Here is a 56,182-nt window from a genome sequence, read left to right as displayed (position 1 = left end):
CGCAGGTGCTCGGCATCGCGCTGTACCTCGTCGCGCTGCGGCCCGACCCGCTCATCCTCGCGCAGCGCCTCGTCGCTCGCGACGCCGGCAAGCAGACGCGGGCGATCGCCAAGCCCGACCGGCCCGTCGTCGCGCGGTACGCGATCTTCGCGATCGCCGCAGCGCACGGCACGATGGTCTCGGTCATGGCGATGACGCCCGTGCATCTTCTGCATCACGGTGCGTCGCTCACTGTCATAGGCACGACGATCAGCCTGCACATCGCCGGCATGTTCGCGCTGTCGCCCGTCTTCGGCATCCTCGCCGACCGACTCGGACGCGTGCCGACGATCCTCGTCGGTCAGGCGCTGCTCATCGCGTCGCTGCTCACGGCATCGTTCGGCGAGGCGTCGACCGTCGCGGTCACGGTCGCCCTCGTGCTCCTCGGCCTCGGCTGGAGTGCGTCGACCGTCGCCGGCTCGGCGCTGCTCACCGAGGCATCCGCCGAAGACCTGCGCACTCGGCGGCAGGGGCGCAGCGACCTCATCATGAGCCTCGTCGGCGCCGTCGGCGCGATCGCCTCAGGCGTCGTGCTGTCGTGGATCGGCTATGCGGGACTCGCGCTCGTCGCAGGCGTCCTCGTCGTCGCGACGATCGCGCTGTCGCCCCTCGGTCGCCGCCCGGAGTCAGCGGCCGAGGGCGGCGAGGGCGATCTCGACGTCGACGTCGTCGTTGAACACGTGGAACGCGACGCGGGCGCGCCCGGCTCGTCCTGACGCCGTGATGCCCGCCGCCGTGAGGCGCGCGAGGTCGCAACCGTCCGGGTCCTCCCACGTGACGATCGCGCTCGGGATCTGCGGGATGTCGAGCCCGAGTCCGCGCCGGAAGATCGCCGCAAGCCCCGTCGTGTGGTCGTGCACCGCTTCGAGGTCGGACGCAGCGAACAGCTCGAGCGCGGGCTCCGCGCCGACGAACGCCTGCCACGCGGGAGACACATCGAAGCGCGTCGCATCATCGGCCAGGTCGACGTCGTGGCCGTAGCACGAGGTCCACGGGTCGGCGCCCGCGTACCAGCCGGCGAACAGCGCGGGCAGCTCGCGCCCGAACTCCTGCGAGAGGGTGAGGAACGCGACGCCGCGCGGCGCGCACAGCCACTTGTATGCGTGGCACACGAGGGCGTCGTATCCGGATGCGTCGACCGGCAGCCATCCGACGGCCTGCGTCGCGTCGCAGAACGTGCGCGCGCTGTGGCGGGCCGCAGCGGCTCGGATCGCGCGCTCGTCGGCGACCTCGCCTGTGGCGGACTGCACGAGCGAGAACACCACCATCGCGGTGCCGGAGGTGACGGAGTCGGCGAGCTCGCCGAGCGGAACCGCGCGCACGCGGAGTCCCTGCGGCGCGTGCACGAAGGGGAGGAGCAGCGACGCGAAGTCGTTCTCGACGCACAGCACCTCGCCGCCGGCGGGGACGGATGCCGCGACGAGCGCCGCGAGCACGGAGGTCTGCGAGCCGATCGCGACCCGGGCGGGGGAGACGCCGACGAGAGCGGCGAAGTGCGCGCGCGAGCGCTCGGCCGCGGCCGAGTAGCCCGCGACGTCGACGCGACCGCGGGCCGCGGCATCCGCGTCGGCGACCATGGCGGCGTGCGCCGCGCGCGGCGGCAGCCCCGCCGTGCAGGCGGCGAGGTAGCCGCGACCACCCGCGAATCGGTCCTGGACGTCGGCGACGTTCAGGCCGCGCCGCGACGCGTCGTCGCGCGCGGGACGGGGGAGGAGAAGTGCCTGGACCATGTGAATCAGTGTGGCTCGGCCCGTTTCATTCGTCTACGGCAAGTATTCGATGCAAAACATGACGTTGGCTTATGATCGGACCATGACCGACACGACCATCGATCCGTTCGACGCCGACGGGCTCGGCCTCGACGTGCAGTCGCTGCGCCTCGTGAAGGCCGTTGCCGACGAAGGTTCGATCACCGGCGCCGCCGCCGTGCTGGGGTACAGCCAGCCCGCGATCAGTCAGCACCTCAAGCGCCTCGAGACGCGCCTGGGGGTGCCGCTCGTCGAGCGGGTCGGCCGCAGCGTCCGCCTCACGGAGGCGGGGCGGGTGCTCGCGCGCCACGCGCCCGCGGTCACGACCGCCCTCGACGCGGCGGCGGGTGAGCTCGCGCAGCTCCGCGGCGGGCGCACGGGGCGCGTGCGGCTCGTGTCCTTCCCGTCGGCCTCGCCGACCGTCGTTCCGCGCCTGCTGCGCGAGCTCGCCGAGACGAATCCCGGCATCCAGGTCACGTACGTCGAGGCCGAGCCGCCCGAGGCGGTGGAGGCCGTGCGCGAGGATCGCGCCGACCTCGCGCTCACGTTCAGCTACCCGGGCGACCGCGACGACCCGCACGGCGCGAGTGCACGCGGACTGTCGGTGCGGACGGCGGGGCACGACGACATGCTCGCGGTGCTGCCGCTGCGGCATCCGGCGGCTCAGCACGACGACTTCGACGTCGCGACCCTCGCGTCGGAGAACTGGATCGCCGGATGCCCACGCTGCCGCGGACACCTGATGGAGCTGTGCGGACGAGCGGGTTTCGAGCCGCGAATCACGTTCGAGACCGACAACTTCGTCGCGGTCGAGGGGCTCGTCGCGCAGGGAATCGGCGTTGCGACGCTGCCTCGCCTCGCGGTGGAGGCGTTCCCGAGGCTCGGAGGTGTCGTGACGCGACCGCTGCCGGAAGGCGAGCGCCGCACGCTGCACCTCGTGACGGCGCACGGCGCGGAGCGCGTGCCGTCGATCCGGGCCGTGCTCGACACGATGATGCACGTGCTGCCGACGGTGCTCGCCGGCAAGGGCGCCGAAGGTTAGTCGACTAAAATCGGCCGAATGGCCTCCACCCCCGATCCCCGCACCACCACCGCGACCGGCGCCGATGTCCGGGTGCGCTTCTGCCCGTCGCCGACGGGACTTCCGCACGTGGGTCTCATCCGCACGGTCCTCTACAACTGGGCGTACGCGCGCCACAACGGCGGCAAACTGATCTTCCGCATCGAAGACACGGATGCCGCGCGCGACAGCGAGGAGAGTTACCTCCAGCTGCTGGAGGCGCTCAGGTGGCTGCAGATCGACTGGGACGAGGGCGTCGAGGTCGGCGGCCCGCACGCGCCCTACCGCCAGTCCCAGCGTCACGAGATCTACCGCGAGGTGCTCGACAAGCTCATCGAGACGGGAGCCGTCTACGAGAGCTACTCGACGGCCGAGGAGATCGACGCCCGCAACGAGGCGAACGGGCGCGCGAAACAGCTCGGCTACGACAATTACGACCGGTACCTCACCGAGGAGCAGAAGGCCGCGTTCCGCGCGGAGGGTCGCGAGCCCGCGTGGCGACTGCGCGTGCCGGACGAGGACCTGACGTACGTCGACCTCATCCGCGGCGAGGTGACGTTCCCGGCTGGTTCGTTCCCCGACTTCGTGCTCGTACGTGCCGGGGGAGTGCCGCTGTACCCGTTCGTGAACCCCGTCGACGACGCGCTCATGGGCATCACGCACGTCATCCGCGGCGAAGACCTCATGCCGTCGACGGCCCGGCAGCTCGCGCTCTACCGCGCGCTCATCGACGCCGGCATCACGACGTTCGTGCCGCGCTTCGGCCACATGCCGCTCGTGCTCGGCGAGACGGGCAACAAGAAGCTCTCGAAGCGCGACCCCAAGGCCGACCTGTTCCTCCAGCGTGAGAAGGGCTTCATCCACGAGGGCCTGCTCAACTACCTCGCGCTCCTCGGCTGGTCGATCGCGCCCGATCGCGACGTGTTCACGCTCGACGAATTCGTCGCGGCGTTCGACATCGCCGACGTGAACCCGAACCCGGCCCGCTTCGACCAGAAGAAGGCCGAGGCGATCAACGGCGACCACATCCGGATGCTGCAGCCCGCCGACTTCGCGGAGCGGATCGTCCCCTACCTCGCGTCCGCGGGCCTCGTCGCCGAGCCGCCGACGCCCGAGCAGAAGGCGCTCATCGAGGCATCCGCGCCGCTCGTCCAGGAGCGTGTGCAGCTTCTCGGCGAGGTGCCTGGCCTGGTCGGGTTCCTGTTCACGGACTCGGTCACCTACGCCGAAGACGCGCTCAAGTCGCTGCCCGAGAACGCCGCCGAAGTCGTGGTCGCGTCCGTCTCGGCGCTCGAGCTCATCCCGGAGTCGGAGTTCACCGCGGCCGCCGTGCAGGAGGCGCTCGCCGCCGCGCTCGTCGAAGGACTCGGGCTCAAGCCCCGCGTCGCGTACGGTCCGCTGCGCGTCGCGCTCACGGGTCGCCGCGTGTCGCCGCCGCTGTTCGAGTCGATCGAGCTGCTCGGCAAGAGCGAGACGCTGCGCCGTCTCGCGGCGTTCGTCGACAGCCGCGGCTGACGACGAACGCGGAATCCGCTCGGTTTGGAGCAGGGGTGCCGGTCGTCTAGACTTGATCCTCGGCACGACCCCGGTCGAAACCGGTGGGGTATGGTGTAATTGGCAACACGGCTGATTCTGGTTCAGTTGTTCTTGGTTCGAGTCCAGGTACCCCAGCAAGACAGAAACCCTCGATTGATCGGGGGTTTTCTTGTTTTCTCCTCCCATGTTCCCGGGCCATGCTCGTGAGCCTCTCCTGGCTCGGTCCGGTTTCGGTGGCCTTCGCCCGTGACTCCGCGATCCGCACGCCGCACGAGCGTGTCGAGCTGGTCTCAGCGGATGGATCGACGGTTGGGTGGGCTCCTCGGCGTCGCTAGCTTGCCGGTGACCATGACCGATGACGATCTAGGAGTGCCAGCCATGCGCACACGTCTGTCGACACGATTGGGGGTGGCGGGGCTCGGCGCGGCCGTTCTGGTGACGGGCCTCGTCTTCGCCCCCGCCCACGGTGCGGAGGAGCCCGACTCAAGCTCCCTCTCTGCCACAGCCCCGACCGGCACGGACATGCCCACGGTCGGCGGCAACCTCGGAAATCAGCACTATTCCTCGCTCACGCAGATCAAGCCCGAGAATCTGGAGCAGCTCGCCCCGGCGTGGCGGACCCACGTGTCAGCGGTCGATCCGGTCTCGACGCGCACGGGACAGCAGACGACCCCGATCGTCGTCGATGGGGTGCTCTATCTCGATACCCCCTCCGGCGGGGTGATCGCCGTTGACGGCGCGACCGGCGATCCCGTCTGGAAATGGGAGAACACGGCCATCGGCTTGTCGACGACGCGGCGCGGCGTCTCAGCAGGCGAAGGACGGATCTACACCCTCGCCGGCGGCAACAACGTGGTCGCTCTCGACCAGGAGACCGGCGAGGAGATCTGGGTCGCGCCAGCGGTCGGGCCGAACGGCGAAGACCTGGGCCGCGTGGGGAAGGTCGCGACGGTGTACTTCGACGGTCTCGTGTACGCACACGCGGCCGACGGGAATCGCGGTGCGGTGGTTGCGCTGAATGCCGAAGACGGATCCTACGTGTGGCACTTCTTCGGCGGTCCGATGCGGGGCGAGGAGTTCACGAAGCTCGACGGCACGACTTTCGATGCGTCCGCGACGTGGGGGCCCGTGCTCGATGACGGCACGGACTGCTCCGAGTCGGGAGGTGCCACGAGCTGGATGCACGGGGCGGTGGATCCCGAGCTGGACCTCTACTACATGACCTTCGGCAACGCGCGCTCCTGCAACTCGTCCCAGGACGGCTCGAACCGGCCCGGCGACAATCTCTTCTCATCGACGATGGTCGCGGTCAACGCCCACACGGGCGAGTACGTGTGGCACTACCAGTCGATCCACCACGACGTGTGGGACATGGACAACGTGCATCCGCCCACCCTCGCCGACATCGAGATCGACGGGCAGCTCCGCAAGGTCGTCTTCTACGGCAGCAAGTCCGGTCATCAGTTCGTGCTCGACCGCACGAATGGCGAGCCTGTGCTGCCGGTCGCAGAGAAGGCGATGATCATCGACGACCGGCAGGCGCACTCACCGACGCAGCCGATGCCCGCGACGCGTCTACTGCCCGAGTGCCTCGTGTGGGAGCCGCTCGACCCGGACAACGTGCCGGGCGACCCGTGGCGTGGCGTACCGAACTACAACGGCTATCAGCCTGACGCTGACGGGAACCTCGTCTTCAACCCCGACAGCTACGTCGCCGCCGACGAACCGCACCTCACGTATCCCGAGGGCAGCTCCGGCCACCGCGAGGGCTGCATGTACGACCCGCAGTGGGACCTGCCGATCCTGTCGACGACGAGCCAGAATGGCGGCGGCGACTGGTCGAACAACGCCTACAGCCACTCGACCAACTTCGTCTACTTCTCCTACGGCACGAACCCGGTCGCTCACTACAACGGCGCATCGGCGAACGGCCTGCGCGCGACCGGTCAATACCAGACCGGGGGCATCGTCGCGTACAACGCGTCCACCGGTGAGGTCGCGTGGCAGAACCACCTCGGTACGGACATGTCGCACGGGCAGGGCTCCCTCGCCACCGCAGCAGATGTGCTCTTCGTCGGACAGGCTGATGGCCGTCTCCTCGCTCTGGACGCACGCACCGGCGACGTGCTCTGGGAATTCCAGACGGGTACGGCGATCGGCTCGACCCCGGTGACATACGAGGTGGATGGCGAGCAGTACGTCGCCGTATTCGCCGCGGGCACGACGAACCCATATGGCGGATCCATCACCGCGGGCGACTCTCTGTGGGCGTTCAAGATCGGCGGCGAATACGTCACCGAGTCGGGGAGCCAGGAAGGTCCCGTCACGGCGCCGCTGTCGATCCGGCGTCCAGTAAGCGGATCGGCGGTCGAGGGCGCAACGGTCGACAACACCGTGCTGCTCGCGCGGACCAGCCGCACGGCGGACACCGCCACTGCTGCGGACGCGACAACCACCTCGGCGATGCAGCCCACCCACCTGCGGGTCTCCGTGGGGGAGACGGTGACGTTCCTCAACCCGGGCGTGGAGACCTTCCCGAACAACCCCAACACGAAGGAGCACTGCGCGACGCAGTTCTTCGAGGGCGAGTTCAACGCGCGCCTGCAGCCGGGTGAGAGCTACCAGCACACGTTCACACGAGCCGGGGAGTACTTCTTCAACGACTGCACCGACCCTCGACCCACCGGCAAGATCGAGGTCGTCGCGGACGTCGAGGAGATCCCCGACGCTCTCGACGTCAGGGGCAAGGCGAATCTGACGTCGAGCAACGGACTGTTCACCGGGGTGGACGGAGTGCTGACGATGCACTTCGAACTTCCCCGCGGCTACACCTACGAGAGCGGAGTCGAGCTGATCACGGAGCTCGGGCTGCAGCCCATCGCGGCCGCGAAGGTGACCGCCAACAAGAACCGCATCATCGTGCAGTTCGACAAGTCCGACGTCGACAACAACGTGCCGGAGGGTGAGACCACGCTCGTCGTGACCGCCTACGCCTTGGACGGCAATGGGGTGCAGAAGCAGCTCAGATCGTCGACGGAGGTCGTCGTCACGAAGTGACCTGTCAAGCCGAGATCGCCGCGTCATCCTCGGGTGGCGCGGCGATCTCGTCGCGGAGGAAATGTGTTCCATCGGCTGGGATCCCTTTTTGGCACCTTCGCAATCGTCGTCAGAGTGAAGCGCGAACGGCAGAGACGCCGTCGCGTCGGAAGGGAGAACGCGGCAGATGAGCCGACGAGACGAACCCGAGGAATCCATCTACGGCCACACCGAGACCGTCTACACCTCGCCCGACGTGAATGTCGGAGTGCCTCCCGAGCCGTGGTTCCTACGAGTGCTGTCGAGCGTCGAGGTTGTCGTAAGCGTCGTGCTGTTCGCGGGGATCTTCATCGGCGTGATGTGGCAGGTGATCGGTCGGTACTTCCCCAAGGTGTCCTGGCTCGGCGCGGGCGAGCTCGCACTCCTCAGCATGATCGCGATGACCTTCGCCATGATCGGCTATCTCACAGGACGCAACGGCCACATCGTGATCGAGCTGTGGGATCAGCTGCTCGAGGGGAGGCCGCTGTTCGCGGTGCTGCGCATCGTATCGGCGGTGATCATGGCGGGAACGTGCGCGTGGATGGCCTACGACGCCTGGGTCAAGATCGGCCTCGAGTGGAGTCGGGAGAGCGCCGCGATCGGCATTCCGCTCGGCGTGCTCTACATCTTCGCACTCCTGGGCGTCGTCTCGGCGGCGATCCACTCGGTCTGGAAGATCCGGCACGCGAATCGGCCTGAGCGTCGGCTCGAGATCGATGAGATGGAGGGCTGATCATGGACCTCTGGTTCTTCGCTCTCCTCCTCGTCGTGCTCCTTCTACTGCGGGTGCCGGTCGCCTTCGCGATGATCCTGCCCAGCATGATCTACTTCACGAGCCACGGCCTGTCCGCAGGCTACGCGATGACCTCGATGCTCAACGGAATCAACAGTTTCCCGCTCCTGGCCGTCCCGTTGTTCATCTTCGTCGGCACCCTGTCGAATCACCTCGGCATCGCCACTCGGCTCTACGACTTCGCCCGCGCGCTCCTGCCACGTCTGCCGGGCAACCTCGCCTTCGTGAACCTCGGCACTGCAATCGGGTTCTCGTGGATCAGCGGATCGGCACTCGCCGACGCCGCATCCACGAGCAAGGTGCAGATCCCGCAGATGCTCAAGGCGAAGTATCCCTACGGCTTCTCGGCAGGACTCACGGCCTCCAGCTCGCTGCTGAGCACCGTGATGCCGCCCAGCATCCCCGCCGTCCTGTTCGCGGCAACGGCGTCGATCTCGACCGGTGCACTGTTCGCCGGCTCGGTGCTCCCGGCTGCGCTCATGGCGGTCGGTCTCGCGGTGTACATCGCCATCTGGGTGCGGCTGCACCCCGAGATCACGGGGAGCCGCCCCTTCGACGTTCGGATGCTGGGGACGGCCACGGTGCGCGTCCTCGGACCCGCCCTTCTGCCGATCATCATCCTGGGTGGGATCTTCAGCGGATGGTTCACGCCCACGGAGAGCGCCGGCGTGGCCGCCGCTGTCACGATCGTGCTCGGCGCCGTATACCGGACGCTCTCCTGGGCCACCTTCTGGAAGGCAGCCAAGGAGACCGTGATCATGTCGGGCGGCATCCTGCTCATCATCGGGGCCTCGAACCTGCTGGGACAGGTGCTCGCCCGCGAGCAGGTGTCACGCGGACTAGGCGAGTGGCTCGCCGGCGTCACGGACAACCCGATCGTGTTCCTTCTTCTCCTGAATGTGCTTCTCATCCTGCTCGGGGTCTTCCTGGAGGCGCCGCCGGTGATCCTCGTGCTCGTTCCGATCCTCATGCCGATCGTCTCGGGCTACGGCATCGACCCCGTGCACCTCGGCGTGATCATGATCGTCAACCTCATGATCGGGTCGCTGACGCCGCCCGTCGGCGCCGTGCTCTTCGTCGTGGGGTCGATCACGCGCCGGCCGATGGGTGAGCTTTTCCGCGGCATACTGCCGTTCCTTGTTCCGCTGTTCGGAGTGCTTCTGCTCCTGACTCTCTTCCCGCAGATCGTCACCATCGTGCCGACGATGCTCGGGCTGTGATCTCGAAAGGACCGACTTTGACCCGCAAGCTCTATGTGCTCAACGGCCCCAACCTCGACATGCTGGGACAGCGCGAGCCCGAGATCTACGGCACCACGACGCTCGCCGACATCCAGGCATCCGTCGAGCGGCTCGCCAGCGAATTCGGCTTCGAGCTCTTCTTCGCTCAGACCAATGCGGAACACCAGATGATCGAGTGGCTTCACGACGCGTTCCGCGACGCCGCCGCCGTGGTTATCAATCCGGCAGGCTTCAGCTTCCAGTCCGTTCCGGTGCTCGACGCGCTGCGGATGCTCCGTGTTCCTCTCGTCGAGCTGCACATCTCGAACATCCACGCCCGGGACATCGTCCACCGGCACTCACTCGTGTCTGCCGTCGCGACGGCGGTGATCGCGGGTGCCGGATCGTTCGGCTACGACCTCGCGGTGAGGGCTGCGCACGCGCTGTCGAGGTAGCCCGTTCCACTCGTCGGGAGCACTTTCGACGGGACCATCGGCTCCGGCAAGAGTCGGAGCACGCAGCAGCGCAAGGATGCGCACACAGAAGGAGACGCACATGACCACATCGCAGTCCATGCGCCGAGGCCTCGTCGCCACCTCGGCGATCGCCGTCGCCACGCTCGCCCTCGCGGCGTGCAGCGGTGGCGAGACGAACCCCCCGGCAGGCGACGGTGGCGACAACCCGGTGACCTTGACCGTCTCGCTCACGCAGAACGAGCAGACTCCGAACTACTACTGCGGGGTCGAACTCCTCAAGGAGCGTCTCGAGGAGTCCGGCCTCGGGTTCACCGTGGATCTGTACCCCGCGAGTCAGTTGGGTCCGCACGCGGATCGATTCCCGATGACGCAGGCCGGAGACATCGACATCGACCTCCTGGGCGGGTCCGAGCTCGCGACGACATTCGCGCCGATCGAGGCCGTCGACGCCGCATACGCCTTCGATGACGTCGACCACGCCTTCAGGTGGATCGACGAGGGTGCCGCTGATCTGTTCGCCGACTTCCACGAAGCCACGGGTGTGCAGATCGTCGACGGGTGGTTCTTCGGGAACCGGACCTTCACCACGAAGGGCATCGAGGTCCGCAGTCCGGGCGACCTGTCGGGTGTGCCGATCCGCTTCCCGAACTCTCCCGGCTTCCTCGCCAACGCAGCTGCTCTCGGCGTCGACAGCCCCGTGTCGGTCGCGGTCGAAGAGCTCTACTCAGCCCTGCAGCAGGGGATCGCCGTCGGGCAGGAGAATCCGATCCCCGCGACCCACTCGTCGGGCTACGACGAGGTGCTGGACACGGTGGTTCTGAACAATCACAACGTCGGACTCCAGTTCGTCATCGTGAGCGATCGCACCTTCGAGAAGCTCAACGAGGAGCAGACGGCAGTGCTCGAGTCGACGATCCACGAGATCCGCGACGAGAACCGCATCTGCGTCGAGGACGAAACCGATGAGATCCTGGACGAGTACCGCTCGGACTCGGCGTACACGGTGATCGAGCAGGGCGAGATCGACCTCGACGCCTTCATAGAGAAGGCCGAGGCGTACTTCGCCGATTACTACGACGGCGAGACCCTAGCCGCGTACGAAGGGATCAGGGCTTTGTCCGACTGATCGATCATGAGAGTGGGGAGGGGACGCTCAGCGCCCCTCCCCATTCTTCGCGTCGTGGTGTCACGCGGCCGCGATCCTGCGGCTCAGCGCCGCGGCCGTGTGACGGACGAGTGGGATGGTCTGGACGGGATCGAGCTCGTCGATCCCACCGCTGACCGAAAGGGCTGCGACCACCGTGCCCCGCTCGAACACCGGGCTCGCGACGCACACATGGTCGCCGTGGTCTGCTTCATACGTCGTGACGACGTCCTGCTCCGTGCCGCGCTCGCGAAGCGTTTCGAGCGCGGCGCCGAGCGCGGTGGTGGAGCGCGGCAGGCGCTGGCCGACATGTGCGGCTGCGAGGGGTGTGCTGCGCCCGAGGGAGGTCGCGATCACGAGTGCGTCGTCTCCGTCCGCGATCGCGAGGTGCACATGGTGCCCTGTCGCATCGCGGAGCCTGCTGAGAGTCGGTATGGCCGCCTGGCGGAGGCGGCGGGGGTGCTCAACGCTCTGCCCGAGCTCGAACAGGCGGATGCCGAGGTAGAGGCGGCCGTCCACGCGATCGAGATAGCCCTCTGCCACGAGGTCGGCCGCGATGCGAGAGACGGTGGATTTCGGAAGGTTCGCACGTCGAGCGAGCTCGGTGACGCCGAGACCTTCCCCAACGCCGAAAGCCTCGAGGACGGCGCTCATGCGGTCGAGCACGCTCACCGAGTCACTCCAGGCCGCCGTGCGCATGGTCAGGCTGCGGCGAGTCGGCGCGTCAGTGAGATCGCGGCTCCGCGGACGAGCGGCTCCACATCGGCCGCGCGCATGCTGTCGGCAGGGCCGGCGATCGAGATCGCGCCCACGACACGCTGCTCGGCACCGAGGATCGGACTCGCGACCGCGAGAACACCCCGGTAGGACTGCCCGGGGTCGGTCGCGGACGAGACGGATCGGACTGCCGTCAATTCGTCGTAGAAGCGGTCCGCGTCGCCGTCGTGGAGTGGAGCGGCTACACGCTCCACGATGTGCGGGTCCTCGCAGAAGGCGAGGTAGGCCTTGCCGCTCGCGGTCGTGAGCGCGGGGGATCGCACTCCCGCTCGAGCCGGGAGCATGGGGAGCCGCCCCGGGACGGCGGCGAGAGAGACCATGTCGGTGCCCTGCTGAACCCAGAGGCCGACGCGCTCGCCGGTGTGCTGAGACAGGTCGCGCACCACCGGTGCGGCGACCGAGAGGAGGCGTCGCGGCTGGGTGGCGAGGGAGCCGAGCTCGAACAGCCGGAGACCGAGGGTGATACCGTTCCGATCGCGCGCGAGATAGCCGCGTTCGACGAGATCGCTGACCAGGCGCGCGGCGGTCGATTTCGGAATGCCGGTACGAGCCGTGATGTCGCTGACGGTGGTGGGACCACCTGCGGTCTTGACCGCATCGAGGACCGCGAGGATGCGATCGAGGACGGACATCGGCCGCTCATCGTCGCTGGAGGTGAGGCGCGACATCGGATCTCCCTTCCCGGGTTAGCCCCAGCGCTCCCGGATCCGAACGTAATCGTTGTTCCGTGCGAACCGCAACGAGCCCGGACGCGATTCGCGTCCGGGCTCGTCGAGTTCAGGCCTGGCAGAAGGGCTGAATACCCATCACGCTTTCGAGGCCGTTGACGATGTGCTGCTTGAACAACTCCTCGTTGGCGATCTCACCGTTCGGGTCACCCGTCCACAACTGGACGTCGTGGCCGAGCGTCGTGAGGAACGCCTTCCCGCCGTCGTAGTAGTGGCACCAGCTGACCGGGTGCTCAGCGCCATGCCCGGGATGACCGGTTGCACGTCCGTTGAGGCTCGTGGCCTCGTCGACCTCGAGAAGTACGTTCACATAGCTCGGGTACGGCACGAGGTTGTAGAACTCGTCGCGGAAGTCCCACGTCGCGGGGAAGCCGGCCGTTGAGACGTCGTCGTCGTTGATCGTCTCGATCGTGCCCGCCCGGTTTGGGGCGTGGTCGTAGAAGTTCGCGCCGCCGAGCAGGCCCTCGTACCACGGCCAGTGGTATTCCGTGCCGAACGCGTTGTGGATGCCCACGAAACCGCCGCCGCGCCGGACGAACTGCATGAGCGCCGTCTGTGCGTTGTCGTCGAGGGTGTCACGCGTGGGGCTGAGGAACACCACGGCCTGATAGTTGTTCAGGCTCGTCATGCGTGAGACGTCCTCGGTGTAGTCGACCTGGATGCCGCGCTCCTCGGCCCACGCCTTGAGCGCAGCTTGTGCGACGTTGTTCGGATTGAGCGGCGGGTTCAGCCCGGGTGCGAGCGCGGTGCCGAGGTGTGCGTGGCGGGGACCCACCGTGCGGCTGTAAATCAGGATCCGCTTCGTTTCGCCCTCCGTCCAGCCCTGCCCCCAGTCGTTGTAGCAGGCGGGATCGACGCCGCGGCACACACCGTAGTCCTTGATCCCATCGAGATAGACCGCGTCGGCGGTGGTCGGCTGTCCGCCGAGCCCCTTGCCGTTGCCGTTTCCGTTGTTCCCTTGGCCGGCGATCGCGACGCTGCCGGCCGTGCTGCCCGGGCTCGCGATCGTGTTCGTGGCGGCGAAGATGCCGGCGCCCAGCACCGCCGCCGTCACCAGCGCCATGCCGGAGCGCAATACCGATTTCACGTGAGATCTCCTTCGATCAGTCGCGTCGAGGCCCGAGCGGGGAGCGGGTGCCGGGCAACCGTGACGCTAGGGCGCCGCCGAAACCGCGGGCAACGATCGTTCCATTCAGTGGGCGCCGGTGTGGTCCCGCCGCCCGCTTGCGGGCGGCGATAATGGAGGGATGACCGCATCGTCGCTGTCGCCCGAGCGCTTGGATGAGCTCGCCGCTCTCCGGCGGCGTGCCTACGGCCCGGATGCCGACATCGAGCAGGATCAGGACGCGGTCGCGCGGTTGCAGGAGCTCGAAGACCTCGCGCGCCCCGGCACGGTGGCAGACGCGGCCCCACCCGTCGAGGGGCAGGCGCCCACGAGCGTGGACGCCGCGGTCGAGGAGGCGGCAGCGCCGATCCAGCCCGAGACTGCCGCGGTCATCGACGTGGCCGACGTGCCCCCCGCGCCCATGGGCGCCCAGCCCGCGGGGGCGGGCGCGGCATCCGTGTCGTCCGGTGACGATCGGAGCGCGACGGATGCCGCCGCCGCAGCCGAGACGAAAGCCGAGACCGCCCCACCGGTCGAACAACCCGCTCCGAAGGGGTTCTTCGCGCGCATCGCAGCGTGGTGGCGACGCATCCCGCGGTGGACGATCGCCGTCGTCGCGGTCATCGTCGGCGCGGTCGCGAGCGTGGGACTCGGCGCTGCCGCCTCGGCGCAGCCTGCGGCGCGGCTCGGGATCGACTCCTCGCGCGTCGGGTCGGACATCGTGTTCCTGCCGGAGGGCGCCCTCGTGTACTACGAGCTCGAGAGGGACGACATCCGCCTCCACGAGGCGTTCGGCGACCTCCAGGTGGTCTCGGGCATCAACGACTCCGACCAGGAGTGTCTGTTCGCCGCCGTCGGCGACCGCTGGCTCAACGGCGGGTGCGCGCCCGCCGAGTTCGGCGCGGTCTTCGACATCACCGACGACTACGGGCTGCAGGAGCTCACCGACCCGGACCTCCCGCAGAGAAGCACCATCCGGCTCATCCTGAAGGGCGAGGTCGTCGAAGTGTGGGTGCACGTCGGCGAGGGCCCGAGGATCATCGAGGGCTGACGATCACGCCGTCGCTTCGGCGAGCGCCTCGGCACCCAGCGCGGCGTACGCGGGGTTGTCGTCGCTGTGCTGGAGGAGCGTCGCGGCTACCGCCACCGCCCATCCGCGCGCACGCGTCCACGTGGCTTCGTCGTGCCGGTCGGCGAGCATCGCTATGAAGCGTTCCCGACCCGCCGCGTCGAACGCGAGCCAGGCGATCGCGAGGTCGTACGCGGGATCTCCTGCGGTCACGTCGCCGAAGTCGATGATCGCGGCGAGCCGGCCATCGTGGGCGACGAGGTTGCCCGGGTGCATGTCGCCGTGGATCCACACCGGAGGAGCGGAATGGGCGGGCGCCGCCACCGCCGCGCGCCACAGCTCCTGGGCCGTGCGCAGTCGTTCGTCGGGTGCCGCGCGTCTCTCGTGCAGCGCCGCGAGGCGCGCCTCGACCGCTTCGTCGCGATCCGCGAGCGGCACACCGCGGAACGGGTTCACCGGATGCTCCGCCGGAGCCTCCACATGCATGAGACGCAGCGCGCGGGCGAGCTCGGGCGCCCACGGCGTGCGCTCCGCGCGCGGGACGGAAAGAGCGCTCGTCCCGTCGAACCACGGAACAACCGACCACCGCCAGGGGTAGCCGCCCGACGGCAGGCCCTGAACCAGAGGGGCCGGCACGCCGATACCGCTCGGCGCGATCAGGCGCGCGAGCGTCGGCAGCACCTCATGCTCGTGTACGAGCAGCCTCGCGGCGACTGCGCGGCGCGGCATCCGCACCGCGAGGTCGTCCCCGAGGCGCCACATCTCGCAGTCCCACCCCGACTCGGCGAGCGAGAGCGGGCGGGTGGCGGCATCGGGAACGACGTCCGCCGCCTGATCTGCGAGCAGGCGGCGGATCAGCGGGTCGTCGATGGTGATCTCGGCTGCGGGCTTATCGGGCATTCAGCCGACGATACCGGCGCATCAGACGTCGGCGCTGTCGCGCGGGTCGAGCTCGAGGAACTCGCCGCCGTTCTGCTCCGTGGCCCACTTGAGGCGCTGGCGGTGCATGCCGCGGCCGATGACCGACAGGGTCATGTCGTGCGTGCCGAACGCGCGGCGCGGCTTCACGGCGAGCACGAAGTCCATCGCCTCGCCGATCTTGAGCCACGGTGCGCCGAGGGGTGCGGCGAGCAGCTTCACCTCGACGCCCTCGGGCACGGCGTACGAGTCGCCCGGGTAGTAGAACGTGTCGTTGACGAGCACGCCCACATTGTCGACGACGGGGATCGACTCGTGGATGACGTTGTGACGACCGCCGAAGAAGCGCAGCGTGAACGGGTCCACCGTCACGGTCTCACCGGGGCCGACGACGGTGACGTCGTACCCACCGGCGGCGTCGGCGACTCCCTTCGGTCCGAAGACGGGGGTGTCGGGGAACTTCGTGAGCAGTCGATCGAGGTGGTCGGGCGTCCAGTGGTCGGGGTGCTCGTGCGTGAGCATGATGGCGACGACGTTCTCGAGCTCGTCGAGGGGGTTGGTGAACGATCCCGGATCGATCACGAGGGTCTTGCCGGAATCCTGGACGGTCAGCGCCGCGTGCTCATACTTCGTCACTCGCATGCGTTCGAGTCAACCGGCCATGAGGCGGCGACGGCAAGCCGGATGCCCCATCCCGGGCTCGATTTGGTCGGCCTGAACCCGCATGGCATACTTGAACGGCTGACAAACGGCCCCATCGTATAGCGGCCTAGTACGCCGCCCTCTCACGGCGGTAACGCGGGTTCGAATCCCGCTGGGGTCACCACCAACGACAGAAGCCCGGTCCACAGGACCGGGCTTCTGTCGTTTCCCCTTCACCCCTTCAACCCGCTGGTACTCACCCCCCTGGATGATCTGCCGCTGCCCGATGAAGAACACGATGATCATCGGGATCGTGGCGATGACGCTCGCGGTGACGATGATCTCCCAGTGCCACTCGCCCCCGAAGCCGAAGGCGTCGACGAGGGACTTGAGTCCGCGGGGGATCGTGAAGGTCGACGAATCGCGCAGATAGATCAGCGCGCGCATGAGGTCGGTCCATACGGCCTGCACCTCGAAGACGAGGGTGACGGCCAGCGCAGGCTTGCACAGCGGGAGGGTGATGCGCCAGAAGAGGGTCCACTGCGAGGCTCCGTCGACGCGCGCCGCCTCGAACAGGTCGCGCGGCAGTCCGAGCATGAACTGCCTCAGCAGGAAGACGTAGAACGCGCTCGCGAAGAGATTCCCCGCCCACAGCGGCACGAGGGTCCCGACGAATCCGAGGGCGTTCCAGATGAGGAAGGTCGGGATCATCGTGACCGCCCCGGGGAGCATCATCGACGCGAGCACGAGTCCGAACAGCACGCCGCGTCCGCGGAAGCGGAAGTAGGAGAAGCCCCACGCGACCATCGCGCTCGAGATGGTCACCGTGACCGCCGCGAGCACTGTGACGACCAGCGTGTTCAGCAGCCACAGCGCGAGCGGCGCCTCCTGCCACACCGTGACGTAGTTGTCCAACGTGAATGTGTTCGGGATGAGCCGGTTGTCGAACACCTCGCCGCGCGGCTTGAACGACGCGCTCACGAGCCAGATGAACGGGTACGCGAACACGACGCCGAGCACGACGAGCGCTGCGATGACGAGCCCGCGTATGAACGGCCTGCGGCGGCGATAGGCCGCGCCCGCATCCGATCGCCGTCGCAGTTCGCGCGCGTTCGGCACCCTGATCGAGTCGAGGGTCGTGAGCGGTCCGCTCGGCAGCGGATCGGTCTCGTACTCGCGGTCAGGAGCACCGTGGGGGAGCACTCTGCTCATCTCGGCGCCTCGCCCTCGTAGTAGACGAGCCGCCTGGACACGATGAGCTGCACCGCGGTGACGACCATGATGATCGCGAACAGGAGCCACGCCATCGCCGACGCGTAGCCCATGTGCAGGAACTCGAACGCCTGCTGGAACAGGTAGATGACGTAGAACAGCGCGGCGTCGTTGCTGTAGGTCGTGTTGCCCGATCCGAAGAACGCGGTGTACGCCTCATCGAAGGTCTGCAGTCCCGCGATCGTGTTCACGACGACGATGAAGAACAGCGCGGGGCTGATCAGGGGGAGCGTCACGCTGAACGACTGCCGCCAGAAACCCGCGCCGTCGAGCTTCGACGACTCGTACAGTTCGGTCGGCACGTCCTGGAGCGCGGCCAGCAGGATGATGACGGATGCCCCGACCGTCCACAGGCTCATGAGGATGAGGCCCGGCTTGACCCACGCCGGATCGGTCGTCCACGCGGGTCCGGCGACGCCGAACCATCCGAGCACCGTGTTGATGAGCCCGTTCTGCCCGTTGAACAGCAGCAGGAAGAGGATGCCGACCGCGACCGGGGGAGTCATCTTCGGGAGGAAGAAGATCGTCCGGAAGAACCCCGCGCTTCGTCCCGCCCGATCCAGCAGCAGCGCAAGCAGGAGCGACACGATCACGTACGCGGGCACCTGCAGCGCCGTGAACAACAGGGTGTTGCCGATCGCCAGAGCGATCTTCGGGTCTTCGAACAGCTGCGCGTAGTTGTCGAACCCGATGAACCGCGGGTCGTTGATGACGTCGTAGTCCGTGAGCGACAGGTACGCGCTGTACAGGATCGGCCAGGCCGTGAACACGGCGAATCCGATCAGCCAAGGCGACAGGAACAAGAAAGCGGATGCGACGTTCCTGCGCTTGGCGCGGCGGCGCGACCGTTGCCGCTCCGGCGTCATCGCCGGCGCGGCAACGGCGGTCGAGGCGTTCACCTCGGATCAGTCCCTCGAATCGAGGTCGGCCCACGCCTCGTCGAGCGCGGACTGAGCCGTCTCCTGCGCATTCGCGAGCGCCTCGGCGGGCTCCGCCTGGCCGTTGAGCACGGCGTTGACGGCGTCCTGGAGCGCCTGCTCGAACTCGGCGTCGGCCGGGTTGGCCGGCATCGAGAACGTCGCGTCGTTCGCCTCGTACATCTTCTCGACGGCGGTGTCCCACGGCTCTCCACCGGAGGTCACCATGCCCGAGATCATCTCGTCCGCCTGCGCGTTGCCGGTGAGGATGCCCGTGAACGGCTTGCCCTCGCCTTCGCGGACCTCGATGCGCGCCTCGGCTGCGGCCTGCCACGCGTCGATCGACGTCATGACACGCGCCCAGCGGCATGCGGCCTCCGGGTTCTCGCTTCCCGCCGGGATCGCCCACGCCGAGCCGGCCGCATAGGCGAGCGTCTCGCCGTTGCGGTCGCGGACGGTGTCGAACTCCATCGCGGCATCCGGCGACACGTCATTGAGGGCGTTGACGTACCACTGCTCCATCGGCATCGCCCCGAGCACGCCCGTCGCGAACTGGTTGCCCGCGCCGAAGAAGTCGGCCGAGTCGCGATAGGCCTTGACGGCACTGAAGCCGCCCTGATCGTCGTAGATCGAGACCGCCCACTCCAGCGCCTCCACGACCTCAGGGGCGTCGAGCTGCGCGGTCTTGCCGTCCGCCGAGATGAGGTCGACGCCGTTGGCTTTCGCCCACAGCGGCAGGAACTCGGGGAGCTTGCTGTCGACGCCGATGACGCTCAGCCGGCCGCCGTCCGACTTCGTGAGCGCCTGGTTGGCAGCGCTCATCGCCTCCCAGTCGGAGCCGTTGACGTCTTCGATCGTGACGCCGGCCGCCGACAGCAGGTCGGCGTTCGCCATCGTGAGCTGCACGGTGTTGAACTCGGGGATGCCGTAGACCTCGTCGTCGAGGGTGACCTGGTCGATCGCGGCTTGGACGAACTGCCCCGTGTCGATGCCCTCGCCCTCGATGCAGTCCTCGAGCGGCAGCACGGCGCCGCGTGCGGCGAGCGAGCCGATCTGGTCGCGATCGGCGTAGACGATGTCGGGCGGGGAGCCCGTGGCGACCGCCGAGAGGAACTGCTGCAGATCGAGGTCGCCCTCGATGAGGTCGACAGTCACGTCGCCGAGCGCCTCCTCGGCGAGCTCCATGCGCGACGTCGCGACCTCGTCGACCCCCGAGAAGCCCATGACGCTCAGCGTGCCGCTGAGCTCGGCATCCGACGAGAAGTCGATGTCGGCGGTCTCGGACTGGCCGGTTCCGACGGCGCATCCGGTGACCACGATCGCGGCGGCGCTCACGAGGATCAGCCCGCCGAACGCCTTCGAGTTTCCGCTTCTCACGTTCCACCTCCGACCGCCCGTAGCAGTGAGCGGAGCGGCCAACGTAAGAATCGTGTGGGTCAGCACAAAGGGGCTTGACCGAGTGGCGTCGATGTGCCTCGGACCGGCGATCACGCAAGGCGGGTGCTGCTGTCCGCCGGCAGGGTCGGGACGTGCGCGAGGTCACGCTGGGGCGGGACTTCGCCGCGGTTCGAGGGGGTTGACACAATGCGGCGCGACGGCGACGGTGGTGGCTCGCACAGGCGGAGGGCGACTCATGACACCACGTGACGCGGGTCTGCGGCCCGGCGACGTGCGCGTCGGCACCTCAGGCTGGAGCTACAACCATTGGAATGACGTCCTCTACCCCCGCGGCACGCCGTCCGGGCGCCGCCTCGAGGTGTACGCGGAGAGCTTCGACACCGTCGAGCTCAACTCGAGCTTCTACCACTGGCCGCGCGCGGACGGGTTCCGGGCGTGGGAGGCGCGCCTGCCCGACGGGTTCCTCATGACGGTGAAGGCGCCTCGCGGCCTGACCCACGCCCGCAAACTGCGCTCGCCGCAGCTGTGGACGGAGCGCCTCGCGGAGGGCATGGCCGCGCTCGGCGACCACGCCGGCCCGCTCCTGCTGCAACTGCCGCCGGATCTCGAGCGCGACGACGATCGTCTGTCCGCAGCCCTCGACGCGCTGCCCTCCGGCGTCCCGGCGGCGGTGGAGCTGCGGCATCCGTCCTGGGTCCACGACGACGTCTTCGCGCTGTTGGAGCGGCACGGTGCGAGCTACTGCGTCATGAGCGGTGCGCACCTGCGCTGCGAGCTCCGCGCGACCGCTGAGCTCGTGTACGTGCGATTCCACGGTCCCGACGACGACCGCCTCTACGTCGGCAGCTACTCGGACGCCGACCTCGACTGGTGGGCCGAGCGCATCGACGAATGGCGTGCCGCCGGGCACAGCGTGCTCTGCTATTTCAACAACGACGGCGAGGGCCATGCCGTGCGGGACGCGCTCAACCTGCGCGCACGTCTGGAGTGACCGGATGCCGCGGCCGCGGTCACCGGGCCGAGGCGTCGTCCTTCGGGCGCTCCGCGAGAGCATCCGTCCGGACCCGGCGCCGCCGCCCACGCGCCAGCGCCACGATTCCCCACACGACGAGCCCGACCACGCCGGCGACCGCGATCCAGGGGATGAGGAACCCGAGGCCGATGACGATGCCGTTGACCGTCGCGACGAGCCCGTTCCACCCGGCGGCGAGGCCGTCGCCGAACCCGGCGGGGTTCGCCTCGACCGGCTCCGGCTCGGTCGTGAGCGTCACCGTGAGCGTCGACATCTGCACCTGCCCCTCGAGCGACTCGAGCTGCTGCCGGTACGACTCGAGCATCGCCTGCCGCTCGGACAGCGCGCGCTCGGCCTCGATGAGGTCGCTCAGGCTTCCCGCCTGCGACATGAGCTCGGTCAGCCGGTCCACCGACGCCTGGGTCGCGTCGATGCGGGCGCGCAGGTCGACGGCCTGCTCGGTGACATCCTCGCGCTGGATGGCGGATGCCGTCACGTCGCCGAACTCCGACAGGTCGCTCGTCAGCGCCGTGAGCTGATCGGCAGGCACGCGCACGGTGATCCAGGCCCCGTCGATCGGCGTGGGGTAGGGGACGATCACGTCGTACTCGGCGCCCGAGCCGTCGGCCGGACCTGTGACGCCTGTCTTGCCGATGCGCATGGACTCGACATACCCGCCGCGCGCCTCGGCTGCGGCGCCGATCGCCTGCGCCGCCTCTTCGGGGTCGTCGACGACCACGGTCGCGGTCGCCGTCGTGATGATCTCGCGCGTGCTCGCGCCCTCTTCGGTGGCGTCGCCGCTCGCGGAGGACGCGTCGTCTCCGCCCGGGGCGAGGTCGACGATCCCGCCGTCGGCCTCGCCCATGTCGGGTGCGACCGCGCCGCCGCCGACCTCGGGGGACGACTGGGTGCCGACGAACGCACTGTCGCCCGCGCCCTGCGGAGCCATGAACGAGGACACGACGGGAGGGAGGACCGCCGCCGCGATCACGACGACCGCGGCGGCCGCGCCGCCGGCCATCATCCAACGGCTCCGGCGCGTGCGTCGCGCGGCCCGTTCGCGCGCGATGTCGGCGAAGAGCGCGTTCTCGATCTCGTCGATGCGCTCGTCGGTGAGTTCGGGAAGCGTGGTGCCCGAACGGACCTCGGTGGGCTGTTCGGTGTTCATGTGCTCTCCTTGACGACGGTCCGCAGTCTCGTGCGGATGCGGGAGAGACGATTGCGCACGACGCCGTGGGCGACGCCCAGCTCGTCGGCCGCCGCCTGGTACGCGTAGCCCTCGGTGGCGCACAGCCGGAAGATCTCGCGATCGAGCGGGCTGAGCCCTTCGACCTCGCGCAGGATCCGGTCCGCGAGTTCCGCGTCGACGACCTGCTGTTCGACGTCGACGGTCGACGGGATGGTCTCGTCGGCCGCGGCGGCGGTGTGGCGGCGGTCGCGCTGCTGCGCCCGCATCCGGTTCGCCGCCTGGAAACGGCACACCGTCGCGAGCCACGGCAACAGCGAGTCGCCCGCGAGCTCGAGGCCCGGGAGCTTCCGCCACGCCACGAGGAAGGTCTCCTGCGTGACGTCCTCCGCATCGGACGCGTCGTGCAGCAGTCCGTGGGCGAGCCAGTAGATCGGACGGACGTACGCGCGATACAGCGTGCGGAAGGCGTGCTCGCTTCCGCGCGCGGCCAGAGCCACGAGCTCGGCATCGTCGTGCGCGTCGTGTGCGTCCATCCCCATCCCTCGGCTCGCACCGCGCGCCGCTGTGAGCGCCGTCGCGGAGCACCATTGTCTCTCACAGTGTTGGTGTCGGCGAGGAGCGGATCGTCTCACCGGCGCGCCGGGGGCGCGGCATCCGCAACGGCCTCCTCATCGCCCGCCGGACTGTATCCTGAAACCCGCGAAAGGGAGTATCCCGTCATCGCCGTCCGTCATCACGGGCTCTGTCGGAGGGGCCCCGGGCGTGCGACGCAGTTGCGGTTCTGCTGCGGGGAGAGACTTTCCAGACGTTTCAGACCCCTTCGCCTGAAAGGCCCGCATGGACCTCGCCCTCCCCCTCTGGTTCGAGATCGGCTCGCTCGTCGGGCTGTCGCTCATCCTCCTCGCAGACCTGCTGCTGATCCTCAAGCGCCCGCACATCCCCACGACGAAGGAGTCGTCGCTGTGGGTCGTGTTCTACGTGACGCTCGCGCTCATCTTCGCCGGCCTCATGTGGATCTTCGCCGGCGGCGAGTTCGCAGGTCAGTTCGTCGCCGGCTGGCTCACCGAGTACAGCCTCTCGATCGACAACCTTTTCGTGTTCGTGCTGATCATGACGCAGTTCGCGGTGCCGCGGCGCTATCAGCAGGAGGTGCTGATGGTGGGCATCATCATCGCGCTCGTCCTGCGCGGCCTGTTCATCCTCGTCGGCGCGACCGTCATCGAGCACTTCAGCCCGATCTTCTACGTGTTCGGCGCGTTCCTCATCTGGACGGCGATCCGTCAGGCGTTCCCCGGCGGAGACAAGGGCGACGACGTCAAGCAGGAGAGCTTCGTCGTGCGCCTGCTGCGTCGCGCGATCGACATCTCCGACCACTACGACGGAGCGAAGCTGCGCACGGTCGTCGGCGGCAAGAAGATGTGGACGCCGATGATCATCGTGTTCGTGGCGATCGGGGTGACCGACCTGCTCTTCGCGATCGACTCGATCCCCGCGATCTTCGGCATCACGCAGAGCCCGTTCATCGTGTTCACCGCGAACATCTTCGCCCTCATGGGCCTGCGCCAGCTCTACTTCCTGCTCGGCGACCTCCTCGACCGGCTGCGGTACCTGCACTACGGCATCGCGTTCATCCTCGCCTTCATCGGCGTGAAGCTCATCCTTCACGCGATGCACGTGAACGAGCTGCCGTTCCTCAACAGCGGCGAGCCGATCGAATGGGCACCCGAGATCTCCACGTGGATGTCGCTCGGCGTCATCGTGCTGTCGATGACCGTCGCGACGATCGCGAGTCTGTGGGCGTCGGCGCGCGACCGCCGGGCCGCGTTGGCCGCCGCGGATGCCGCGAGTGCCGCGGCCCGGAGGACGGATCCGGACACCGATTCCGGCGCATAACTGGGAGCGCACTCAGGTCGCACGCGTAGCGTGCGGATGACAACCGGGGGAACGTGCTCCGAGGGCTCTCGGATCGACCAAAGGAGGTCGGAATGTCGACGGGAGTCCGCACAACGAAGCCGCGAACCCCGGACCGAGCCGCGAGCGACTTCACCGAGCTCGCCGCCGTCGTCCGCGAGTCCGGGCTGATGCGCCGCCGCTACGGGTATTACTGGACGAAGATCATCCTGCTGCCGGTGGCGCTCGGGATCGCGATCGTCGCGTTCATCGTGATCGGCGACACGTGGTGGCAGATGTTCACAGCGGTGGGTCTCGCGGTGATCTTCACGCAGATCGCGTTCCTCGGACACGATGCCGCGCACCGCCAGATCTTCGTGTCCGGGCGGTGGAACGACTGGATCAGCCTCCTGCTCGGCGACCTGCTGGTCGGCATGAGCTACGGGTGGTGGCGTCACAAGCACACCCGCCACCACGCGAACCCGAACAAGGTCGCAGCAGATCCCGACATCGACCTGCCTGTGCTCTCGCTCACGCGCGACCAGGTCGCGAAGCCCCGCCCCGCCTTCGCGAGGTGGATCCTGGCCCATCAGGGACTGTTCTTCTTCCCGATCCTCCTGCTCGAGGGTCTGTCTCTGCACGCGTCGAGCGTGCGTCGGGTCGTGGCGCGCGAGCGCGTCGAGCGTCGATGGGTCGAGATCGCGTTCCTCGCGGTGCGCCTCGGCGGATACGTCGCGCTCGTCTTCCTCGTCCTCTCGCCCGGGATCGCGGCGGCGTTCCTCGGAGTGCAGCTCGGAGTCTTCGGCGTGTACATGGGCATGTCCTTCGCGCCGAACCACAAGGGCATGCCGCTCGTGCCCAAGGAGGCGCGACTCGACTTCCTCTCACGCCAGGTGCGGACGAGTCGCAACATCCGCGGCCCGTGGATCCTCGACGCGGTGCTCGGCGGGCTCAACTACCAGATCGAGCACCACCTCTTCCCGTCGATGCCGCGGCCTCACCTGCGGCGCGCGGCGCGCCTCGTCTCGGAGTACTGCGAGAGTCGAGGCGTCCCCTACACCGCGACCGGCCTCATCGAGGCCTACCGGATCGTCGTGCGCTACATCAACCGCGTCGGACTGGGCGAGCGCGATCCTTTCGAGTGCCCGCTCGTCGCGCAGCGGCGGGCGATATAGCGTTGCGCCGCGGCATCCGAAGCCGGTGGTAACCTTTCCGGGTGCGGATCGCTCGCCTTCTCCTTAGCGGCCGCGACGAGTCCTAGTTCTCAGGCCTTCCTCGTCGCGGAGTTCGTCGCGGGCCCGATTCAGTGAGGGCGCAAGCCCCATTCCGAGGAGAACGACCAACCAATGAGCAGCCCTGTCCCCGGTATCCCCGACCACCCGCGCACGCTCGCCGAGAAGGTGTGGAACGACCACCTCGTCGTGAAGGGCGAGAACGGCGAGCCCGACCTGATCTACATCGACCTCCACCTCGTGCACGAGGTGACGAGCCCGCAGGCGTTCGACGGCCTGCGCGCCGAGGGGCGGCCCGTGCGGCGTCCGGATCTGACGATCGCCACCGAAGACCACAACACGCCGACGCTCGACATCGACAAGCCGATCGCCGACCTCACCAGCCGCACGCAGATCGAGACCCTTCGCCGCAACGCCGCGGAGTTCGGGGTGCGACTGCACCCGCTCGGCGACCGCGAGCAGGGCATCGTGCACGTCGTCGGCCCACAGCTCGGCTTGACGATGCCGGGCATCACGGTCGTGTGCGGCGACAGCCACACCTCGACGCATGGTGCGTTCGGTGCGATGGCGTTCGGCATCGGAACGAGCGAGGTCGAGCATGTGCTCGCGACGCAGACGCTGCCGCTCAAGCCGTTCAAGACCATGGCGATCACGGTCGAGGGCGAGCTCAAGCCCGGCGTCACCGCGAAGGACATCATCCTCGCCGTCATCGCGAAGATCGGCACGAACGGCGGTCAGGGCTATGTGCTCGAGTACCGCGGCAGCGCGATCCGGTCCCTCTCGATGGAGGGCCGTATGACGATCTGCAACATGTCGATCGAGGCCGGCGCCCGCGCGGGCATGGTCGCGCCCGACGAGACGACCTTCGAATACCTGAAGGGCCGTCCGCACGCACCCAAGGGCAAGGACTGGGACGACGCGGTCGCGTACTGGCGCACGCTTCCCACCGACGAGGGCGCCGTGTTCGACGCCGAGGTCTTCATCGACGCGAGCGAGCTCGAGCCGTTCGTCACATGGGGCACGAACCCCGGCCAGGGCGTTTCGCTGTCGGGTGTGGTCCCGTCTCCCGACGACTTCGACGACCCGAACGAGCGCACCGCCGCCGAGCGCGCGCTGGAGTACATGGACCTCGTGCCGGGAACCCCGATGAAGGAGATCCCGGTCGACGCGGTGTTCATGGGCTCGTGCACGAACAGCCGCATCGAGGACCTCCGTGCGTTCGCTTCGATCGTGAAGGGCCGCAAGAAGGCCGATGGCGTGCGCGTCATGGTCGTGCCGGGCTCCGCCCGCGTGCGCCTCGAGGCCGAGGCGGAGGGGCTCGACAAGATCTTCGAGGAGTTCGGCGCCGAATGGCGGTTCGCCGGGTGCTCGATGTGCCTGGGCATGAACCCCGACCAGCTCGCGCCGGGGGAGCGCTGCGCCTCGACGAGCAACCGCAACTTCGAGGGCCGCCAGGGCAAGGGCGGTCGCACGCACCTCGTTTCGCCGCTCGTGGCCGCCGCCACCGCCGTGCGGGGCACCCTGTCGAGTCCGGCGGACCTCGACATGTCGACACCCGCCGACTACTCGATCACCGGATCCGGCGGCGTCAGGACGGAGGCCTGAGCATGGAGAAGTTCACGACCCACACCGGCGTCGTCGCACCGCTGAAGCGCTCCGCCGTCGACACCGACCAGATCATCCCGGCCGTCTACCTCAAGCGCGTCACCAAGACCGGCTTCGAGGATGCGCTGTTCGCGAGCTGGCGCCAGGACCCCGAGTTCGTGCTCAACCAGCCTGCTTTCGCAGGGGCGAGCATCCTCGTCGCGGGCCCCGACTTCGGGACCGGCTCGAGCCGCGAGCACGCCGTGTGGGCTCTGCGCGACTACGGCTTCAAGGTCGTGCTGAGCCCGAGGTTCGCCGACATCTTCCGCGGCAACGCGGGCAAGCAGGGCCTGCTGACGGGGGTCATCTCCGAGACCGATCTCGAGGCGGTGTGGGCGGCGATCGACGCCGATCCCGGCATCCGCATGACCGTCGACCTCGAGGCGCGAACCGCCGCTCTCGGCGCGCTCACGGTTCCGTTCGAGATCGACGATTACACTAGGTGGCGGCTCCTCGAGGGTCTCGACGACATCGGACTCACGCTGCGCAGCGAAGACAAGATCGCGCAGTTCGAGGCGCGCCGCGAGGCATGGCGGCCGCGGACACTTCCCGTTCCGTAAGCCAGGGCTCCGCCCCACGAAGGCGGCTCCGCCCGACCCGCGCCCTCGAACAATCAAGTGAGGTTCACCGCATGAAGACCCCCCTTCTCATCCCGTCGACCGACCCCGCGACAGCAGAGAAGGAGGCCTCCGGCGAAACCCTCCGGATCCGAGGCGGCCGGCCGCTGACGGGCCGTGTCGAGGTCAAAGGTGCGAAGAACCTCGCGACCAAGGCGATGGTCGCAGCGCTCCTCGGCGAATCGACGAGCACACTTCGCGACGTGCCGAGCATCAGCGACGTGCAGGTCGTCCGGTCGCTGCTCGAGGTGCACGGCGTGACCGTCATCGACGGCGAGGAGGAGGGCGTCCTCCATCTCGACCCGAGCGGTGCGGTGTCGGCCCACATGGAGGAGATCGACGCGCACGCGGGTGCGTCGCGCATCCCCATCCTCTTCTGCGGACCACTGCTCCACCTGCTCGGCCAGGCGTTCATCCCCGATCTCGGCGGATGCCGCATCGGCGACCGCCCGATCGACTTCCACCTCGACGCGCTGCGCCGCTTCGGCGCCATCGTCGACAAGCTGCCGAGCGGCATCCGCCTGTCGGCGCCCAACGGCCTGCACGGCGCCAACATCGAGCTGCCTTACCCGAGCGTGGGGGCGACCGAGCAGGTGCTGCTCACGGCCGTACGCGCGGAGGGCGTCACCGAGCTGCGCAACGCGGCGATCGAGCCCGAGATCATGGACCTCATCGCGGTGCTGCAGAAGATGGGCGCGATCATCTCGTACGAGCCCAACCGCGTGATCCTCATCGAGGGCGTCAAAGAGCTTCGAGGCTACGACCACCGCTGCATCTTCGACCGCAACGAGGCTGCGTCGTGGGCGTGCGCGGCCCTCGCGACCGACGGCGACATCTTCGTCGGCGGCGCGAAGCAGCAGGAGATGCTGACGTTCCTGAACGTGTTCCGCAAGGCGGGCGGCTGGTTCGACATCCACGAGGACGGCATCCAGTTCCGTCGCGCGGGTGCCCTCAAGCCCGTGATCGTCGAGACCGACGTGCACCCCGGGTTCATGACCGACTGGCAGCAGCCGCTCATCGTCGCGCTGACCCAGGCCGAGGGCGAGTCGATCGTGCACGAGACGGTGTACGAGAACCGCTTCGGCTTCACGCAGGCGCTCGTCAAGATGGGCGCGAACATCGTCGTGCACCCGCACGGACTCGAAGGCGGCTACCGCCGCGTGCCTCGCCGCGCGCTCGAGCAGGCGGCGGTCATCAACGGGCCCACGCCGCTGCACGGCGCCGACATCGTCGTGCCCGACCTCCGCGGCGGCTACAGCCACGTGATCGCGGCGCTCGCGGCTGAGGGCGAGTCGATCGTCCGCAATGTCGGGATCATCCGCCGCGGCTACGAGAAGCTGTTCACCAAGCTCGAGACCCTCGGCGCCGACTTCGACGTCATCGGCTGACGGCGGCGATGAAGCAGGACCGGCCACGCGCCACGCCCGAGAAGTCCAGGCCCAGCATCTTCTGGCCGCTCGCGGCGATCATCGTGCCCATCATGGGGCTCATCACGAAGGTCGAGATCGTCGACGGGCACAAGCTCCCGCGTGATGGCGCGTACATCCTCGCGCCGAACCACTACAGCGAGTTCGATCCGCTGATCGTCGCCGTCGCGACGTGGCGGCTCGGGCGTGCGCCGCGGTTCCTCGCGAAGGAGAGCCTGTTCCGCATTCCGGTGTTCGGGTGGGTGCTGCGCCGCACGGGGATGGTGCCCGTCGCGCGCGCGTCGACCGCGTCGGCGGCCCGGCAGACGCTCGAGGCGTCGGCCGAGATCGTCGAGCACGGGCGGGGCATCATCGTGTATCCCGAGGGCAGTCTCACGCGCGATCCCGACATGTGGCCGATGCGCGGAAAGACGGGTGCAGTCCGGCTCGCGCTCGCGCAGGGCATCCCGGTGATCCCCGTCGCGCACTGGGGAGTGCAGCAGATCCTGCCGCGCTACGGCAAGCTGAGTCTGTGGCCGTTGCGCAAGCCCGTGAAGCTCATCGTCGGCGACCCCGTCGACCTGTCGGAGTTCGCCGGCAAGCAGTCGTCGCAGACCGCCCTCGTCGCGGCGACCGACGTCGTGATGGCGCGCATCGCCGATCTGCTCGCCCAGCTGCGCGGCGAGCCCGCCCCGCCGGAGCGCTGGAACCCCGCAGCGCACGGCCAGACCGAGACGGGGCGCCTTGAGTCGTAGGGACGCCTCGCTGCCCCGTGTCGCGGTGATCGGCGCGGGCAGCTGGGGCACGACCTTCGGCAAGATCCTCGCGGACGGCGGCGCGCACGTGACGATGTGGGCGCGCCGACCTGAGCTCGCGCACGAGATCGCCGAGGCGAAGCGCAACAGCGAGTACCTGCCGGGCATCAACCTGCCGCGCAACATGACCGCGACGCACCACCTGTCCGAGGCGCTCGACGGTGCCGAGCAGGTGTACCTGTCGATCCCGAGCCAAGCGGTGCGCCAGAACCTCAAAGCGGTGCGGCCGCTCGTCATGCGCACCGAGGCGCCGATCGTGTCGCTCATGAAGGGCGTCGAGCGCCGCACGGGCCTGCGCATGAGCCAGGTGATCGAGCAGGAGCTGCACTGCGACCCGGCGCGCATCGCCGTGGCATCCGGCCCGAACCTGGCCCTCGAGATCGCACGCGAGCAGCCGACGGCCGCCGTCATCTCGTCGACGAGTCAGGAGACGGCGGATGCCGTCGCGCGGCGCGCGCGCAACCGCTACTTCCGCACGTTCGTGAACACCGATGTGATCGGCACGGAGTTCGGCGGCGTGCTGAAGAACCTCATCGCCGTCGCGATCGGCATCGTCGACGGCGTGGGCTACGGCGAGAACACGAAGGCGTCCATCATCACGCGCGGCCTCGTCGAGATGACGGACTTCGCGGTGGCCTTCGGCGCCCACCCCGAGACCCTGCAGGGCCTCGCGGGGCTCGGCGACCTCATCGCGACGTGCCAGTCGCCGCTGAGCCGCAACAACACCGCGGGGCGGCTCCTCGGCCAGGGCTACCGCTTCGACGACGTCGTCAAGCAGATGAACCAGACCGCCGAGGGCCTCGCCTCAGTCGCCCCGATCCTCCAGCTCGCGCGCGAGGTGGGCGTCCAGATGCCGATCGTGGAGCAGGTGAAGATGGTGCTCGACGGCACCATGAACCCGAAGGACATCGCTCCGCATCTCACGACCGACGACGACACCCCGAAGGGGGAGAGGACTCAGAATGGACAAGCCGGCGGTGGCGGTGCTCTTTGGCGGTCGCTCCAGCGAGCACTCGATCAGTTCCGCCACGGCGGGAGGGGTGCTGCGGGCGATCGATCGTGACCGCTACCGTGTGATCCCGATCGGGATCACACGCGACGGTGCGTTCGTCCTCGAGGACGACGACCCCGACAAGTTCACGCTCGACCCGGAGCGGCTTCCGGAGGTCGTCGACAACGGCACGCGCATCGTGTGGCCGGATTCGGCCCTCAGTCGTGAGCTGAAGGTCAAGGACGCCTCGGGAGAGCGCTCGCTCGGCGACGTCGACGTGGTGTTCCCCATCCTGCACGGTCGGTTCGGCGAGGACGGCACGATCCAGGGCTTCCTCGAGCTGATCGACATCCCGTACGTCGGAGCCGGCCTGCTCATGTCGGCGATCGGCATGGACAAGCACGTCACCAAGAGCATCCTGAAGGCGGCGGACGTGCCCGTCGTGCCGTGGGTCTCCGTCACACGCGCCGACCTCGCGCGCGAACGCAAGCTGTGGGAATCGCGGATGCGGGCGCTCGGTCTCCCCGTGTTCGTGAAGCCCAACCGCGCCGGCTCGAGCGTGGGCGTCTCGAAGGTGTCGGACTGGTCGGAGCTCGACGCAGCCCTTGACACCGCGTTCGCCGAGGACTCGACGGTGCTCGTCGAACAGGCCGTCGTCGGGCGCGAGGTCGAGTGCGGGGTGCTCCCCGGTCGCAACGGCGCGCTGCCGCGCGTGAGTGTCGCGGGTGAGATCGTCGTCACGGGGCGCGACTTCTACGACTTCGAGGCGAAGTACCTCGACGCCCCCGGCGTCGACCTCGTGTGCCCCGCCGACCTGCGCGAGGGCGAGCTCGCCGAGATGCAGCGCATCGCGGTGCGCGCGTTCGAGGCGATCGGCGGGCAGGGGCTCGCGCGCGTCGACTTCTTCTTCACCGGCACCGAGTTCTTCGTGAACGAGCTCAACACGATGCCCGGTTTCACGCCGATCTCGATGTTCCCGAAATGCTGGATCGCGTCGGGCATGACGTATCCCGAGCTCATCTCGGAGCTGATCGACACGGCGCTCGAGCGCGCGGCCTGACAGAGAGGCCGTCACTCCTCGGGCGGCGCCTCGGGGGCGGTGCACGCGCGCGTGGCCGGGATCATCGCGACGGCTCGGCTCAGGTCGTCCAGCGCGTCGTTCGGCGACACGAGCTCGTTGTCGAGGTAGACCTCCACGGCGGGCGTGCGCCCGTAGGTCGTGAGGCGGAAGCGAGGTGACTCGGATTCATCGACGAGCCAGTCGACGCCGCCGATGGTGATGCACCGCAGGGTCGACGGCCCGGGCGGCTCGAGCCCGCACGTGAGCAGCACAGCCGCCGGATCGCCCCACGCGCCCGTCGCCTGAGAGTCGGTCCATCGCCTCGCCTGCCCGTCGACGGTCGACGGGAGTCGCACGACGACGTCCGCGCACAGCGGATCGTTCGCATCCGGGGCGGGCTGCATCGCCACGGTCGTCGAGCACCCGGTGAGCGCGGTCGCGGCGAGCGCGACGAGCACGACGGCGGAGGCACGGAGCGAGCGGGTCACCTCTCCAGGCTAGTCGCGGCCGTCGCGTGGTCCGTGCCGGGGGAGGGGCGGATGCCGCGTGGCGGGAGGCGCCGCATCCGTTTCGCTACCGTGGTCAGGTGACCGAGCACGATCCCACCGTCGGAGACCTGAGCGAAGCGGCTGTCCTGCGGCGGATCCTCGATCGGCTCGGGCCGAGCGACGCGCTCGTCGGGCCCGGCGACGACGCCGCGGTGCTCGCGTCGCCCGACGGGCGTGTGGTGGCGACGACCGACACGCTCGTGCACGGGCCGGACTTCCGACTCGCATGGTCGACGCCGTTCGACCTCGGATGGAAGTCGGCGGCGGTGAACCTCGCCGACGTCGCGGCCATGGGCGCGCGCCCGACGGCACTGCTCGTCGCGCTCGCGATGCCCGACGCCACCCGCGTGTCGGTCGTGGAAGGTCTCGCCGACGGGCTGCGGGCCGCGTGCGACGCCCTCGCCCCCGGGTGCCGTGTCGAGGGCGGAGACCTGACGGTGTCGGACACGCTCACGATCGCGGTGACCGCGCTCGGCTCGCTCGACGGACGCGAGCCCGTGCTGCGCAGCGGCGCGCGCGAGGGGGACGTCGTCGCGGTCGCCGGAGCCCTCGGGCATGCCGGTCGTGGACTCGCACTGCTGTTCGAGAGGTTCCGCGACGACTCCGGCACCCCCGTCGCGATCGACCGCTCCGCCCTGACCGCCCAGGACGTCGTCGACCTCGACGCACAGTTGCGGCCCTCGCCCCCGATCGCGCTCGGACCCGTCGCGGCGGATGCGGGCGCGACCGCGCTCATGGACGTGTCGGACGGGCTCGTGCTCGACGCGAGCCGGATGGCCGCGGCATCCGGCGTCACGATCGAGCTGTCGACCGAGCGACTCGGCCACGATCCCGGCACCGCGCTCGCGGGGGGCGAGGACCACGCGCTGCTCGCGACGTTCCCGCCCGATGCGACGCTGCCCGAAGGGTTCGTCGCCATCGGGCGGGTGGGCGCGGCCGGGGCCGATGCCGTGCTCGTCGACGGGCGACCGCACGCGGGGCGCGGCGGGTGGGATCCGTACCACGACTGGGACGCCGGCCGAGGCTGACCGGCGCGCGGCGAAGCGCCTCAGACGACGGCCGCCCACCACACGGTCGTGTCGCCGTAGCGCTTGTCGCGAGTGTGCTCGAGGCCTGCGGGCAGCGACGGCTCGGGCGAGCGCGACGCCCGTTCGATCACGACGACCGCGTCGGGTGCGAGCGTCGGCACGAGCAGCTCGAGCGTGGCGGTCAGCTCGGCCTCGCGCACGTCGTAGGGCGGGTCGAGGAACGCGATGTCGTACGGTCCGCGCCCCGTGCGCAGGAACGCGTCGGCGGACGACCGGTGCACGCGGATCGCGCCGTCGCGTCCGATCGCCTTCTCGACCTTGCGCGCGTTGCGGGTGGCGACGGATGCCGCGCGCGGCGCCTTCTCGACGAGGTCTGCCGACGCCGCACCGCGGCTCATCGCCTCGAGGGCGAGGGCCCCTGAGCCGGCGTACAGGTCGACGACGGATGCCCCGTGGAGGACGCCGGCCGAATCGAGCGCGCCGAACAGCGACTCGCGCACGCGATCGCTCGTGGGCCGCGTGCCGGCGTCGGGCACGTCGAGCACGATCGAGCCGGCTCTGCCCGCGATGATCCTCGTCACACGCACCACCCTACAAACGCCCCGGCCGAGGGGTCGGAAGCGGTGAATAGACTCGTGGGCATGCCCGCCCTCACGCTCGAATCGCGCCTCGACGGCGCCGTGGGCGGCAAGACGTCGGCGGCGCTTGCGCGGGCGTTCGGCATGAAGACGGTCGGCGATCTGCTCGCCCACTACCCGCGGCGGTACGCGCGCCGCGGAGAGCTGACGCCCATCTCGTCGCTGCCCGTCGGCGAGCCGGTCACGATCGTCGCCGAGGTGCGTCGCGCGAACGAGCGGCGCATGCAGAACCGCAAGGGCTCGATCCTCGAGGTCGTGATCAGCGACGGGCACGGTGACCTGTCGCTCACGTTCTTCAACCAGTCCTGGCGCATGAAAGACCTGCGTCCCGGGCGTCGCGGCATCTTCGCGGGCAAGGTGGGCGAGTACCGGGGCGCCAAGCAGCTCGCGCACCCCGATTACGAGCTGTTCGACGACGAAGACGCGGCGCGACTGAACGCCGAGGCGTACGCGAACCTGCCGATCCCGATCTATCCCGCGACGGGCTCGCTCGCGAGTTGGCAGATCAAGCGCATCGTCGACCTCGTGCTCGACGGGCTCGGCGACGTGCCCGACCCGCTGCCCGAAGAGCTGCGCGCGCGCCACGGGCTGCTCGACGCGCGGACCGCGATCGAGCGCATCCACCGTCCCGACTTCATCGAGCAGGTCGAGCAGGCGCGTGCGACACTGCGCATGCATGAGGCGTTCGTGCTGCAGGTGGCGCTCCTGCAGCAGCGGGCGTTCGTGCGCGCGATGTCGGCCACGTCGCGTCCGCCGGGTGAGCTGCTCGAGCGCTTCGACGCGGCGCTCCCGTTCGAGCGCACGCCCGACCAGATCGCGGTGGGCGACCGCATCTCGCGCGATCTTCAGGGCGACTGGCCCATGAACCGGCTCGTGCAGGGCGAGGTCGGCTCGGGCAAGACGCTCGTCGCGCTGCGCGCGATGCTCCAGGTCGCCGAGAGCGGGGGCCAGTCGGCGCTCATCGCGCCGACCGAGGTGCTCGCGGCCCAGCATGTGCGGTCGATCGCACGGATGCTCGGACCCGAGCTCGCGCCCGAGCTGATGCCCACTCTCCTGACGGGTCAGCTGCCCGCCGCCGAGCGTCGGAAGGCCGCGCTCCGGGCGGCATCGGGCCAGGCGAAGATCGTCGTCGGCACGCACGCACTGCTGAGCGAGACGACGACGTTCGCCGACCTCGCACTCGTCGTCGTCGACGAGCAGCACCGGTTCGGCGTCGAGCAGCGCGAGGCGCTGCGCGCGAAGGGCTCGGCGCCGCACGCGCTCGTGCTCACCGCGACCCCGATCCCGCGCACGGTCGCGATGACGGTGTTCGGCGACCTCGACGTGTCGACGATCCGCACGATGCCGACCGGACGCGCCGGCATCCAGACATTCGTCGCACCTCTCGCCGAGCGCCCGGCGTGGTTCGCGCGCGTATGGGAGCGCATCGCCGAAGAGGTCGCCCAGGGGCGGCAGGCGTTCGTCGTGTGCGCCGCGATCGACGCCGAGGCGCTGACGAAGGACGACACCGCAGACGAGCCCGTCGCGGAGGTCGAGGGCGAGGCTCCGCGCACGCGATGGGGCGTCGTGCAGGTCGCGGAGCTGCTGGCGCAGCATCCGTCGTTCTCGTCGATCCGCGTCGAGATCCTGCACGGCAAGATGCCCTCCGACCAGAAGGACGCCGTCATGCAGGCGTTCGCGCGCGGCGACGTCGACGTGCTCGTGGCGACGACCGTCGTCGAGGTCGGTGTGGACGTGCCGAACGCGTCGACGATGGTGATCCTCGAAGCCGACCGGTTCGGCGTGTCGCAGCTGCACCAGTTGCGCGGCCGCGTCGGTCGCGGCGGCATCCCGGGCCTGTGCCTGCTGGTCACCGAGGCGCCCGAGGGCACGCCCGCACGCGCACGCGTCGACGCGGTCGCGGCGACGCTCGACGGGTTCGAGCTCGCCGAGGTGGATCTCGAGCTGCGCGGCGAGGGCGATGTGCTCGGCGACGCGCAGTCCGGCGCGCGATCGTCGCTGCGGCTGCTGCGCGTCGTCAAGGACGCCGACATCATCGCCCACGCGAGGCAGGCCGCCGAGGCGGTGCTCGACGACGATCCGGCGCTCACGCGGCACGTGGGACTCGCCCAGGCGCTCGAGCGCCGCGTCGGTATGCAGGAGCGCGCCGCTCTCAGCAAGGCGTGATTTCCAGGTACCGGAACCGACGGCCGGTCGCGCACCGTGCGGCCGATAGGCTGTCGCCATGAACAGCCGGATCGCCGTCGTCCCGGGTTCCTTCGATCCCCCCACGCTCGGTCACATCGACGTGATCCGTCGTGCCGCTCGCCTCTACGACCAGCTCCACGTCCTCGTCGTCCACAACCCCGACAAGGAGGCCATGCTGCCGATCGCACAGCGACTCGCGCTGCTCGAGCAGTCCATCGCCGAGGACGACGACATCGACGGCGACGTGATCGTCGCCTCGTGGAGCATGGGGCTGCTCGTCGATTACGCGACCGACGTCGGCGCCGGCGTGCTCGTGAAGGGCATCCGCTCGCAGGTCGACGTCGCCTACGAGACCCCGATGGCGATCGTGAACCGGCATCTCGCGCACGTCGAGACGGTGTTCCTGCTGCCCGACCCCGCGCACGCCCTCGTCTCGAGCTCGCTCGTGCGGCAGGTGGCCGCGCTCGGCGGCGACGTGTCGCCGTACGTTCCCGCCGCCGTCGCGAGGTTCCTCGACACGGGCGCGCGCGACATCATCTGAGCACTCCTGAGCGCTGCGCGCTGCTCCGCGTTCGGGAGCTGGGCGGTGCGCATCCGGCCCTCGTCCGACACCCGGCCGGTACGATGGTGGATCGTGAAAAAGCATCTCTCGGGGCCTCTCGTGATCCCTGTTCGCGAAATCGCCCACAAGCCCGGCGAGATGCGCGAGCACTCGATCGAGTTCCCCGCGCCGGAGAAGTGGGGCGAGGGGCTCGTGTCCATCGCCGAGGGTGAGCCGGTCGTCGTCGACGTGCGGCTCGAGTCCGTGCACGAGGGCATCCTCGCGACGGGACACGTCGACACCGAGTACACCGGCGTGTGCGGACGGTGCCTCATCGACGTCGCCGAGGTCGTCCAAGTCGAGTTTCAGGACCTTTTCGCGTATCCTGGAGCGGAAGCAACTGACTTCGAGGTTCAAGACGACCACGTGGATCTTGAAACTCCGGTCAGGGATGCGATTGTCCTGTCGCTTCCGTTTCAGCCGGTGTGTCAGCCGGATTGCCCCGGCCTCGACCCGGCCACGGGCGAGCGTTTGGCCGACAACTCCGGGTCAGAGCCCCGCGCTCCCATCGATCCACGCTGGGCGGCGCTCCAGGACTACACCACAGACCACGATGAAGCAGCGCGCGCAGCGGGCCGCGACGTCGAGAACACAGAAGAGAGCTAGCCATGGCAGGTAACCCCCCGAAGCGGAAGGTCTCCCGTTCGAACACCCGCTCGCGCCGCGCGCAGTGGAAGGCCGAGGCCCCGAAGCTGGTCAAGACCGTCGAGAACGGCAAGGTCGTCTACAGCCGCCCCCACCACGCGAAGGTCGTGACCGACTCGCAGGGCACCGAGTTGTTCCTCGAGTACAAGGGCCGCAAGGTCGCCGACGTCTGATCCGCGCCTGCGGCACGACGTGACCGACGTCATTCCCGGGCGCGAAGCGCTCACCGAGAAGCTCGGGGTCGAGATCGACCCCGAGCTTCTTTCGCTCGCGCTCACCCACCGCTCGTATTCGTACGAGCACGGCCAGATCCCGCACAACGAGCGCCTCGAGTTCCTCGGCGACTCGGTGTTGGGACTCGCCGTCACGGTGCGGCTGTTCACGCAGCATCCGGAGCTCGATGAAGGCTCGCTCGCGAAGCGGCGGGCCGCCGTCGTGTCGACCGTCGCACTCGCCGAGGTCGCACGCGGCATCGGGCTGGGCGAGCACATCCTCCTCGGCCGCGGCGAGAACATGACCGGCGGCCGCGACAAGGACTCGATCCTCGCCGACACCATGGAGGCGCTGATCGGCGCCGCGTACCTGTCGGCGGGTGCGGATGCGGCGACCGCCCTCGTGCTCCGGCTGGTCGGTCCGCTCCTGGACGACCCCGAGCGCTACGGTGCGGCGATCGATCCGAAGACGAGCCTGCAGGAGCTCGCCGCGAGCACCGGCCGCACGCCGCCGTCGTACTCGGTGACCGCCGAAGGTCCCGATCACGACCGGACGTTCACCGCGACCGTGAAGGTCGGCGACTTCACCGCGCAAGGAACCGGCTCGAGCAAGAAGCAGGCCGAGATGGCGGCCGCGCTCACCGCGTGGAGAGAGCTCAGCGGGCGTGCCTGAGCTTCCCGAGGTCGAGGTCGTGCGATCCGGCCTCGCGCCCGCGGTCACGGGTGCGACGATCGTCGGCGTCTCGGTGCTCGACGAGCGCGCGTTGACACGCCACGCGGGTTCGGCCGTCGACTTCGAGTCTCGCCTGACGGGTCGCACGGTGCGGGCCGTGGGTCGTCGCGGCAAGTTCCTCTGGCTCGCGCTCGAGCCGGCCGGCGACGAACACGCGCCGGCGACCGAGGCGGTCGTGGGGCACCTCGGCATGAGCGGGCAGCTCCTTCTGCGCCCGGCGGGCGCAGCGCCCGAGCGCCACGAGCGCATCCGGTTCGACATCCACCACCCCGAGCACGGAGAGCTGTCGGTCGTCTTCGCCGACCAGCGCACGTTCGGCTCGCTCGCGATCGACGAGCTGATCCCCACACCGGATGCCGCGCCCGGCGGCCACGGGTGGGGCGAGTCATCCGTCCCGCGCCAGGTGTCCCACATCGCGCGCGACCCGCTGGATCCCGCCTTCTCGGACGCCCGGTTCCGGGCACTCCTCGCGCGCAAGGACTCGGCGATCAAGCGCGTGCTCCTCGACCAGACGGTCGTGAGCGGCGTGGGCAACATCTATGCGGACGAGGCGCTGTGGGCGGCGCGCATCCATCCGGAGATCCCCGCGAAGGAACTGTCGACACGAGCCGTGAACAGGCTGCTCGCCGAGACCCGCGCGGTGCTCGACAAAGCGCTCGCCGAGGGCGGCACGAGCTTCGACGCGCAGTACGTCAACGTCAACGGACAGGCGGGATACTTCGCGCACTCGCTCAACGCGTACGGCCGCACCGGCGAGCCGTGCCCGCGGTGCGGCCGTCCGATCGCGCGCGTGTCGTTCATGAACCGCTCGAGCCACTACTGCCCGCGGTGCCAGCGGATGCGGATGCCCCGGCCCGCGCGCGAGGGGTGAGCCGAAGCATCCATCACACCGTCTTCTGCCGGTCCGCGATGTAACCGGTGGGCGTGAACCCCACGGTCGCGCCCGCCTCCCTCACGCGAGGACCTTCTTCCACGCGCCCGCGTACGAGACCGGCACGAAGCCGATCGCCTCGTTGATGTCGAGCATGTGACGGTTCTCCTCGGCGTTGAACGTCGACACGCGCGGGGACTCCGGCGCGATCCCGCGCCACCGCAGCAGGTTGGCGCACTTGATGATCACGCCGAGGCGATGACCGCGGTGCTCCTTCACGACGAGCGTGCCGAACTGCTGCGTCGCCGCCGTGCGATCCTCGCCGATGACGAGCTCGTTGTACGCGACGATGCGACCCGACGGCACGTGCTCGACGCACGCGACCGAGACGGTCAGGCCTTGATCGCGCAGGCGGGCGTCACGCCGGCGCACACGGTCGGCGTCCCACACCTCCTCCTCGATCACGAGACCGCCGGCGGGCACATCGGTCGACATGCGCGAGATGACGTACGCGAAGCTGTCGATGTGCTCTTCCGGTGTCGGCGACGTCCACGTCACCACGCGGTAGTCGTCACCGACTGCGGCGAGCGCCTCGGCCAGCATCCGCTCCACCACGTCGAACGATCCGTGCAGGTCGAACGCGCTGTTGCGCTCCACCTGCTCGAGCGTGAACCCGTTCTCGAGATGGAACACCGTCTGCGGATCGTCGGCGGGGATCACACCCCAGCCGGTCGACGGCCGCATCGGCTGGGTCGGGGGGTCCGGGCGGTGCAGCGTCCACGTCTGGATCACGGATCGTCCGAGTCGGCGCGCGTCGTCCTCGAGCGCGGCGAGCAGCGCCTCTTCGGCGCCCTCGCCCCGCCGCTCGGGGTCGACCATGAGGTCGAACTCGAGCGTGTCGGAGTCCTCGCGCTGCGCGTAGACCGACGTCACGGCGCCGACGATGCGACCGCCGCGCTCGACCGTGAACCCCGAGTGGCCCCAGTCCTCCTGATGGTGCCAGGGGCCCAGCATCTCGGCCGGCTCCTGGTCGAGGTAGTCGTGGCCGGCGTCGTGCCGGCAAACGGCGTTCGCCAGGCGCACGGTCTCGAGGAACGGACCCGCGTCAGGAGCGTCGACCGACGCGGGTGCGACCAACCGGGCGACCGTCAGCGGGTGTGTGGCGATGTCAGTCATCGAGCACCTTCTTCCATGCGCCCTCGTACGAGACCGGCGTGAAGCCGATCGCCTCGTTGATGCTGAGCATGGGGCGGTTCTCCTCAGCGTTGTAGGTGATGACGCGCGGGGAGTCGGGGGCGATGTCGCGCCACGCGACCAGTCCCGCGCATTTGACGAGCATTCCGAGGCGATGCCCGCGGTGCTCCTTGAGCACGAGGGTGTCCTCCTGGTGGGTCACGCCCGTGCGGTCCCTGCCGATCACGAGCTCGTTGAACGCGCACAGCTGCCCGCTCTCGATGTGCTGGGCGGCCGTCACGTGGATGACGCGCTGCGAGGCGGTGTACTGCTCGTCGTGCTTCGCGATGCGGGCCGCGTCCCAGGTCTCTTCGGGCATCTCCAGCCCGGCCGACGGGGCATCCGTCGACATGCGCGCCTTCATCTGCGCGTAGCCGTCGGCCCACTCGGGCGGAGTCGGCGCGAACCACTCGACGACGCGATAGCCCTGGGCCACCTCGGCCGCCTCGGCGAGGAGTCGGTCGACCGTGTCACGCGACGTGCTCAGGTCGAGCTCGCTGAATCGCTCCACCTGCTCGAGCGTGTAGCCCTTTGAGAGGTAGAAGCGTGCGGCGTGGTCGAGGGGGATGCTGCCGAAGCCGGTGGGCGGGTCGAGCCGCGGTCCGGCGGCCTCGGGGTGCTTCGCCCACGACTCGAGCACGGTGCGGTCGTGCTCACGGGCCACCTGCTCGACGAACTCGTATGCGGCCGAGCCGATGCCCTGGCCCCACACCTCGCGCTGCAGCTCGATCAGCCAGTACAGCGCTTTCGAGCCGCCCTCGAGCGGGATGTCGACGCCGATGCGACCGACGACCGCGTCGTCCTTCACGACGGACCACACGAAGCGCAGCTCGTACTCATCGGGCTGGTAGAAGGGCAGAAGCTCGTCGGCCGTGATGTCGTTGTCGTCACGACCGGAGATCTGGCGGTAGACGATGTTGCGCACGCGCACCATCTCGGTGAAGTCGGCCGCCTCGGGGGCGTCCATCGACTTCGGGATGACAAGGGACCGGAAGGCGACTCCAGCCGGGGCGGTGATCATGATGGTCCTCGGTTCTCGCGTCGAAGTTCAGGGGAGCGGGGGATGGGGCCGGGGCCGCCGGCGCGGCGGCCCCGGCTCACGAGCGCACGCTGAGAAGAGCGTGCTTGCGCAGAGCGTCGTGCTCGCGATCGGTGCGCGCACGGTTCTGCTCGAGGAGCAGAGCGCGTGCCTCGGTGTCGCGTGCGGCCCCGTTGCGGCGGCCGCTGTGCAGCAGCAGCCACAGACCGAGCCGCAGCTCCAGCCTGTCCAGCGGCGAGAGCCGCGAGACGTCGGAGAGCGACGTCGACAGGAGCGCATCGGTATCGGGAGGACGAACGCGGGCGAGCGTGTCGTTCATGATGATCTCTTTCCAGAAGGAGCCTCGGTCGAGGCAGGACGGGATGGATGCCCGAAAGCGGGCGCGGAAGCGCGCCGGATGCGCGCGAGTGGAACGGGCTCAGCAGGAGGATGGCCGCGCGGCGGTCCGCGAGAGTGCGGATGGCGCGGGGCGAGGCGCCCGATGGGCAGAGTCCTCCTGCGCGGCTGGTGTCAGCCCGCAGCGCAGTGTGCAGCGCCGAAGGAACCAGTCACCGGAGCAACCCCTCCGAACGGGGTGTGCGTGGCCGGGGCAATGCCGGCTGCGATCATGTGCATCATCGGTGACCTCCTTTCGACTTCGACGCGAGGAGTTACGCTAGCGCCGACCTGATACTCACGTCAAGGACATCTCCGAGATTCGTGTGAAATCGGATGCGGCGATCCGGAGCGCGTGGCGATGGGATGCACGTGACGCGGCATCCGTCGCCCGTCGGCTCGCCTGCACGGGACGGCGCGCTCGCTCAGGTACCTTTGAGCGGTAGTTCGACGGGGTGGAGGGGCATTCATGCACCTGAAGAGCGTGACGCTCAAAGGGTTCAAGTCGTTCGCCCAGCCGACCACTTTCGCGTTCGAGCCGGGCGTGACCTGCATCGTCGGCCCGAACGGCTCGGGCAAGTCGAACGTCGTCGACGCGCTCGCGTGGGTGATGGGCGAGCAGGGCGCGAAGACGCTGCGCGGCGGCAAGATGGAGGACGTCATCTTCGCCGGCACCGCGACGCGCGGGCCGCTCGGTCGCGCCGAGGTGCAGCTCACGATCGACAACAGTGACGGCGCACTCCCGATCGAGTACTCCGAGGTGACGATCAGCCGCACGCTCTTCCGCAACGGCACGAGCGAGTACGCGATCAACGGCGAGAACTGCCGTCTGCTCGACGTGCAGGAGCTCCTGAGCGACTCCGGTCTCGGTCGCGAGATGCACGTGATCGTCGGTCAGGGCCGACTCGACAGCGTGCTGCAGGCGACGCCGGAGGACCGTCGCGGCTTCATCGAGGAGGCCGCGGGCATCCTCAAGCATCGGCGGCGCAAGGAGAAGACCGTCCGCAAGCTCGAAGCGATGGAGGCGAACCTCACGCGCCTCAACGACCTCGCCGGCGAGCTGCGGCGTCAGCTCAAGCCCCTGGGTCGCCAGGCCGAGATCGCCCGCGAAGCGGCGACGATCGCCGCGATCGTGCGCGATGCGAAGGCGCGCCTGCTCGCCGACGAGATCGTCGGCCTGCGTGAGCAGCTCGCGGCGCACGCGCGGTCGGAGCAGGAGCGCACGACCGAACGGCTCGTGCTGCAGGACGAGGCCGAGAACGTGCGGGCGCGCATCGAGCGGCTCGAGCGCGAGCAGCAGTCCGAGGCGGTCGACGAGGCCCGCCGCGTGCTGCACGGACTCGAGCGCGTGCAGGAGCGGCTGCGCGGACTGTACACACTCGCCGGCCAGCGCCTCGCCCTCCTCGGCGACAGCGAGCAGGACGACGTCGGCGAGCACACGACCGTGACGCAGGCGACGATCGACGAGGCGCGCGCCGAGGTGGACGAGATCGCCGCGGGCCTCGGTGCGGCTCAGGACGCGGCGGCGGATGCGGCGCGCGAGGTCACACGCGCGCGCGCCGAGCTGGACGCGCTCGACGCCGACATCGCAGCCCAGAGCGCGCTCGTCTCGGAGCACGACATGCGCATCACGGCGCTTCGCGGAACGGCGGAGGCCGCGGCATCCGCCCTCGCCGCCGTGCGCACCGCCGTCGAGCGGCAGCAGAAGGCGCTCGATGCGGCGCTCGCCCGTCGCGTCGAGGCGGAGGAGGCGCTCGCGGGCCTCGACCCCGACCTGGAGCCCGAGGGCTCGTCGGCCGAGTACGCGTCGGCGTACGAGCGCGCGCAGCGCGACGCGAACGACGCGGAGGCCCGGGTCGCCGGGTTGCGCGATCGACTGCACGCGGCGGAGCGCGAGGTCGAGGCACTCACTGCCCAGACAGCCGCGCTGAGTCGCGCGCTCGACGTGCAGAACGGGGCATCCGCCCTCATCGCGGAGGGGCACGCCGGCGTGCGCGGTCTCGTGGGCGACGCGGTGCAGGTCAAGCCCGGCTTCGAGGCGGCGATCGCCGCGGTGCTCGGACCGCTCGCCGAGGGTGTGCTCGTCGAAGGACGAGACGACGCGTTCGCCCTCGCCGAGCGCGTGCGCGGATCGGACGCGGGCGTGGTCGACATGGTCATCGCGGATGCCGGGGCGACGGCACCGACGTTCCCGCGGATGCACGGGGTCGTGCCTGCGCGTGACGTCGTCACCGCGCCGGACGGCGTGCTCGGGCTCCTGTCGTATGTCGTCATCGCGGAGGACCTGGACGCCGCGCGCAAGGCCGGGCCCGCTCTCGCGGACGCCGAGGTCGGCGGACCGGTCACCATCGTCACACGGGCGGGCGAGGTCCACACCGAACACTCGCTGCGCGCGGGCGCCGGCGCTTCTCGGTCGCGCCTCGAGCTGTCGGCGGAGCGCGACGCGGCTGCGGAGCGGCGTGACGAGATCACCGTCGTCGCCGATTCGCTGCGCGAGGCGCTCGCCGATGCGACGAAGGAGCTCGAGAGCGCACGTAAGCGCACCAAGACCGCGCTCGAGACGCTTCGCGCCCACGACGCGGCGCTGGCCGCGCACACCGAGCAGGTCAACCGGGCGACCGTCCGGCACGAGGCCGCGGTCGCCGAGTGCGAGCGCCTGTCAGCCGGACTCGCGCAGGCGCAGGCGGCGGTCGCGGATGCCGAGGCCTCGGCGCGCGTCGCCGACGAGCAGCTCGCGGCGGCGCTCGAAGCACCGCGTCCGATCCTCGACGCGTCGGCGCGCGAGGGCGTGCTCGCGGCGCTCGAGGAGGCTCGCGACGCCGAGATGCGCGCGCGCCTCGACGTCGAGACCCTGCGCGAGCGCATCCGTGCGGGCGAGGCGCGCGTCGCGCAGCTCGAGCGGCAGCGCGAACGGGAGCGCGAGGCGGCAGCCGCCGCGGCGCGCCGCGCGGTCATCCGCCGTGCGCAGCGCGAGCTCGCCGAGCAGGTCGTGTCGCAGCTTCCCGCCATCCTCGACTCCGTCGATCGATCGGTGACTCAGGCCCGTGTCGAGCTGGCAACGGCCGAGTCGGCGCGCACCGCTGTGACGACCGAGCTCGCCGAGCTGCGTCGTCAGGAGGCGGACGTGCGCGAACGCCTCGCCCGGCTGACCGAGAGCGTGCACGGACTCGAGCTGCAGATCCACGAGAAGCGCCTGCACGTCACCGGCCTGCTCGAACGTGCGGAGTCGGAGCTCGGGCTCGACGAGAATATTCTCGTTTCGGAATACGGTCCCGACCAACCCGTTCCTGTGGACGACGCGCCGCGCGCGCCCGCGTCCGACGAAGAGGGTGCGGATGCGGCATCCGATCGTCCGCCGGCCACGGAGCCGTACGACCGGGCGCGCCAGCAGCGCCGCCTGCAGGAGGCGGAGCGCAAGCTCGCCCAGCTCGGACGTGTGAACCCGCTCGCCCTCGAGGAGTTCGCGGCGCTCGAGCAGCGGCACAAGTTCCTCACCGAGCAGCTCGTCGATCTGACGCAGACGCGCAAGGATCTGCTCACGATCATCGAGGAGCTCGACGAGCGCATGCAGTCGATCTTCCTCGCGGCGTTCGAAGACACGAAGGCGGCCTTCGGCGAGGTGTTCCCGGTGCTGTTCCCCGGTGGAAGCGGCTCGATCTCGCTCACCGACCCCGAGTCGCCGCTCACGACCGGCATCGAGGTCTCGGTGCGTCCCGTTGGCAAGAAGATCGAGCGCCTGTCGCTCCTGTCCGGCGGCGAGCGGTCGCTCGCGGCGGTCGCGCTGCTCGTCGCGATCTTCAAGGCACGGCCGAGCCCCTTCTACATCCTCGATGAGGTGGAGGCGGCGCTCGACGACGCGAACCTCGGCCGACTTCTCGGGGTTTTCGAACAGTTGCGCGAGACGAGCCAGCTCATCGTGATCACGCACCAGAAGCGCACGATGGAGATCGCCGACGCGCTGTACGGCGTGTCGATGCGGCAGGACGGCGTCTCGGCCGTCGTCGGCCAGCGCGTGCGCGAGCGCGCAGCGTCCTGATGCGGCATCCGTGGCACGCCTTCGGCGCCTCGTGTTCGCCGGCAGCAGTGCGCGCGTGCGCGGGTTCCCTCCTTTCGCCCGCCTAGGCTGGAGTCATGGCGGAGAACTCCTGGTCGCTCGGCCGCGCCCTGCGCGGCATGTTCGTGAAGCCGACGATCGACGAGACGACGTGGGAAGACCTCGAGGCAGCGCTCATCACGGCGGACTTCGGCCCCGACATCACCGAGCGCATCGTCGACGAGCTCCGCGACAAGGTCGACCGCTACCGCACGACCGACCCGCGCGACCTCAAGCGCATGCTCGTCGAGACGCTCGAGGAGCACTTCGCGAAGTTCGACACGACCCTCAAGCTCACCGAGCGGCCCGCGGTGGTGCTCGTGGTGGGCGTGAACGGCGTGGGCAAGACCACGACGATCGGCAAGTTCGCGAAGTTCCTCCAGCGCTACGGCCGGTCGGTCGTCGTCGGGGCTGCCGACACGTTCCGCGCAGCCGCGGTCGACCAGCTCGCCACGTGGGCGGAGCGAGGCGGCGCCGCGATCGTGCGCCCCCAGCAGGAGGGTCAGGACCCGGCATCCGTCGCATACCAGACCATCGAGTACGCCAAGCGCACCGGCACCGAGATCGTCCTCGTCGATACCGCCGGCCGCCTGCACACCAAGGGCGGGCTCATGGACGAGCTGAGCAAGATCCGCCGGGTCATCGAGAAGCAGGCGCCGATCAGCGAAGTGCTCCTCGTGCTCGACGCCACGACGGGGCAGAACGGCGTCATGCAGGCGCAGGCGTTCCTCGAACACGCGGGGGTCACGGGCCTGGTGATCACGAAGCTCGACGGCTCGGCCAAGGGCGGCTTCGTGCTGGCCGTCCAGGAGCGTACGGGCATCCCCGTGAAGCTGCTCGGACAGGGTGAGGGCATCGGCGATCTCACGGGCTTCACGCCCCACGTCTTCGCCGCCTCGCTCGTCGAATAGGGGTCCTTCGCCGACCGATCCCGGACGCGTTTCCTCCCACGGGTGCGTCGGACTATCGCACCGGGCAAGAGGCTGGTTTCATGGGGTCATGGCGATCGAGCACGACTTCTTCGGCCTTCTCGAGTCGGGGCCGGACGGGTCGATCTTCTGGTCCGAGAACGTGGAGCTCGGGGACCAGACGGTCACGGTCGACCTGACCGCTCCCGACCAGGACGACGTGTCCGAAGCGGCCCTCGACGTCGCCGCGGCGCTCATCTCATCGCTCGAGACGATCGACCGCAGCGCCCGCAACGCGATGGTGAACGAGCTCGGCGATCGCACGAGCGAGGTCACCGAGTACATCCTCCAGCAGCAGGAGACGCTCGGCGACGACCTGCAGGACATGCTCATCGACATCTCCGGCGACACGCACATCGACGTCATCCGCTCGCTGCAGCTCATGAGCATGACGATCCTCGCCGACGAGCACGGCGGCGCCGACCCGTTCGCGGTGCTCGAGTACGCACTCGATCCGGATGCCACCGACGACGTGCTGCTCGTCAACCTCGACTCCGGGGGCGACGTGCTCACGGTGACGAGCGCGGACTAGACCGCCTGAGCGAACGACGCCCCTTCGGCGGCGATGTCCTGCGCGAGGTGCGCCAGGTGCGGCGGGATGTCGCGGCCCTTCGCGATCATCGACGTCGCCCACAGGCGCCCCGCGCGGTACGACGAGCGCACGAGGGGTCCGGCCAGCACGCCCAGGAACCCGATGCGCTCGGCCTCCTCCTTGAACTCCACGAACTCCTGCGGCTTGACCCACCGGGCGACCGGCAGGTGGCGCGGCGTCGGTCGCAGGTACTGCGTGATCGTGATGATGTCGGTGCCGGCGTCGTGGAGATCCTGCAGCGCCCGCACGACTTCTTCGGGCTCTTCGCCCATCCCGAGGATGAGGTTCGACTTCGTGATGAGCCCCGCGTCGCGGGCCCGGGTGAGCACGCCGAGCGAGCGCTCGTAGCGGAACGCCGGCCGGATGCGCTTGAAGATCCGCGGAACGGTCTCGACGTTGTGGGCGAACACCTCGGGGCGACTGTCGAAGACCTCGTCGAGGAGGGCGGGGTCGCCGTTGAAGTCGGTCGCGAGGATCTCGACGCCCGTGCCGGGGTTCTGCGCGTGGATCTGCCGCACCGTCTCGGCGTGGAGCCACGCTCCGCCGTCGGGGAGGTCGTCGCGGGCGACGCCCGTGACGGTCGCGTACCGCAGCTGCATCCGGGTCACGCTCTCGGCAACGCGTCGCGGCTCGTCGGTGTCGTACTCGGCGGGCTTGCCGGTGTCGATCTGACAGAAGTCGCATCGGCGCGTGCACTGCGAGCCGCCGATGAGGAACGTCGCCTCGCGGTCCTCCCAGCACTCGTAGATGTTCGGGCACCCGGCTTCCTGGCACACCGTGTGCAGGTCCTCGCTCTTCACGAGCGAGTGCAGCGCCTGATACTCGGGTCCGAGTTTCGCCTTCGTCTTGATCCACTCCGGCTTGCGCTCGATGGGCGTCTGCGCGTTGCGGACCTCGAGGCGCAGCATCCGTCGCCCCTCGGGAGAAGTGGCGCTCACGCGGTCACCCCCGCGTACTCGGCGGCGAAGACCCGCGAGACGGTGTCGACGATGTCGGCGGGGAAGACATGCGCGCCCGCGACTTCGCTCACCGTCGTCACGCCCGCGTCGGTGATGCCGCACGGGATGATCCCGCGGAATGCCGCGAGCGAGTTGTCGCAGTTCACCGCGAACCCGTGCATCGTGACGCCGCGCTCGACGCGCACGCCGATCGCGGCGACCTTGTCCTCCGAGAGGGGGCGGCGCACCCACACGCCGCTGCGCCCTGCGACCTGGTATCCGTCGACGCCGTGCTCCCGCAGCACGTCGATGAGCAGTCGCTCGAGTCGTCGGACGTGCGCGACGACGTCGACCGGCTCGGGGAGCCGGACGATGGGGTAGCCCACGAGCTGGCCCGGACCGTGCCATGTGATCTTGCCGCCGCGGTCGACATCGATCACGGGGGTGCCGTCGGTCGGACGCTCGTGCGCCTCGGTGCGCCTGCCCGCGGTGTAGACGGACTCGTGCTCGAGGAGGATGAGAGTGTCGGGGCGATCACCCGCGACGACGTCCGCGTGGATGCGGCGCTGCAGCTCCCACCCCTCGAGGTAGGGGACGTAGTCGGGCGCGAGCCCCGCGGGCAGGATGTCGAGCATCGTGCTCCTTCGCTCGTGGGATTATTGGATCGCGTCCAACAATACGCGACGACACGACCGGGGCGATCCGGATGCGCGCGCCCGCGTCACGCGTCGGCTGTGAGCCGATCGCGGTGCACGCCCCACTGAGACTCAAGCGCGATCCACCCGTCGCGCGTGATGCGCAGGCCGCGTCCCTCCGGAACGCGCGCGACCCAGCCGGCCTCGAGGAAGCGTGCGGCGACGGCGGCCCCGAGCGCACCCGCGAGGTGAGCCCTGCGTTCCGTCCAGTCGGCGCACCGGCGGGCGATGCGGCGCCGTGCGGGCAGGGTCTCCAGGTCGATGCCGCGTTCGGCGAAGGCTGCGGGCGCGGCGGATGTCGGTGCCAGGTCGGCCTCGTCGAGCCACCCTGCCTCGATCATCGCGTCGGTGAGTGCGACTCCGAGCCGGCCTGCGAGGTGGTCGTAGCAGAACCGCGCCCGGGCGAGGGCGCGCGCGTCGCGAGACTGCCGGTACGTGACCGCCGGCGCATCCGGGCAGAGGTTCCCGAGGTGCTCCAGAGCTGACGCGACGGCTCCGTCGGCGAGCCGGTAGTACCTGCGTCGACCGCGCGGCGTGCAGGTGACGAGCCCGGCGTCGGTCAGGACGGCGAGATGCTCGGATGCCGTCGCGGGCGACACTCCCGCGGCGGAGGCGAGTTCGCTCGCGGGCCGCGACGAACCGTCCATGAGGGCGTTGATCATGTCGGACCTCGCGGGTGTCGCGAGGGCGCGACCGATCACGGTGAAGTCCTTCGCCATGCGTCAGACGTTAGTCGCGCACACTTCGGCGCGGGCCGAAACGATCTCGACCTATCGTCGCGGCATGACAGAGCACACCTACCGCGCACTCACGACGTGGACCGGGTCGACCGACGGCCCGTACGCCGCGTACGACCGGACCCACACCGTATGGACTCCGCCCGCCGAGGCCGTGCTGCGCCTCAGCGCCGATCCGGCGTTCCGCGGCGACGGGAGGCTCATGAATCCCGAGCAGCTCCTCGTCGCGGCGGCGAGCTCGTGCCAACTGCTCTCGTTCCTCGCGGTGGCGAACCGCTCCGGAATCGAGGTTCTCCGCTACGTCGACGACGCCCGCGGAACGATCGACCTCGCGGCGACACCGGCGCGCGTCGGCTCGATCGTCCTCGCCCCGACGGTGCACGTCGCGCCCGGTACGGATCACGCCGAGGTCGTCGCGACCGCTCGCCGCGCGCACGAGACGTGTTACATCGCGAACTCGCTCAACACCCGGATCTCGCTTCGGGTCACTGTCGTCGACGCTGTGCCGTCGGGGGCGATGTCGTCATGAGCGGCTTCGTCGATCTCGGCATCGAGCTCCCGGCGCGGCCTGGCGCGCTCGCCGACTTCGGGGCCGTGCTCGGCGCCGCCCGGGTCAGTCTCGAGGGCGGCGGAGTCTTCACGCACGGCGGCGTCGGTGTGGCGCATTACCTCGTCGCCGACGGCGAGCGCGCCGCGTCCGCCCTCGCGTCCGCGGGGCTCGGCCGTGCGACGGTGTCGCCGGTCGTCATGCTGCGCCTCGACCAGGAGGCACCGGGTGAGCTCGGCCGGTTCGCACGGCGGGTGGCGGATGCCGACATCGACATCCTCGTTCAGTACAGCGACCACGACGGGCGCCTCGTCCTCGTGGTGCCGCCCGATCGCCGTGACGACTGCGCCGAGATCGCGCGCCGATGGGACACCGAGCGAGCGACTCGACCGCAGTGAGACCCGGATCCTCGTGGACCGCCGGCCTGTCTAATCTGGACGGATGGCGCCTTCCGACTCCGCATCCCGCACCGGCCGTCCTCGAGCGTCCTCCCGCGAGACCCTGGCCGAAGCCGCCTGCGAGCTCTTCCTCGAGCGCGGGTACGCCGAGACCTCCGTCTCCGACATCACGACGCGCGCCGGCGTCAGCCGCTCGAGCTTCTTCAACTACTTCGCCTCGAAGGGCGACATCCTGTGGGCGACGTTCGATGAGCGCATCGACGCGGCCTCGAGCGCGCTCACGGTCGGCGACGAGCCGGTGCGTTCGGTCCTCGAGTCCATCGCCGACGGGTTCGCTCCCGACAGCCTCGCGCTCGCGGTCGCGAACGCCGACGCGATGGGAATCGCCGACGAGCTCATCCGCGAGCGGGCGGTCCGGCAGGCGCGCCTCGCGCGGGCGATCGCCGAACGCCTCGCATGCATGGGCGCCGATCACCTGACCGCGGAAGTGCAGGCTGCCGCGCTCGCCGGCGCGGTACTCGCGGCGGTGTGGGAGTGGGCGGATGCCGGTCCCGGCCGCACCCGGCTCAGCGAGTTCCTCGCTCGGGCGCTCGACGTGGCGGCGCGCGGCGTGCCCGTCGCGTCGCGGGGCGACGTGCGCCAGTTGAGGGTCGTGGCACGTGCCGAGGACTTCGAGGAGGCGCTCGCGTTCTACCGCGATGTCGTGGGCATGCCGCAGGCCGAGGCGTACGAGGCGGAGGGCGGCGCGCGCGTCGCGATTCTCGACGCCGGCCGCGCGACACTCGAGCTCTCGAACCCCGCGCAGGTAGAGTTCATCGACCGGGTCGAGACCGACGGGGGCCGCAGCGACCGCATCCGCATCGCCCTCGAGGTCGACGACACGGCGGCTGCACAGGAACGACTCGCGGATGCCGGCGCCGAGGTCGAGGCAACCGCTCGTGTCACGCCGTGGCGATCGCTCAACGCACGCCTGCGCGGCAGGGCCGATCTTCAGCTCACGCTCTTCCAGGAGCTCGGACCTGAGCCCCAGAGCGGGGACGAGGGTTCGCTCGCGTAAACTTGCCGGATCATGGCTACCTTCGGCACGCTCTCCGATCGGCTCACCGAGACCTTCCGCAACCTCCGCACCAAGGGCAAGCTCTCGCCCGCGGACGTCGACGGCACGGTCCGCGAGATCCGGCGTGCGCTGCTCGACGCCGACGTCGCGCTTCCGGTCGTCAAGGACTTCACCGCGAAGGTGCGCGAGCGGGCGCTCGGCGACGAGGTCAACCGCGCGCTGAACCCGGCGCAGCAGGTCGTGCAGATCGTCAACGAGGAGCTCGTCGCGATCCTCGGCGGTGAGCAGCGCCGCCTGCAGTTCGCGAAGAACCCGCCGACCGTGATCATGCTCGCGGGACTTCAGGGCTCCGGCAAGACGACGTTCGCGGGCAAGCTCGCGCGCCAGCTCGAGAAGGAGGGACACACGCCGCTGCTCATCGCGGCCGACCTCCAGCGCCCGAACGCCGTCAACCAGCTGCAGGTCGTCGCCGAGCGTGCCGGCGCCGCGATCTACGCGCCCGAACCGGGCAACGGCGTCGGCGATCCCGTCAAGGTCGCCCGCGACGGCGTCGAGGTCGCTCGTCGGCAGCAGCACGACGTCGTCATCATCGACACGGCCGGCCGACTCGGCGTCGATGCCGAGCTCATGAAGCAGGCAGCCGACATCCGCAGGGCCACCGACCCCGACGAGGTCCTGTTCGTCATCGACGCGATGATCGGTCAAGACGCCGTCAACACGGCGAAGGCCTTCCAAGAGGGCGTCGACTTCACCGGCGTCGTGCTGTCGAAGCTCGACGGCGACGCCCGCGGCGGTGCGGCGCTGTCCGTCGCATCCGTGACCGGTCGCCCGATCATCTACGCGTCGACCGGTGAGGGTCTCGACGACCTCGAGCCGTTCCACCCCGACCGCATGGCGTCGCGCATCCTCGACCTCGGCGACATCCTGACCCTCATCGAGCAGGCTCAGCAGGCGTTCGATGAGGAGGAGGCGCGCAAGGTCGCCGACAAGCTCGCGACCGAGCAGTTCACGCTCGAGGACTTCCTTGAGCAGATGCAGCAGATGCGCAAGATGGGCTCGATGAAGAAGATGCTCGGCATGCTGCCGGGCATGGGCCAGATGAAGCAGCAGCTCGAAGACTTCGACGAGCGCGAGATCGACCGCACCGAGGCGATCATCCGCTCGATGACCCCGGCGGAGCGCCGCAACACGAAGCTGCTCAACGGCTCGCGCCGCCTGCGCATCGCGCGCGGCTCGGGTGTCACCGTGACCGACGTCAACCAGCTCGTGCAGCGCTTCGAGCAGGCCGCGAAGATGATGAAGACCGTCGCGCGCGGGGGAGTGCCCAACATCCCCGGCATGGGTCCGATCCCCGGTGCCGGTCGCCCCGGCGCGTCCTCGAAGCGCGGCGGCAAGGGCAAGAACCGCAAGCAGGGCTCGCGCTCGGGCAACCCCGCCAAGCGCGCGGCCGAGAACGCCGGCCTCGCGGCGCAGGCCGCTGCCCAGCCCACCGGCTCGGGCTTCGGCCTCGGCGGGCCCGGTGCGGGAGCGGGTGCGGCGGGTGGCACGCCGTCGGCCGAGGAGCTCGCCGAGCTGCAGAAGCTGCTCGGGCGGCGCTGAGCGCGCCCCGGCGCGGGGTCACGCGACTGGCGGCCCGCGTTCGCGGCGGTCCGTGCTCTACGTAGGAGATGGTGCGCCGGTAGGACGGATGCGCACGCCACGTCCTACGCCCGGATCATCTCCTGCGCTCGCAGCTTCTCGGCGTCTGCGCCGACTCCTCCCCACCCGGGGGTAGGAGCGGGCCGTCCACATCGTGGATCCTTGTGGCGGATGACGGTGCCGCACTGGGCACTCTGATGCTGTGGCATCCGCACAGCACGTAATCAGGTGGCTCGAGCAGCGCGGTGGTGTCGCGCACACTGCCGAAGCGCGCGCACGGGGATTCTCGGGGCGCGCGATCGCCGAAGCTGTGGACGCGGGAGTACACCGCGTACGGAGGAGCTGGCTCGTCGGCGCGAGTGCTGATCCCGAGGTCTTCGCTGCCATCGCCGCCGGTGGGAGGGTCAGCTGCGTGACCGCCGCGCGGCGTTCGGGCCTGTGGGTGCCCGCACATGACGGCGTGCACATCGCGGTCAAGCCGACGGCGTCCCGTCTGGGAGGCTCGGAGCGACTCGTCGTGCACTGGGCAGTCGGTCCCGCGCCCGTTGCGCGGTACGCGATTGCAGATCCGCCGATGAACATGCTGTTCCATGTGGCTCGGTGTATGCCTCACGAGGACGCCCTGGTGGTATGGGAGTCCGCGCTCAACAAGGGGCTCGTCGACGGTCGGATGCTCGCTCGCATCCAGTGGGGGAGCCCTCGAGCGGCGGCTCTCGCGGAGTTGGCCACATCGCTGAGCGATTCGGGTCTGGAGACCCTCTTCCTCTCCCGCATCTCCGCCTTCGGGCTCGAGGTGCGTCAACAGGTGGTGCTCGACGGCCGCAGAGTCGACTTCCTCATCGGGGAGCGACTTGTGGTGCAACTGGACGGCTTCGCACACCACAGCACGGCGCACGAGCGCCGGAGGGACATCGAGGCTGATGCGCGTCTCGCGCTCTTCGGGTTCACGGTGCTCCGGTTCGACTGGAAGCAGGTGATCCACGAGTGGTCGAGTGTCGAGCGGACCGTGCTCACGGCCGTGGCCCAAGGACTCCACCGCGCCGCGTGACGCCGAGTTGCATCCTGAACTCCTGCCGGAGGTAGGAGATGGTTCGGGGGCAGGACGGATGCGGCGGCTCGCTCCTGCGCTCGCGACATCTCCTGCGCTCAGAACCCGACGTCGACTCCGGGCGAGGGCAACCGGCGTCTTCGGGGGGCGCGCGGCGCGGGGCGCGCGGCGCGCGGCGCGCCGCGGCCGCGCGGGTCAGATGCTGAAGTTCGCGAGGTGCTCGCGCAGCGTGGGGCCGGCGCGGAACTCGCGGATGAGGTGCATCACGACCTCGCGCAGGTCGCCGTCGGCCGCATCCGCCACCAGCACTTGCCGTGCGTAACTCGCGCCCTGCGACAGGATCAGCTCCAGCCCCGCGAATTCGCGTGCGCACTTGAGCTCGACGGCGATGTCGGCGAGGATCTCCATCGTCTCGCGCAGGTGTTCGCGTACGGGCCTCTCGGTGCCGTCGCGGTCGACGATGACGCGCGCCTCGAGGCCGTAGCGGGCTGCGCGCCATTTGTTCTCGCGGATGAACCACGGCTGCAGTCGCGGCAGCTCGCGGCCCTCGTCGAGCTGACGCGAGAAGTGCTCCACGAGCGTCTGGACGAGCGAGGCCACGGCGGCCAGCTCGGGGAGCGTCGACATCCCGTCGCACGCGCGCACCTCGACGGTGCCCCAGCGGGGGGCGGGGCGGATGTCCCACCGCACCTCGGTCGCATCCTCCATGACCCCCGTGCGGATCATGTCGTCGAGGTAGCCCTCGAACTGCGCCCAGTTGTCGAGCGGCCACGGGAGCCCCGCGGTCGGCAGCTGTTGGAAGACGAGCGAGCGGTTGGAGGCGTACCCCGTGCGCTCGCCGGCCCAGAACGGGGAAGACGCCGACAGCGCCTGCAGGTGGGGGAGGTAGATCGAGAGCGCGTTGATGATCGGGAAGACCTTCTTGACGTCGTCTACTCCCACGTGCACGTGGATGCCCCAGATCATCATGTTGCGGCCCCACCACTGCGTGCGCTCGATGAGCTTGTGATACCGCGTCTTGTCGGTGATGCCCTGCTTGTACCACTGCGCGAACGGGTGGCTGCCCGCGCACAGGAGCTCGACCTCGAGCGGGTTCGTCACGGTGCGCACGGCGGCGATCGCATCCGCGATGTCGTCGACGGCGGCCGCCACCGTGGCGCCGATTCCGCTCGTGACCTCGACGGTGTTGGTGAGCAGCTCGCCGGTGACGGTGTAGCGCTCATGCCGCGTGTTGTCGGCGAGACCCTCGAGCACGTCGGGGGCGCGCGGCACGAGGTCGCCGGTCTTGCCGTCGGCGAGCATGATCTCCCACTCCAACCCGACCGACGATCTGGCGGATGTCGCGAAAGGCACCGTCATTTCCACATCTTGGCATGCGGATGCCCCGGTCCGCCCGGTTCTTCGGAAGGCTTGACTTCGACGGGCGGTGGTGGTGTTCGCGGGAGGGTTGCGTCCAATAGCGTGGTGTACGGATCGGGTGACCGTGTCGCTGCGGACGTAGCGACGGTCACCGCGTGATCCTTCGAGAGAACTCTTCACATCCATCTCGAAAGGAACCACGACGATGACCGTCGCACCCCACGAT

The 56,182-nt window shown here is 69.4% G+C and carries 53 protein-coding genes, 2 tRNA genes and 1 pseudogene (1 of these 56 cut by a window edge); 36 read left to right on the top strand and 20 right to left on the bottom strand.

Annotation, left to right across the window (positions count from 1 at the left end; translation table 11 throughout):
* Positions 1-755 carry the 3' portion of an MFS transporter gene (locus VNR19_RS12185; protein ID WP_325727112.1) on the top strand. The gene continues 568 nt to the left of window position 1, outside the view, so the window shows 755 of its 1,323 coding nt (coding positions 569-1,323); its start codon lies off the left edge, out of view; the stop codon is at positions 753-755.
* On the opposite strand, the gene VNR19_RS12180 is transcribed toward VNR19_RS12185, so the two are convergent.
* Complete coding sequence (locus tag VNR19_RS12180) at positions 666-1,769, bottom strand: aminotransferase class V-fold PLP-dependent enzyme (RefSeq protein WP_325727110.1); 1,104 nt, start codon at positions 1,767-1,769, stop codon at positions 666-668. The genes VNR19_RS12185 and VNR19_RS12180 overlap by 90 nt on opposite strands.
* 82 nt (positions 1,770-1,851) lie before the next feature.
* Here VNR19_RS12180 and VNR19_RS12175 point away from each other — a divergent pair, with 82 nt between their 5' ends.
* The 8 genes from VNR19_RS12175 (at position 1,852) to dctP (ending at position 11,076) form a co-directional block, all read left to right on the top strand.
* On the top strand, positions 1,852-2,829 hold the full coding sequence (locus VNR19_RS12175; protein ID WP_325727108.1) for a LysR family transcriptional regulator: 978 nt from the start codon (positions 1,852-1,854) through the stop codon (positions 2,827-2,829).
* Positions 2,830-2,847: 18 nt separating this feature from the next.
* On the top strand, positions 2,848-4,362 hold the full coding sequence (gene gltX / locus VNR19_RS12170; protein WP_325727106.1) for a glutamate--tRNA ligase: 1,515 nt from the start codon (positions 2,848-2,850) through the stop codon (positions 4,360-4,362).
* A gap of 84 nt (positions 4,363-4,446) precedes the next feature.
* Positions 4,447-4,518: transfer RNA gene (locus VNR19_RS12165), tRNA-Gln, on the top strand.
* Between the two features lie 243 nt (positions 4,519-4,761).
* Positions 4,762-7,440 (top strand): outer membrane protein assembly factor BamB family protein, encoded by a 2,679-nt coding sequence (locus VNR19_RS12160; protein WP_325727104.1) that lies wholly within the window; start codon positions 4,762-4,764, stop codon positions 7,438-7,440.
* Positions 7,441-7,606: 166 nt separating this feature from the next.
* Positions 7,607-8,194 (top strand): TRAP transporter small permease, encoded by a 588-nt coding sequence (locus tag VNR19_RS12155; RefSeq protein ID WP_325727102.1) that lies wholly within the window; start codon positions 7,607-7,609, stop codon positions 8,192-8,194.
* A gap of 2 nt (positions 8,195-8,196) precedes the next feature.
* Entirely contained in the window at positions 8,197-9,474 is a 1,278-nt protein-coding gene (locus VNR19_RS12150) for a TRAP transporter large permease (protein ID WP_325727100.1), read from the top strand.
* A 17-nt stretch (positions 9,475-9,491) separates the two neighbouring features.
* A complete protein-coding gene (locus VNR19_RS12145; protein WP_325727098.1) occupies positions 9,492-9,929 on the top strand; it encodes a type II 3-dehydroquinate dehydratase in 438 nt (145 codons plus the stop codon).
* A 100-nt stretch (positions 9,930-10,029) separates the two neighbouring features.
* Positions 10,030-11,076 carry a TRAP transporter substrate-binding protein DctP gene (gene dctP, locus VNR19_RS12140; RefSeq protein WP_325727096.1) on the top strand — a complete coding sequence of 349 codons (1,047 nt, stop codon included), beginning with the start codon at positions 10,030-10,032 and terminating at the stop codon, positions 11,074-11,076.
* A gap of 60 nt (positions 11,077-11,136) precedes the next feature.
* Here the strand turns inward: dctP and VNR19_RS12135 are convergent, their stop codons facing one another.
* The 3 genes from VNR19_RS12135 to VNR19_RS12125 form a co-directional block, all read right to left on the bottom strand.
* Complete coding sequence (locus VNR19_RS12135) at positions 11,137-11,766, bottom strand: IclR family transcriptional regulator (protein ID WP_325727095.1); 630 nt, start codon at positions 11,764-11,766, stop codon at positions 11,137-11,139.
* 29 nt (positions 11,767-11,795) lie between these two features.
* Positions 11,796-12,503: an IclR family transcriptional regulator gene (locus VNR19_RS12130; RefSeq protein WP_325727094.1), complete on the bottom strand. Its 708-nt coding sequence runs from the start codon at positions 12,501-12,503 to the stop codon at positions 11,796-11,798.
* Between the two features lie 145 nt (positions 12,504-12,648).
* Entirely contained in the window at positions 12,649-13,686 is a 1,038-nt protein-coding gene (locus tag VNR19_RS12125) for a ThuA domain-containing protein (protein ID WP_325727092.1), read from the bottom strand.
* Positions 13,687-13,846: 160 nt separating this feature from the next.
* On the opposite strand from VNR19_RS12125, the gene VNR19_RS12120 reads away from it, so the two are divergent.
* Entirely contained in the window at positions 13,847-14,755 is a 909-nt protein-coding gene (locus VNR19_RS12120; RefSeq protein WP_325727090.1) for a hypothetical protein, read from the top strand.
* A gap of 3 nt (positions 14,756-14,758) precedes the next feature.
* Here VNR19_RS12120 and VNR19_RS12115 read toward each other — a convergent pair whose 3' ends face one another.
* Together VNR19_RS12115 and VNR19_RS12110 are read right to left on the bottom strand one after the other, a co-directional pair.
* Complete coding sequence (locus VNR19_RS12115; protein ID WP_325727088.1) at positions 14,759-15,673, bottom strand: aminoglycoside phosphotransferase family protein; 915 nt, start codon at positions 15,671-15,673, stop codon at positions 14,759-14,761.
* Between the two features lie 21 nt (positions 15,674-15,694).
* Positions 15,695-16,333, bottom strand: a complete 639-nt coding sequence (locus VNR19_RS12110; protein ID WP_325727086.1) for an MBL fold metallo-hydrolase — start codon at positions 16,331-16,333, stop codon at positions 15,695-15,697.
* 108 nt (positions 16,334-16,441) lie between these two features.
* Here VNR19_RS12110 and VNR19_RS12105 point away from each other — a divergent pair.
* Positions 16,442-16,517 (top strand) — tRNA-Glu (locus VNR19_RS12105).
* Positions 16,518-16,663: 146 nt separating this feature from the next.
* Here VNR19_RS12105 and VNR19_RS12100 read toward each other — a convergent pair.
* Positions 16,664-17,140 (bottom strand): annotated as a pseudogene (locus VNR19_RS12100) (carbohydrate ABC transporter permease); the annotation flags it as partial.
* A gap of 100 nt (positions 17,141-17,240) precedes the next feature.
* On the opposite strand from VNR19_RS12100, the gene VNR19_RS12095 reads away from it, so the two are divergent.
* Positions 17,241-17,405, top strand: coding sequence for a hypothetical protein (locus VNR19_RS12095; RefSeq protein ID WP_325727084.1), 165 nt, complete (start codon positions 17,241-17,243; stop codon positions 17,403-17,405).
* Positions 17,406-17,541: 136 nt separating this feature from the next.
* On the opposite strand, the gene VNR19_RS12090 is transcribed toward VNR19_RS12095, so the two are convergent.
* Both VNR19_RS12090 and VNR19_RS12085 read right to left on the bottom strand, forming a co-directional pair.
* Positions 17,542-18,471 carry a carbohydrate ABC transporter permease gene (locus tag VNR19_RS12090; protein ID WP_414684161.1) on the bottom strand — a complete coding sequence of 310 codons (930 nt, stop codon included), beginning with the start codon at positions 18,469-18,471 and terminating at the stop codon, positions 17,542-17,544.
* A 39-nt stretch (positions 18,472-18,510) separates the two neighbouring features.
* On the bottom strand, positions 18,511-19,899 hold the full coding sequence (locus VNR19_RS12085) for an ABC transporter substrate-binding protein (RefSeq protein WP_325727080.1): 1,389 nt from the start codon (positions 19,897-19,899) through the stop codon (positions 18,511-18,513).
* Between the two features lie 256 nt (positions 19,900-20,155).
* On the opposite strand from VNR19_RS12085, the gene VNR19_RS12080 reads away from it, so the two are divergent.
* On the top strand, positions 20,156-20,911 hold the full coding sequence (locus VNR19_RS12080; protein WP_325727078.1) for a DUF72 domain-containing protein: 756 nt from the start codon (positions 20,156-20,158) through the stop codon (positions 20,909-20,911).
* Between the two features lie 19 nt (positions 20,912-20,930).
* Here VNR19_RS12080 and VNR19_RS12075 read toward each other — a convergent pair whose 3' ends face one another.
* Positions 20,931-22,100: a DUF4349 domain-containing protein gene (locus tag VNR19_RS12075; RefSeq protein ID WP_325727076.1), complete on the bottom strand. Its 1,170-nt coding sequence runs from the start codon at positions 22,098-22,100 to the stop codon at positions 20,931-20,933.
* Positions 22,097-22,654: an RNA polymerase sigma factor gene (locus tag VNR19_RS12070; RefSeq protein ID WP_325727074.1), complete on the bottom strand. Its 558-nt coding sequence runs from the start codon at positions 22,652-22,654 to the stop codon at positions 22,097-22,099. Before VNR19_RS12070 ends, VNR19_RS12075 begins: the two co-directional genes overlap by 4 nt.
* A gap of 304 nt (positions 22,655-22,958) precedes the next feature.
* Here VNR19_RS12070 and VNR19_RS12065 point away from each other — a divergent pair, with 304 nt between their 5' ends.
* The 8 genes from VNR19_RS12065 (at position 22,959) to VNR19_RS12030 (ending at position 31,776) form a co-directional block, all read left to right on the top strand.
* Positions 22,959-24,014: a TerC/Alx family metal homeostasis membrane protein gene (locus tag VNR19_RS12065; RefSeq protein WP_325727072.1), complete on the top strand. Its 1,056-nt coding sequence runs from the start codon at positions 22,959-22,961 to the stop codon at positions 24,012-24,014.
* Positions 24,015-24,106: 92 nt separating this feature from the next.
* The gene (locus VNR19_RS12060; protein WP_325727070.1) at positions 24,107-25,186 is read left to right on the top strand and encodes a fatty acid desaturase family protein; all 1,080 of its coding nucleotides are present in this window, start codon (positions 24,107-24,109) and stop codon (positions 25,184-25,186) included.
* A 171-nt stretch (positions 25,187-25,357) separates the two neighbouring features.
* Entirely contained in the window at positions 25,358-26,848 is a 1,491-nt protein-coding gene (gene leuC, locus VNR19_RS12055) for a 3-isopropylmalate dehydratase large subunit (protein WP_325727068.1), read from the top strand.
* A gap of 2 nt (positions 26,849-26,850) precedes the next feature.
* Positions 26,851-27,447: a 3-isopropylmalate dehydratase small subunit gene (leuD, locus tag VNR19_RS12050; RefSeq protein ID WP_325727066.1), complete on the top strand. Its 597-nt coding sequence runs from the start codon at positions 26,851-26,853 to the stop codon at positions 27,445-27,447.
* Between the two features lie 71 nt (positions 27,448-27,518).
* Complete coding sequence (murA, locus tag VNR19_RS12045) at positions 27,519-28,892, top strand: UDP-N-acetylglucosamine 1-carboxyvinyltransferase (RefSeq protein ID WP_325727064.1); 1,374 nt, start codon at positions 27,519-27,521, stop codon at positions 28,890-28,892.
* A gap of 8 nt (positions 28,893-28,900) precedes the next feature.
* Positions 28,901-29,665, top strand: coding sequence for a lysophospholipid acyltransferase family protein (locus VNR19_RS12040; protein WP_325727062.1), 765 nt, complete (start codon positions 28,901-28,903; stop codon positions 29,663-29,665).
* Entirely contained in the window at positions 29,655-30,788 is a 1,134-nt protein-coding gene (locus VNR19_RS12035) for an NAD(P)H-dependent glycerol-3-phosphate dehydrogenase (protein ID WP_325727061.1), read from the top strand. The genes VNR19_RS12040 and VNR19_RS12035 overlap by 11 nt, the downstream gene beginning before the upstream one ends.
* Positions 30,688-31,776 carry a D-alanine--D-alanine ligase family protein gene (locus VNR19_RS12030; protein WP_325727059.1) on the top strand — a complete coding sequence of 363 codons (1,089 nt, stop codon included), beginning with the start codon at positions 30,688-30,690 and terminating at the stop codon, positions 31,774-31,776. Before VNR19_RS12035 ends, VNR19_RS12030 begins: the two co-directional genes overlap by 101 nt.
* Positions 31,777-31,787: 11 nt before the next feature.
* On the opposite strand, the gene VNR19_RS12025 is transcribed toward VNR19_RS12030, so the two are convergent.
* Positions 31,788-32,264 carry a DUF3515 family protein gene (locus VNR19_RS12025; protein WP_325727058.1) on the bottom strand — a complete coding sequence of 159 codons (477 nt, stop codon included), beginning with the start codon at positions 32,262-32,264 and terminating at the stop codon, positions 31,788-31,790.
* Between the two features lie 98 nt (positions 32,265-32,362).
* On the opposite strand from VNR19_RS12025, the gene thiL reads away from it, so the two are divergent.
* Complete coding sequence (gene thiL, locus VNR19_RS12020; protein WP_325727056.1) at positions 32,363-33,352, top strand: thiamine-phosphate kinase; 990 nt, start codon at positions 32,363-32,365, stop codon at positions 33,350-33,352.
* A gap of 20 nt (positions 33,353-33,372) precedes the next feature.
* Here thiL and rsmD read toward each other — a convergent pair whose 3' ends face one another.
* Positions 33,373-33,933 carry a 16S rRNA (guanine(966)-N(2))-methyltransferase RsmD gene (rsmD, locus tag VNR19_RS12015; RefSeq protein WP_325727054.1) on the bottom strand — a complete coding sequence of 187 codons (561 nt, stop codon included), beginning with the start codon at positions 33,931-33,933 and terminating at the stop codon, positions 33,373-33,375.
* A 60-nt stretch (positions 33,934-33,993) separates the two neighbouring features.
* Here rsmD and VNR19_RS12010 point away from each other — a divergent pair, with 60 nt between their 5' ends.
* The 6 genes from VNR19_RS12010 to mutM all read left to right on the top strand — a co-directional run bounded on the left by VNR19_RS12010 (position 33,994) and on the right by mutM (position 39,239).
* Positions 33,994-36,156 carry an ATP-dependent DNA helicase RecG gene (locus tag VNR19_RS12010; protein WP_325727052.1) on the top strand — a complete coding sequence of 721 codons (2,163 nt, stop codon included), beginning with the start codon at positions 33,994-33,996 and terminating at the stop codon, positions 36,154-36,156.
* A 58-nt stretch (positions 36,157-36,214) separates the two neighbouring features.
* Positions 36,215-36,718 (top strand): pantetheine-phosphate adenylyltransferase, encoded by a 504-nt coding sequence (gene coaD, locus VNR19_RS12005; RefSeq protein ID WP_325727050.1) that lies wholly within the window; start codon positions 36,215-36,217, stop codon positions 36,716-36,718.
* Positions 36,719-36,877: 159 nt separating this feature from the next.
* Positions 36,878-37,384: a YceD family protein gene (locus tag VNR19_RS12000; RefSeq protein WP_325727175.1), complete on the top strand. Its 507-nt coding sequence runs from the start codon at positions 36,878-36,880 to the stop codon at positions 37,382-37,384.
* A 2-nt stretch (positions 37,385-37,386) separates the two neighbouring features.
* Positions 37,387-37,596 (top strand): 50S ribosomal protein L32, encoded by a 210-nt coding sequence (gene rpmF / locus VNR19_RS11995; RefSeq protein ID WP_179489820.1) that lies wholly within the window; start codon positions 37,387-37,389, stop codon positions 37,594-37,596.
* Positions 37,597-37,615: 19 nt separating this feature from the next.
* On the top strand, positions 37,616-38,308 hold the full coding sequence (rnc, locus tag VNR19_RS11990) for a ribonuclease III (protein ID WP_325727048.1): 693 nt from the start codon (positions 37,616-37,618) through the stop codon (positions 38,306-38,308).
* On the top strand, positions 38,301-39,239 hold the full coding sequence (gene mutM / locus VNR19_RS11985) for a bifunctional DNA-formamidopyrimidine glycosylase/DNA-(apurinic or apyrimidinic site) lyase (protein ID WP_325727046.1): 939 nt from the start codon (positions 38,301-38,303) through the stop codon (positions 39,237-39,239). Before rnc ends, mutM begins: the two co-directional genes overlap by 8 nt.
* Positions 39,240-39,320: 81 nt before the next feature.
* On the opposite strand, the gene VNR19_RS11980 is transcribed toward mutM, so the two are convergent.
* The 3 genes from VNR19_RS11980 to VNR19_RS11970 form a co-directional block, all read right to left on the bottom strand.
* On the bottom strand, positions 39,321-40,415 hold the full coding sequence (locus tag VNR19_RS11980) for a GNAT family N-acetyltransferase (RefSeq protein WP_325727044.1): 1,095 nt from the start codon (positions 40,413-40,415) through the stop codon (positions 39,321-39,323).
* A complete protein-coding gene (locus VNR19_RS11975; RefSeq protein WP_325727042.1) occupies positions 40,408-41,493 on the bottom strand; it encodes a GNAT family N-acetyltransferase in 1,086 nt (361 codons plus the stop codon). The genes VNR19_RS11980 and VNR19_RS11975 overlap by 8 nt, the downstream gene beginning before the upstream one ends.
* A gap of 76 nt (positions 41,494-41,569) precedes the next feature.
* The gene (locus VNR19_RS11970) at positions 41,570-41,830 is read right to left on the bottom strand and encodes a hypothetical protein (protein ID WP_325727040.1); all 261 of its coding nucleotides are present in this window, start codon (positions 41,828-41,830) and stop codon (positions 41,570-41,572) included.
* A gap of 525 nt (positions 41,831-42,355) precedes the next feature.
* Between VNR19_RS11970 and smc the strand changes: the two genes are divergently transcribed.
* From smc to VNR19_RS11955, 3 genes are all read left to right on the top strand, one after another.
* The gene (gene smc, locus VNR19_RS11965; RefSeq protein ID WP_325727038.1) at positions 42,356-45,922 is read left to right on the top strand and encodes a chromosome segregation protein SMC; all 3,567 of its coding nucleotides are present in this window, start codon (positions 42,356-42,358) and stop codon (positions 45,920-45,922) included.
* A gap of 95 nt (positions 45,923-46,017) precedes the next feature.
* Entirely contained in the window at positions 46,018-46,890 is an 873-nt protein-coding gene (ftsY, locus tag VNR19_RS11960) for a signal recognition particle-docking protein FtsY (protein ID WP_325727035.1), read from the top strand.
* An 88-nt stretch (positions 46,891-46,978) separates the two neighbouring features.
* Entirely contained in the window at positions 46,979-47,479 is a 501-nt protein-coding gene (locus VNR19_RS11955) for a DUF2004 domain-containing protein (RefSeq protein ID WP_325034067.1), read from the top strand.
* Here VNR19_RS11955 and lipA read toward each other — a convergent pair.
* The 3 genes from lipA to VNR19_RS11940 form a co-directional block, all read right to left on the bottom strand.
* Positions 47,476-48,447, bottom strand: a complete 972-nt coding sequence (gene lipA, locus VNR19_RS11950) for a lipoyl synthase (protein WP_325727173.1) — start codon at positions 48,445-48,447, stop codon at positions 47,476-47,478. The genes VNR19_RS11955 and lipA overlap by 4 nt on opposite strands.
* A 26-nt stretch (positions 48,448-48,473) precedes the next feature.
* Entirely contained in the window at positions 48,474-49,112 is a 639-nt protein-coding gene (gene lipB / locus VNR19_RS11945; RefSeq protein WP_325727033.1) for a lipoyl(octanoyl) transferase LipB, read from the bottom strand.
* Between the two features lie 86 nt (positions 49,113-49,198).
* Positions 49,199-49,891: an ArsR/SmtB family transcription factor gene (locus tag VNR19_RS11940; RefSeq protein WP_325727031.1), complete on the bottom strand. Its 693-nt coding sequence runs from the start codon at positions 49,889-49,891 to the stop codon at positions 49,199-49,201.
* 64 nt (positions 49,892-49,955) lie between these two features.
* Here VNR19_RS11940 and VNR19_RS11935 point away from each other — a divergent pair, with 64 nt between their 5' ends.
* The 5 genes from VNR19_RS11935 to VNR19_RS11915 all read left to right on the top strand — a co-directional run bounded on the left by VNR19_RS11935 (position 49,956) and on the right by VNR19_RS11915 (position 54,597).
* Positions 49,956-50,438 (top strand): OsmC family protein, encoded by a 483-nt coding sequence (locus tag VNR19_RS11935; protein ID WP_325727029.1) that lies wholly within the window; start codon positions 49,956-49,958, stop codon positions 50,436-50,438.
* Positions 50,435-50,854 (top strand): hypothetical protein, encoded by a 420-nt coding sequence (locus tag VNR19_RS11930; protein WP_325727027.1) that lies wholly within the window; start codon positions 50,435-50,437, stop codon positions 50,852-50,854. The genes VNR19_RS11935 and VNR19_RS11930 overlap by 4 nt, the downstream gene beginning before the upstream one ends.
* Positions 50,855-50,897: 43 nt before the next feature.
* On the top strand, positions 50,898-51,911 hold the full coding sequence (locus VNR19_RS11925; protein WP_325727025.1) for a TetR family transcriptional regulator: 1,014 nt from the start codon (positions 50,898-50,900) through the stop codon (positions 51,909-51,911).
* A 12-nt stretch (positions 51,912-51,923) separates the two neighbouring features.
* A complete protein-coding gene (gene ffh, locus VNR19_RS11920; protein WP_325727023.1) occupies positions 51,924-53,510 on the top strand; it encodes a signal recognition particle protein in 1,587 nt (528 codons plus the stop codon).
* A gap of 664 nt (positions 53,511-54,174) precedes the next feature.
* Positions 54,175-54,597 carry an endonuclease domain-containing protein gene (locus VNR19_RS11915; protein WP_325727021.1) on the top strand — a complete coding sequence of 141 codons (423 nt, stop codon included), beginning with the start codon at positions 54,175-54,177 and terminating at the stop codon, positions 54,595-54,597.
* A 195-nt stretch (positions 54,598-54,792) separates the two neighbouring features.
* On the opposite strand, the gene VNR19_RS11910 is transcribed toward VNR19_RS11915, so the two are convergent.
* The gene (locus VNR19_RS11910) at positions 54,793-55,956 is read right to left on the bottom strand and encodes a glutamate--cysteine ligase (RefSeq protein WP_325727019.1); all 1,164 of its coding nucleotides are present in this window, start codon (positions 55,954-55,956) and stop codon (positions 54,793-54,795) included.
* Positions 55,957-56,182 lie beyond the last annotated feature (226 nt).

Source organism: Microbacterium sp. (assembly GCF_035556355.1).
In the GTDB taxonomy this organism is placed as follows: domain Bacteria; phylum Actinomycetota; class Actinomycetes; order Actinomycetales; family Microbacteriaceae; genus Microbacterium.
This window is presented reverse-complemented; position numbering and strand designations above follow the sequence as displayed.

What these genes read in the sequence shown, in the direction of transcription:
- VNR19_RS11980 (WP_325727044.1), bottom strand. Translation starts at nt 40,415, where the DNA reads ATGACTGACATCGCCACACACCCGCTGACGGTCGCCCGGTTGGTCGCA.
- VNR19_RS12030 (WP_325727059.1), top strand. Translation starts at nt 30,688, where the DNA reads ATGGACAAGCCGGCGGTGGCGGTGCTCTTTGGCGGTCGCTCCAGCGAG.
- VNR19_RS12090 (WP_414684161.1), bottom strand. Translation starts at nt 18,471, where the DNA reads ATGACGCCGGAGCGGCAACGGTCGCGCCGCCGCGCCAAGCGCAGGAAC.
- VNR19_RS11970 (WP_325727040.1), bottom strand. Translation starts at nt 41,830, where the DNA reads ATGAACGACACGCTCGCCCGCGTTCGTCCTCCCGATACCGATGCGCTC.
- leuC (WP_325727068.1), top strand. Translation starts at nt 25,358, where the DNA reads ATGAGCAGCCCTGTCCCCGGTATCCCCGACCACCCGCGCACGCTCGCC.
- VNR19_RS12160 (WP_325727104.1), top strand. Translation starts at nt 4,762, where the DNA reads ATGCGCACACGTCTGTCGACACGATTGGGGGTGGCGGGGCTCGGCGCG.
- rpmF (WP_179489820.1), top strand. Translation starts at nt 37,387, where the DNA reads ATGGCAGGTAACCCCCCGAAGCGGAAGGTCTCCCGTTCGAACACCCGC.
- ffh (WP_325727023.1), top strand. Translation starts at nt 51,924, where the DNA reads ATGGCTACCTTCGGCACGCTCTCCGATCGGCTCACCGAGACCTTCCGC.
- coaD (WP_325727050.1), top strand. Translation starts at nt 36,215, where the DNA reads ATGAACAGCCGGATCGCCGTCGTCCCGGGTTCCTTCGATCCCCCCACG.
- VNR19_RS12110 (WP_325727086.1), bottom strand. Translation starts at nt 16,333, where the DNA reads ATGCGAGTGACGAAGTATGAGCACGCGGCGCTGACCGTCCAGGATTCC.
- lipB (WP_325727033.1), bottom strand. Translation starts at nt 49,112, where the DNA reads ATGCTCGACATCCTGCCCGCGGGGCTCGCGCCCGACTACGTCCCCTAC.
- VNR19_RS12060 (WP_325727070.1), top strand. Translation starts at nt 24,107, where the DNA reads ATGTCGACGGGAGTCCGCACAACGAAGCCGCGAACCCCGGACCGAGCC.
- VNR19_RS12115 (WP_325727088.1), bottom strand. Translation starts at nt 15,673, where the DNA reads ATGCCCGATAAGCCCGCAGCCGAGATCACCATCGACGACCCGCTGATC.
- VNR19_RS12075 (WP_325727076.1), bottom strand. Translation starts at nt 22,100, where the DNA reads ATGAACACCGAACAGCCCACCGAGGTCCGTTCGGGCACCACGCTTCCC.
- VNR19_RS12000 (WP_325727175.1), top strand. Translation starts at nt 36,878, where the DNA reads ATGCGCGAGCACTCGATCGAGTTCCCCGCGCCGGAGAAGTGGGGCGAG.
- VNR19_RS12040 (WP_325727062.1), top strand. Translation starts at nt 28,901, where the DNA reads ATGAAGCAGGACCGGCCACGCGCCACGCCCGAGAAGTCCAGGCCCAGC.
- VNR19_RS12150 (WP_325727100.1), top strand. Translation starts at nt 8,197, where the DNA reads ATGGACCTCTGGTTCTTCGCTCTCCTCCTCGTCGTGCTCCTTCTACTG.
- VNR19_RS12010 (WP_325727052.1), top strand. Translation starts at nt 33,994, where the DNA reads ATGCCCGCCCTCACGCTCGAATCGCGCCTCGACGGCGCCGTGGGCGGC.
- smc (WP_325727038.1), top strand. Translation starts at nt 42,356, where the DNA reads ATGCACCTGAAGAGCGTGACGCTCAAAGGGTTCAAGTCGTTCGCCCAG.
- VNR19_RS11955 (WP_325034067.1), top strand. Translation starts at nt 46,979, where the DNA reads ATGGCGATCGAGCACGACTTCTTCGGCCTTCTCGAGTCGGGGCCGGAC.
- VNR19_RS11940 (WP_325727031.1), bottom strand. Translation starts at nt 49,891, where the DNA reads ATGGCGAAGGACTTCACCGTGATCGGTCGCGCCCTCGCGACACCCGCG.
- ftsY (WP_325727035.1), top strand. Translation starts at nt 46,018, where the DNA reads ATGGCGGAGAACTCCTGGTCGCTCGGCCGCGCCCTGCGCGGCATGTTC.
- VNR19_RS11910 (WP_325727019.1), bottom strand. Translation starts at nt 55,956, where the DNA reads ATGACGGTGCCTTTCGCGACATCCGCCAGATCGTCGGTCGGGTTGGAG.
- VNR19_RS11930 (WP_325727027.1), top strand. Translation starts at nt 50,435, where the DNA reads ATGAGCGGCTTCGTCGATCTCGGCATCGAGCTCCCGGCGCGGCCTGGC.
- VNR19_RS11925 (WP_325727025.1), top strand. Translation starts at nt 50,898, where the DNA reads ATGGCGCCTTCCGACTCCGCATCCCGCACCGGCCGTCCTCGAGCGTCC.
- VNR19_RS12065 (WP_325727072.1), top strand. Translation starts at nt 22,959, where the DNA reads ATGGACCTCGCCCTCCCCCTCTGGTTCGAGATCGGCTCGCTCGTCGGG.
- VNR19_RS12070 (WP_325727074.1), bottom strand. Translation starts at nt 22,654, where the DNA reads ATGGACGCACACGACGCGCACGACGATGCCGAGCTCGTGGCTCTGGCC.
- VNR19_RS12155 (WP_325727102.1), top strand. Translation starts at nt 7,607, where the DNA reads ATGAGCCGACGAGACGAACCCGAGGAATCCATCTACGGCCACACCGAG.
- dctP (WP_325727096.1), top strand. Translation starts at nt 10,030, where the DNA reads ATGACCACATCGCAGTCCATGCGCCGAGGCCTCGTCGCCACCTCGGCG.
- VNR19_RS12080 (WP_325727078.1), top strand. Translation starts at nt 20,156, where the DNA reads ATGACACCACGTGACGCGGGTCTGCGGCCCGGCGACGTGCGCGTCGGC.
- VNR19_RS11935 (WP_325727029.1), top strand. Translation starts at nt 49,956, where the DNA reads ATGACAGAGCACACCTACCGCGCACTCACGACGTGGACCGGGTCGACC.
- murA (WP_325727064.1), top strand. Translation starts at nt 27,519, where the DNA reads ATGAAGACCCCCCTTCTCATCCCGTCGACCGACCCCGCGACAGCAGAG.
- VNR19_RS12130 (WP_325727094.1), bottom strand. Translation starts at nt 12,503, where the DNA reads ATGTCCGTCCTCGATCGCATCCTCGCGGTCCTCGATGCGGTCAAGACC.
- VNR19_RS12180 (WP_325727110.1), bottom strand. Translation starts at nt 1,769, where the DNA reads ATGGTCCAGGCACTTCTCCTCCCCCGTCCCGCGCGCGACGACGCGTCG.
- VNR19_RS12120 (WP_325727090.1), top strand. Translation starts at nt 13,847, where the DNA reads ATGACCGCATCGTCGCTGTCGCCCGAGCGCTTGGATGAGCTCGCCGCT.
- gltX (WP_325727106.1), top strand. Translation starts at nt 2,848, where the DNA reads ATGGCCTCCACCCCCGATCCCCGCACCACCACCGCGACCGGCGCCGAT.
- VNR19_RS12175 (WP_325727108.1), top strand. Translation starts at nt 1,852, where the DNA reads ATGACCGACACGACCATCGATCCGTTCGACGCCGACGGGCTCGGCCTC.
- lipA (WP_325727173.1), bottom strand. Translation starts at nt 48,447, where the DNA reads ATGCTGCGCCTCGAGGTCCGCAACGCGCAGACGCCCATCGAGCGCAAG.
- leuD (WP_325727066.1), top strand. Translation starts at nt 26,851, where the DNA reads ATGGAGAAGTTCACGACCCACACCGGCGTCGTCGCACCGCTGAAGCGC.
- VNR19_RS11975 (WP_325727042.1), bottom strand. Translation starts at nt 41,493, where the DNA reads ATGATCACCGCCCCGGCTGGAGTCGCCTTCCGGTCCCTTGTCATCCCG.